The 50,643-nt window shown below is 70.6% G+C and carries 53 protein-coding genes and 4 pseudogenes; 23 read left to right on the plus strand and 34 right to left on the minus strand.

The window, feature by feature from the left end; genetic code table 11:
* Positions 1-202 precede the first annotated feature (202 nt).
* The 5 genes from E2651_RS09015 to E2651_RS09035 are packed head-to-tail and all read right to left on the minus strand — an operon-like array spanning position 203 to position 5,648.
* Entirely contained in the window at positions 203-1,009 is an 807-nt protein-coding gene (locus tag E2651_RS09015) for a type III pantothenate kinase (protein ID WP_135330510.1), read from the minus strand.
* 7 nt (positions 1,010-1,016) lie between these two features.
* Positions 1,017-2,006 (minus strand): carboxylating nicotinate-nucleotide diphosphorylase, encoded by a 990-nt coding sequence (gene nadC, locus E2651_RS09020; protein WP_209446101.1) that lies wholly within the window; start codon positions 2,004-2,006, stop codon positions 1,017-1,019.
* Positions 2,003-3,715 carry an L-aspartate oxidase gene (locus E2651_RS09025; RefSeq protein ID WP_135330512.1) on the minus strand — a complete coding sequence of 571 codons (1,713 nt, stop codon included), beginning with the start codon at positions 3,713-3,715 and terminating at the stop codon, positions 2,003-2,005. Before E2651_RS09025 ends, nadC begins: the two co-directional genes overlap by 4 nt.
* The gene (gene panC, locus E2651_RS09030) at positions 3,712-4,713 is read right to left on the minus strand and encodes a pantoate--beta-alanine ligase (RefSeq protein WP_135330513.1); all 1,002 of its coding nucleotides are present in this window, start codon (positions 4,711-4,713) and stop codon (positions 3,712-3,714) included. Before panC ends, E2651_RS09025 begins: the two co-directional genes overlap by 4 nt.
* On the minus strand, positions 4,710-5,648 hold the full coding sequence (locus tag E2651_RS09035; protein WP_135330514.1) for a DUF2520 domain-containing protein: 939 nt from the start codon (positions 5,646-5,648) through the stop codon (positions 4,710-4,712). Before E2651_RS09035 ends, panC begins: the two co-directional genes overlap by 4 nt.
* Before the next feature lie 147 nt (positions 5,649-5,795).
* On the opposite strand from E2651_RS09035, the gene E2651_RS09040 reads away from it, so the two are divergent.
* Positions 5,796-7,007, plus strand: coding sequence for a beta-eliminating lyase-related protein (locus E2651_RS09040; RefSeq protein ID WP_135330515.1), 1,212 nt, complete (start codon positions 5,796-5,798; stop codon positions 7,005-7,007).
* Here E2651_RS09040 and E2651_RS09045 read toward each other — a convergent pair.
* Positions 6,964-7,224, minus strand: a complete 261-nt coding sequence (locus E2651_RS09045; RefSeq protein WP_135330516.1) for a hypothetical protein — start codon at positions 7,222-7,224, stop codon at positions 6,964-6,966. The two genes, E2651_RS09040 and E2651_RS09045, sit on opposite strands and share 44 nt — an antisense overlap.
* A 279-nt stretch (positions 7,225-7,503) precedes the next feature.
* Between E2651_RS09045 and E2651_RS09050 the strand changes: the two genes are divergently transcribed.
* On the plus strand, positions 7,504-8,610 hold the full coding sequence (locus E2651_RS09050; protein ID WP_135330517.1) for a DUF5937 family protein: 1,107 nt from the start codon (positions 7,504-7,506) through the stop codon (positions 8,608-8,610).
* Between the two features lie 30 nt (positions 8,611-8,640).
* Here the strand turns inward: E2651_RS09050 and E2651_RS09055 are convergent, their stop codons facing one another.
* Together E2651_RS09055 and E2651_RS09060 are read right to left on the minus strand one after the other, a co-directional pair.
* Positions 8,641-9,315, minus strand: a complete 675-nt coding sequence (locus tag E2651_RS09055; protein ID WP_135330518.1) for a response regulator transcription factor — start codon at positions 9,313-9,315, stop codon at positions 8,641-8,643.
* A 100-nt stretch (positions 9,316-9,415) separates the two neighbouring features.
* Positions 9,416-10,618 carry a sensor histidine kinase gene (locus tag E2651_RS09060; RefSeq protein WP_135330519.1) on the minus strand — a complete coding sequence of 401 codons (1,203 nt, stop codon included), beginning with the start codon at positions 10,616-10,618 and terminating at the stop codon, positions 9,416-9,418.
* A gap of 105 nt (positions 10,619-10,723) precedes the next feature.
* Between E2651_RS09060 and E2651_RS09065 the strand changes: the two genes are divergently transcribed.
* On the plus strand, positions 10,724-11,758 hold the full coding sequence (locus tag E2651_RS09065) for an SAM-dependent methyltransferase (RefSeq protein ID WP_135330520.1): 1,035 nt from the start codon (positions 10,724-10,726) through the stop codon (positions 11,756-11,758).
* Here E2651_RS09065 and E2651_RS09070 read toward each other — a convergent pair.
* Positions 11,723-12,874, minus strand: a complete 1,152-nt coding sequence (locus E2651_RS09070; protein WP_135330521.1) for an NADH-quinone oxidoreductase subunit D — start codon at positions 12,872-12,874, stop codon at positions 11,723-11,725. The genes E2651_RS09065 and E2651_RS09070 overlap by 36 nt on opposite strands.
* Positions 12,875-12,937: 63 nt before the next feature.
* Between E2651_RS09070 and E2651_RS09075 the strand changes: the two genes are divergently transcribed.
* Positions 12,938-13,447, plus strand: a complete 510-nt coding sequence (locus E2651_RS09075; protein ID WP_135330522.1) for a PH domain-containing protein — start codon at positions 12,938-12,940, stop codon at positions 13,445-13,447.
* A complete protein-coding gene (locus tag E2651_RS09080) occupies positions 13,444-14,787 on the plus strand; it encodes a PH domain-containing protein (protein ID WP_135330523.1) in 1,344 nt (447 codons plus the stop codon). Before E2651_RS09075 ends, E2651_RS09080 begins: the two co-directional genes overlap by 4 nt.
* A gap of 199 nt (positions 14,788-14,986) precedes the next feature.
* Here E2651_RS09080 and E2651_RS09085 read toward each other — a convergent pair whose 3' ends face one another.
* From E2651_RS09085 to E2651_RS09100, 4 genes are all read right to left on the minus strand, one after another.
* Positions 14,987-15,979 (minus strand): hypothetical protein, encoded by a 993-nt coding sequence (locus E2651_RS09085; protein ID WP_135330524.1) that lies wholly within the window; start codon positions 15,977-15,979, stop codon positions 14,987-14,989.
* A gap of 144 nt (positions 15,980-16,123) precedes the next feature.
* Positions 16,124-17,086, minus strand: coding sequence for an ABC transporter substrate-binding protein (locus tag E2651_RS09090; protein WP_135330525.1), 963 nt, complete (start codon positions 17,084-17,086; stop codon positions 16,124-16,126).
* A 55-nt stretch (positions 17,087-17,141) separates the two neighbouring features.
* A complete protein-coding gene (locus E2651_RS09095) occupies positions 17,142-17,840 on the minus strand; it encodes an ABC transporter permease (RefSeq protein ID WP_135330526.1) in 699 nt (232 codons plus the stop codon).
* The gene (locus E2651_RS09100; protein WP_135330527.1) at positions 17,837-18,565 is read right to left on the minus strand and encodes an ABC transporter permease; all 729 of its coding nucleotides are present in this window, start codon (positions 18,563-18,565) and stop codon (positions 17,837-17,839) included. The genes E2651_RS09095 and E2651_RS09100 overlap by 4 nt, the downstream gene beginning before the upstream one ends.
* A gap of 141 nt (positions 18,566-18,706) precedes the next feature.
* Here E2651_RS09100 and E2651_RS09105 point away from each other — a divergent pair, with 141 nt between their 5' ends.
* On the plus strand, positions 18,707-19,864 hold the full coding sequence (locus E2651_RS09105) for a betaine/proline/choline family ABC transporter ATP-binding protein (protein WP_135330528.1): 1,158 nt from the start codon (positions 18,707-18,709) through the stop codon (positions 19,862-19,864).
* Positions 19,865-19,868: 4 nt separating this feature from the next.
* Here E2651_RS09105 and E2651_RS09110 read toward each other — a convergent pair whose 3' ends face one another.
* Positions 19,869-20,990 carry an alpha/beta hydrolase-fold protein gene (locus E2651_RS09110; protein WP_135330529.1) on the minus strand — a complete coding sequence of 374 codons (1,122 nt, stop codon included), beginning with the start codon at positions 20,988-20,990 and terminating at the stop codon, positions 19,869-19,871.
* A 248-nt stretch (positions 20,991-21,238) separates the two neighbouring features.
* On the opposite strand from E2651_RS09110, the gene E2651_RS09115 reads away from it, so the two are divergent.
* The 6 genes from E2651_RS09115 to E2651_RS09140 all read left to right on the plus strand — a co-directional run bounded on the left by E2651_RS09115 (position 21,239) and on the right by E2651_RS09140 (position 26,133).
* A complete protein-coding gene (locus tag E2651_RS09115) occupies positions 21,239-23,041 on the plus strand; it encodes a phosphatidylglycerol lysyltransferase domain-containing protein (RefSeq protein ID WP_135330530.1) in 1,803 nt (600 codons plus the stop codon).
* 30 nt (positions 23,042-23,071) lie between these two features.
* Positions 23,072-23,944: a dihydropteroate synthase gene (gene folP / locus E2651_RS09120; RefSeq protein ID WP_135330531.1), complete on the plus strand. Its 873-nt coding sequence runs from the start codon at positions 23,072-23,074 to the stop codon at positions 23,942-23,944.
* Complete coding sequence (locus E2651_RS09125; RefSeq protein WP_135330532.1) at positions 23,941-24,453, plus strand: nuclear transport factor 2 family protein; 513 nt, start codon at positions 23,941-23,943, stop codon at positions 24,451-24,453. Before folP ends, E2651_RS09125 begins: the two co-directional genes overlap by 4 nt.
* Positions 24,454-24,586: 133 nt before the next feature.
* Positions 24,587-24,946 carry a dihydroneopterin aldolase gene (folB, locus tag E2651_RS09130; protein WP_135330533.1) on the plus strand — a complete coding sequence of 120 codons (360 nt, stop codon included), beginning with the start codon at positions 24,587-24,589 and terminating at the stop codon, positions 24,944-24,946.
* A complete protein-coding gene (folK, locus tag E2651_RS09135; protein ID WP_135330534.1) occupies positions 24,943-25,554 on the plus strand; it encodes a 2-amino-4-hydroxy-6-hydroxymethyldihydropteridine diphosphokinase in 612 nt (203 codons plus the stop codon). Before folB ends, folK begins: the two co-directional genes overlap by 4 nt.
* Positions 25,555-25,638: 84 nt before the next feature.
* A complete protein-coding gene (locus tag E2651_RS09140; RefSeq protein WP_135330535.1) occupies positions 25,639-26,133 on the plus strand; it encodes a DUF3180 domain-containing protein in 495 nt (164 codons plus the stop codon).
* Between the two features lie 38 nt (positions 26,134-26,171).
* On the opposite strand, the gene folE is transcribed toward E2651_RS09140, so the two are convergent.
* The 6 genes from folE to dacB all read right to left on the minus strand — a co-directional run bounded on the left by folE (position 26,172) and on the right by dacB (position 33,921).
* Positions 26,172-26,777, minus strand: coding sequence for a GTP cyclohydrolase I FolE (gene folE / locus E2651_RS09145; RefSeq protein WP_135330536.1), 606 nt, complete (start codon positions 26,775-26,777; stop codon positions 26,172-26,174).
* A gap of 120 nt (positions 26,778-26,897) precedes the next feature.
* A complete protein-coding gene (ftsH, locus tag E2651_RS09150; RefSeq protein WP_135330537.1) occupies positions 26,898-28,922 on the minus strand; it encodes an ATP-dependent zinc metalloprotease FtsH in 2,025 nt (674 codons plus the stop codon).
* A gap of 216 nt (positions 28,923-29,138) precedes the next feature.
* Positions 29,139-29,699 carry a hypoxanthine phosphoribosyltransferase gene (gene hpt / locus E2651_RS09155; protein ID WP_135330538.1) on the minus strand — a complete coding sequence of 187 codons (561 nt, stop codon included), beginning with the start codon at positions 29,697-29,699 and terminating at the stop codon, positions 29,139-29,141.
* Positions 29,700-29,750: 51 nt separating this feature from the next.
* Positions 29,751-30,824, minus strand: coding sequence for a tRNA lysidine(34) synthetase TilS (gene tilS, locus E2651_RS09160; RefSeq protein WP_135330539.1), 1,074 nt, complete (start codon positions 30,822-30,824; stop codon positions 29,751-29,753).
* 224 nt (positions 30,825-31,048) lie between these two features.
* The gene (locus tag E2651_RS09165; RefSeq protein ID WP_135330540.1) at positions 31,049-32,170 is read right to left on the minus strand and encodes a zinc-dependent metalloprotease; all 1,122 of its coding nucleotides are present in this window, start codon (positions 32,168-32,170) and stop codon (positions 31,049-31,051) included.
* 200 nt (positions 32,171-32,370) lie between these two features.
* A complete protein-coding gene (gene dacB / locus E2651_RS09170) occupies positions 32,371-33,921 on the minus strand; it encodes a D-alanyl-D-alanine carboxypeptidase/D-alanyl-D-alanine-endopeptidase (protein ID WP_135330541.1) in 1,551 nt (516 codons plus the stop codon).
* 85 nt (positions 33,922-34,006) lie between these two features.
* Here dacB and E2651_RS09175 point away from each other — a divergent pair, with 85 nt between their 5' ends.
* Together E2651_RS09175 and E2651_RS09180 are read left to right on the plus strand one after the other, a co-directional pair.
* The gene (locus tag E2651_RS09175; protein ID WP_135330561.1) at positions 34,007-34,495 is read left to right on the plus strand and encodes an inorganic diphosphatase; all 489 of its coding nucleotides are present in this window, start codon (positions 34,007-34,009) and stop codon (positions 34,493-34,495) included.
* A gap of 182 nt (positions 34,496-34,677) precedes the next feature.
* Positions 34,678-36,348 carry a threonine/serine exporter family protein gene (locus E2651_RS09180; protein WP_135330542.1) on the plus strand — a complete coding sequence of 557 codons (1,671 nt, stop codon included), beginning with the start codon at positions 34,678-34,680 and terminating at the stop codon, positions 36,346-36,348.
* Between the two features lie 105 nt (positions 36,349-36,453).
* Here E2651_RS09180 and E2651_RS09185 read toward each other — a convergent pair.
* Positions 36,454-37,077, minus strand: a pseudogene (locus E2651_RS09185) (VTT domain-containing protein); the annotation flags it as partial.
* 136 nt (positions 37,078-37,213) lie between these two features.
* Between E2651_RS09185 and E2651_RS09190 the strand changes: the two are divergent.
* A pseudogene (locus E2651_RS09190) lies at positions 37,214-37,451 on the plus strand (heavy metal-binding domain-containing protein); the annotation flags it as partial.
* A gap of 20 nt (positions 37,452-37,471) precedes the next feature.
* Here E2651_RS09190 and E2651_RS09195 read toward each other — a convergent pair.
* Positions 37,472-38,230, minus strand: a complete 759-nt coding sequence (locus E2651_RS09195) for a MerR family transcriptional regulator (RefSeq protein WP_135330544.1) — start codon at positions 38,228-38,230, stop codon at positions 37,472-37,474.
* Positions 38,231-38,387: 157 nt separating this feature from the next.
* Between E2651_RS09195 and E2651_RS09200 the strand changes: the two genes are divergently transcribed.
* The gene (locus E2651_RS09200) at positions 38,388-39,809 is read left to right on the plus strand and encodes a glutamate decarboxylase (RefSeq protein WP_135330545.1); all 1,422 of its coding nucleotides are present in this window, start codon (positions 38,388-38,390) and stop codon (positions 39,807-39,809) included.
* 48 nt (positions 39,810-39,857) lie between these two features.
* On the opposite strand, the pseudogene E2651_RS45165 reads toward E2651_RS09200, so the two are convergent.
* Both E2651_RS45165 and E2651_RS46100 read right to left on the minus strand, forming a co-directional pair.
* Positions 39,858-39,965, minus strand: a pseudogene (locus E2651_RS45165) (ABC transporter permease); the annotation flags it as partial.
* Positions 39,938-40,162, minus strand: coding sequence for a hypothetical protein (locus E2651_RS46100; protein ID WP_348541615.1), 225 nt, complete (start codon positions 40,160-40,162; stop codon positions 39,938-39,940). The pseudogene E2651_RS45165 and the gene E2651_RS46100, both read right to left, overlap by 28 nt.
* Here E2651_RS46100 and E2651_RS09215 point away from each other — a divergent pair.
* Both E2651_RS09215 and E2651_RS09220 read left to right on the plus strand, forming a co-directional pair.
* Complete coding sequence (locus E2651_RS09215) at positions 40,161-40,424, plus strand: type II toxin-antitoxin system prevent-host-death family antitoxin (RefSeq protein ID WP_135330546.1); 264 nt, start codon at positions 40,161-40,163, stop codon at positions 40,422-40,424. The two genes, E2651_RS46100 and E2651_RS09215, sit on opposite strands and share 2 nt — an antisense overlap.
* Positions 40,421-40,672 (plus strand): type II toxin-antitoxin system RelE/ParE family toxin, encoded by a 252-nt coding sequence (locus E2651_RS09220; protein ID WP_135330547.1) that lies wholly within the window; start codon positions 40,421-40,423, stop codon positions 40,670-40,672. Before E2651_RS09215 ends, E2651_RS09220 begins: the two co-directional genes overlap by 4 nt.
* A 2-nt stretch (positions 40,673-40,674) precedes the next feature.
* On the opposite strand, the gene E2651_RS09225 is transcribed toward E2651_RS09220, so the two are convergent.
* On the minus strand, positions 40,675-41,304 hold the full coding sequence (locus E2651_RS09225; protein ID WP_135330548.1) for a PadR family transcriptional regulator: 630 nt from the start codon (positions 41,302-41,304) through the stop codon (positions 40,675-40,677).
* A 43-nt stretch (positions 41,305-41,347) separates the two neighbouring features.
* Here E2651_RS09225 and E2651_RS09230 point away from each other — a divergent pair, with 43 nt between their 5' ends.
* A complete protein-coding gene (locus E2651_RS09230; RefSeq protein WP_135330549.1) occupies positions 41,348-41,977 on the plus strand; it encodes a VOC family protein in 630 nt (209 codons plus the stop codon).
* Here the strand turns inward: E2651_RS09230 and E2651_RS09235 are convergent.
* The 3 genes from E2651_RS09235 to E2651_RS09245 form a co-directional block, all read right to left on the minus strand.
* The gene (locus tag E2651_RS09235; RefSeq protein WP_135330550.1) at positions 41,974-42,519 is read right to left on the minus strand and encodes a DinB family protein; all 546 of its coding nucleotides are present in this window, start codon (positions 42,517-42,519) and stop codon (positions 41,974-41,976) included. The genes E2651_RS09230 and E2651_RS09235 overlap by 4 nt on opposite strands.
* A gap of 127 nt (positions 42,520-42,646) precedes the next feature.
* Positions 42,647-44,104, minus strand: a complete 1,458-nt coding sequence (locus E2651_RS09240) for an aldehyde dehydrogenase family protein (RefSeq protein ID WP_135330551.1) — start codon at positions 44,102-44,104, stop codon at positions 42,647-42,649.
* Between the two features lie 57 nt (positions 44,105-44,161).
* The gene (locus tag E2651_RS09245; protein ID WP_135330552.1) at positions 44,162-45,025 is read right to left on the minus strand and encodes a helix-turn-helix transcriptional regulator; all 864 of its coding nucleotides are present in this window, start codon (positions 45,023-45,025) and stop codon (positions 44,162-44,164) included.
* A gap of 287 nt (positions 45,026-45,312) precedes the next feature.
* Here E2651_RS09245 and E2651_RS09250 point away from each other — a divergent pair, with 287 nt between their 5' ends.
* Positions 45,313-45,798 (plus strand): ATP-binding protein, encoded by a 486-nt coding sequence (locus E2651_RS09250; protein WP_135330553.1) that lies wholly within the window; start codon positions 45,313-45,315, stop codon positions 45,796-45,798.
* Positions 45,799-45,961: 163 nt separating this feature from the next.
* Here the strand turns inward: E2651_RS09250 and E2651_RS09255 are convergent, their stop codons facing one another.
* From E2651_RS09255 to rpmG, 5 genes are all read right to left on the minus strand, one after another.
* Positions 45,962-46,201, minus strand: coding sequence for a DUF397 domain-containing protein (locus tag E2651_RS09255; RefSeq protein WP_135330554.1), 240 nt, complete (start codon positions 46,199-46,201; stop codon positions 45,962-45,964).
* Positions 46,202-46,518: 317 nt separating this feature from the next.
* On the minus strand, positions 46,519-46,758 hold the full coding sequence (gene rpsR / locus E2651_RS09260) for a 30S ribosomal protein S18 (protein ID WP_135330555.1): 240 nt from the start codon (positions 46,756-46,758) through the stop codon (positions 46,519-46,521).
* On the minus strand, positions 46,759-47,895 hold the full coding sequence (locus tag E2651_RS09265; RefSeq protein WP_135330556.1) for a GTP-binding protein: 1,137 nt from the start codon (positions 47,893-47,895) through the stop codon (positions 46,759-46,761). It abuts the gene before it with no gap.
* Positions 47,892-48,143, minus strand: coding sequence for a type B 50S ribosomal protein L31 (locus E2651_RS09270; RefSeq protein ID WP_135330557.1), 252 nt, complete (start codon positions 48,141-48,143; stop codon positions 47,892-47,894). Before E2651_RS09270 ends, E2651_RS09265 begins: the two co-directional genes overlap by 4 nt.
* A gap of 5 nt (positions 48,144-48,148) precedes the next feature.
* Complete coding sequence (rpmG, locus tag E2651_RS09275) at positions 48,149-48,313, minus strand: 50S ribosomal protein L33 (protein WP_003999141.1); 165 nt, start codon at positions 48,311-48,313, stop codon at positions 48,149-48,151.
* A gap of 82 nt (positions 48,314-48,395) precedes the next feature.
* Here rpmG and rpmB point away from each other — a divergent pair, with 82 nt between their 5' ends.
* From rpmB to E2651_RS09290, 3 genes are all read left to right on the plus strand, one after another.
* Complete coding sequence (gene rpmB, locus E2651_RS09280) at positions 48,396-48,632, plus strand: 50S ribosomal protein L28 (protein ID WP_135330562.1); 237 nt, start codon at positions 48,396-48,398, stop codon at positions 48,630-48,632.
* On the plus strand, positions 48,632-48,937 hold the full coding sequence (gene rpsN / locus E2651_RS09285; protein ID WP_135330558.1) for a 30S ribosomal protein S14: 306 nt from the start codon (positions 48,632-48,634) through the stop codon (positions 48,935-48,937). The genes rpmB and rpsN overlap by 1 nt, the downstream gene beginning before the upstream one ends.
* 64 nt (positions 48,938-49,001) lie before the next feature.
* Positions 49,002-49,487 (plus strand): hypothetical protein, encoded by a 486-nt coding sequence (locus E2651_RS09290; protein ID WP_135330559.1) that lies wholly within the window; start codon positions 49,002-49,004, stop codon positions 49,485-49,487.
* An 18-nt stretch (positions 49,488-49,505) separates the two neighbouring features.
* Here E2651_RS09290 and E2651_RS09295 read toward each other — a convergent pair.
* Positions 49,506-50,600 (minus strand): annotated as a pseudogene (locus E2651_RS09295) (FUSC family protein); the annotation flags it as partial.
* Positions 50,601-50,643 lie beyond the last annotated feature (43 nt).

The following is a 50,643-nucleotide window of genomic DNA, read 5'->3' on the forward strand; positions in this document are numbered from 1 at the left end:
GGGGCACGGCGTGCACCGCGCTCGCCGATCCCGCCGGGCCGCCGAGCCCGATCAGCACCGCGGCCGCCACTGCCGCGGCCAGTCTTCCGCTACGCCCCATTTGCCCCACGCCCACTAGACACCCGCCCAACTCCCGTCCCTGCGCAGACTCTTGTATGGGGCGGAGGGTTGTGTGCGCAACCCCGCTCAGGTGCGGAAACGGTCAACTGCGGGAAACATTGCGCTCGTAGACCAGCCGCAGGCCGATCAGGGTCAGCCACGGCTCGTGCTCGTCGATGACCGAGGCCTCGCCGAGCACCATGGGCGCGAGGCCGCCGGTCGCGATGACCGTGACGTCGTCGGGATCGCCGCCGGGGCCCGCCAGTTCGCGTGCCATGCGCTGTACGACACCGTCGACCTGGCCCGCGAAGCCGTACAGGATGCCCGACTGCATGGCCTCCACGGTGTTCTTGCCGATGACGCTGCGCGGCCGGGCCAGCTCGATCTTGCGGAGCTGTGCGCCGCGTACGCCGAGCGCCTCCACGGAGATCTCGATGCCGGGGGCGATGACGCCGCCCGTGTACTCGCCGCGCGCGGAGACCGCGTCGAACGTCGTCGCCGTACCGAAGTCGACGACGATGGCGGGCCCTCCGTAGAGCTCGACCGCCGCGACCGCGTTGATGATGCGGTCGGCGCCGACCTCCTTGGGGTTGTCCATGAGGATCGGTACGCCGGTCTTGATGCCGGGCTCCACGAGGACGGCGGGCACGTCTCCGTAGTAGCGCCTCGTGACCTCGCGCAGTTCGTGCAGGACGGAGGGGACCGTCGAGCAGATGGCGATGCCGTCGATGCCGTCGCCCAGCTCGTCGCCGAGCAGCGGGTGCATGCCCATCAGGCCGTTGAGCAGCACGGCGAGCTCGTCGGCGGTGCGGCGCGCGTCGGTGGAGATGCGCCAGTGCTCCACGATCTCCTCGCCGTCGAAGAGGCCGAGGACGGTGTGGGTGTTTCCGACGTCGATGGTCAGCAGCATGTCGTCGTCACTCCGCCGCGCGCAGGTCGAGGCCGATGTCCAGGATCGGGGAGGAGTGGGTGAGGGCGCCCACCGCGAGGAAGTCGACGCCCGTGTCCGCGTACGCGCGGGCGTTCTCCAGGGTGAGGCGGCCGGAGGACTCCAGGATCGCGCGGCCGTGCACGATCGCCACGGCCTCCTCGGTCTCGCCCGGCGTGAAATTGTCCAGGAGGATCAGGTCGGCGCCCGCGTCCACGACCTCGCGCAGCTGGTGGAGGGTGTCGACCTCGACCTCCACGGCCAGGTCCGGGAAGGCCTCGCGTACGGCCTTGAAGGCCTGCTCCACGCCGCCGGCGGCCACTACGTGGTTGTCCTTCACCAGGGCCGCGTCCGAGAGCGACATGCGGTGGTTGACGCCGCCGCCCATCCGTACCGCGTACTTCTCGAGGGCGCGCAGGCCGGCGGTCGTCTTGCGGGTGTCGCGGACCTTGGCGTTCGTGCCGTCGAGTGCGTCGGCCCACGCGCGCGTGGCGGTCGCGATCCCGGAGAGGCGGCACAGGAGGTTGAGCGCGCTGCGCTCGGCGGTGAGCAGGTCGCGGGTGCGGGTGGTGACGCTGAGCAGCTTGTCGCCCGCCTCGACCCGCTCGCCGTCCTCGACGTGCCGCTCGACCTCGAAGGTGTCCGTGCAGACGAGGGAGATGACGGCCTCGGCGACGCGCAGGCCCGCGACCGTGCCGGCCTCGCGCGCGGTGAAGTCGCCGGTGGCGACGGCCTCTTCGGGGATCGTGGCGACCGAGGTGACGTCCACCCCGCCGTCCAGGTCCTCGGAGACCGCCATGTGGGCGATGTCCTCGACCTGGACGGGATCGAGCCCGGCATCGGCCAGGAGCTGGGCGAGCGCGGGGTCGAGACCGCACTCCATGGGGTCGTAGGCGTCGTCTCCGCCGCAGCCGCAGGCGTCGCCGCAGCCACCGCCGACGGGGGCGAGGGGGAGGTCGGGGGTGCTGCTCACGGTCACTTCTCCTGAAGTCTTGTCGTCGGGGGGAAGTCGGGGGTCTCGGTCGTCCACGCGGCCAGCGTCCGGTCCGCGTTGAGGCGTACGACGATGTGGCGCCGCCAGGCCGCGTCGTCGCGGTCGGCGTGGTCCTCGCGCCAGTGGCAGCCGCGGGTCTCCTCACGGCGCTGTGCGGCGGCCACCAGGACGCGGGCGACGCACAGGAGGTTGGTGGTCTCCCAGGTGTCGACGCCGGGCTCGGCGGTCTTGCCGTCCTCGGCGAGGGCACCCGCGGCCTCGGCGTGGATGCGGGCGAGCCGGGCCGCGGCCCCGGAGAGGGAATCGGCGGACCTGAGCACTCCGGCGCCGTCGGACATGACGCGCTGGATGGTGAAGCGGGCCTCGGGCGGCAGCAGGGGGTGCGCGGGGGTGTCGGGGTGGGACACCGGCGCGGGCACGCGCGCGTGGAGGGTGTTTTCCGCGTGGTGCGCGACGATGTCGGCGGCGATGCGCTCGGCGTAGACCAGGCCCTCGAGGAGGGAGTTGGAGGCGAGGCGGTTGGCGCCGTGCACGCCGGTGCAGGCGACCTCCCCGCAGGCGTAGAGGCCCGGGACGGTGGTGCGGCCGCGCGGGTCCGTGCGGACGCCTCCGGAGGCGTAGTGCGCGGCCGGGGCGACCGGGATCGGCTCGGTCACCGGGTCGATGCCGTGGGCGCGGCAGGCGGCGAGGATCGTCGGGAAGCGGCTCGCCCACATGTCGGCGCCGAAGTGGCGGGCGTCCAAGTACATGTGCTCGGCGCCCTGTTCCTGCATGCGGCGCGTGATGCCCTTGGCGACGATGTCGCGGGGCGCCAGCTCGGCGAGCTCGTGCTGACCGACCATGAAGCGCACGCCGTCGGCGTCCACGAGGTGCGCGCCTTCGCCCCGGACGGCTTCGGAGACGAGCGGCTGCTGGCCCTCGGCGTCCGCGCCGAGGAAGAGCACGGTGGGGTGGAACTGCACGAATTCGAGGTCGCTCACCTCGGCGCCCGCGCGCAGGGCGAGCGCGACGCCGTCGCCCGTGGACACGGACGGGTTGGTGGTCGCGGAGAAGACCTGGCCCATGCCGCCGGTGGCGAGGACCACCGCGGGGGCGTGCACGGCGCCCACGCCGTCGTGCTGGCCCTCGCCCATGACGTGCAGGGAGACACCGGCGGTGCGGCCGTCGGCGTCCGTGAGGAGGTCGAGGACCAGGGCGTTCTCGACGGTCGGTATGCCGCGCGCGCGGACCGCCTCGACCAGGGCGCGGGAGATCTCCGCGCCGGTCGCGTCGCCGCCCGCGTGTGCGATGCGGCGGCGGTGGTGGCCGCCCTCGCGGGTCAGCTCGATGGCGCCTTCGGGGCCCGTGTCGAAGTGGGCGCCGGTCTCGATGAGACGGCGTACGGCGTCGGGGCCCTCGGTGACGAGGGTGCGCACCGCCTCTTCGTCGCACAGGCCCACGCCCGCGACGAGCGTGTCGTCCAGGTGCTGTTCGGGGGTGTCGCCCTCGCCGAGTGCCGCGGCGATGCCGCCCTGGGCCCAGCGCGTGGAGCCGTCGTCGAGGCGGGCCTTGGTGACGACGACCGGCTTCAGGCCGGCCGCCGAGCAGCGCAGGGCGGCGGTCAGTCCGGCCACTCCGGAGCCGACGACCACGATGTCGGCGTCCAGGGACCAGCCTGGGGCGGGGGCGTGCAGCCGTATTCCGGTGGCACTCATGCGGTGGCTCCGAACGTGAGCGGGATGTTGTCGATCAGCCGGGTCGCGCCGACCTTGGCCGCCACGGCGAGGACCGCGTCGCCCGTGTGGTCCGGCCCCACGTCCGTGAAGTCGGCCGGGTCGACGAGCGCCAAGTAGTCGAGCTCGAGCGGGGGTTGGCGGCGGGCCGCCTCGTCGAGGACCTGGCGGGCAGCGGCGCGGACGGCCGCGGGGCCGCCGGGCACGGACGGCGTGACGGACTGGGCGACGGCGTGGGTGTCGGCGGCGGCCCGGGACTCCCCCAGCGCGTTCAGGGCGGCGGCACGCGCGTGTGTGGCGGGGGCGAGCGCCGCACGCGCGTGCAGGGCCTCCTGCGCGGCGTGCCGGTCGCGGCCCGCGAAGAGGGCCTGGGAGAGCGCGAGGGCGGTGCGCCGCTCGGCCGGGGACAGGTAGCGGTTGCGGCTGGAGAGCGCCAGGCCGTCGGCCTCGCGCACCGTGGGTACGCCGACGATCTCGACGCCGAAGTTCAGGTCCCGCACCATGCGGCGGATGAGGGCGAGCTGCTGGGCGTCCTTCTGCCCGTACAGCGCCACATCGGGGCGGGTGAGGTGCAGCAGTTTGGCGACGACCGTGAGCATGCCGTCGAAGTGGCCGGGCCGGGTGGCCCCTTCGAGGCGGCTGCCCATGGGGCCCGCGCTGACCCGGACCTGCGGTTCGCCGCCCGGGTAGACCTCGTCGGCGGACGGGGCGAACACGAAGTCCGCGCCCTCCTGTTCGGCGATCTTGATGTCGGCTTCCAGGGTGCGCGGATAGCGCTCGAGGTCCTCGCCCGCGCCGAACTGGAGGGGGTTGACGAAGACCGTGACGACGACCTCGCCCTCCTCGCCCGCGATGCGGCGCGCGGTGCGGATGAGCGTGGCGTGGCCCTCGTGCAGGGCGCCCATCGTCATGACGACGGCGCGGCGGCCCTCACGCGTGCGCGCGCGCAGGGCGTCGGCGGTGTGCAGGAGGCCGGTCATCGGCTTCCTCCCTCGGTGTCGCCGCTCCCGCCCGCGCCGTTGGCCAGGACTCCCAGGAGGTCCTCGGCGAGCTCCGGCTTGAGCAGTCCGTGGGCGAGGGCGCGGTCGGCGGTGGCTCGGGCCATCGCCAGGTATCCGGCGACGGTCTGCGGGGCGTGCTTGCGCAGCTCGGCGACGTGGGCGGCGACGGTGCCCGCGTCCCCGCGCGCGACGGGTCCGGTGAGGGCGGCGTCGCCGGACCGCAGCGCGTTGTCCAGGGCGGCGCCGAGGAGCGGGCCGAGCATCCGGTCGGGGGCCTCCACGCCCGCGTCCCGGAGCAGCTCCATGGACTCGGCGACCAGCGTGACCAGGTGGTTCGCGCCGAGCGCGAGGGCCGCGTGGTAGAGCGGCCGCGACTCCTCGGCGATCCACTCGGGCTCGCCGCCCATCTCGATGACGAGCGCCTCTGCCGCGAGCCGCAGCTCGTCGGGGGCGGTCACGCCGAAGGAGCAGCCGGCCAGGCGCTGTACGTCCACGGGCGTGCCGGTGAAGGTCATGGCGGGGTGCAGCGCGAGCGGCAGGGCGCCGGCCCGCAGCGCCGGTTCGAGCACCTTCGTGCCGTACCGCCCCGATGTGTGCACGAGGAGCTGGCCGGGGCGGACGGCGCCGGTCTCGACGAGGCCCTCGACCAGGCCCGGAAGGGCGTCGTCCGGCACGGTCAGGAGGACGAGGTCGGCGCGCTCGAGGACCTGGGCGGGCGTGACGAGCGGGACGTCGGGCAGCAGGACCGCCGCCCTGCGCACGGACGCGTCGGAGACGCCGGACGCTGCGACCGGGCGGTGCCCGGCGAGCTGGAGCGCCGCGGCGAGCGCGGGGCCTACCCGGCCCGCTCCCACGACGCCCACCGTGAGCCTCGCGGGGCGGTCCCGCGGGTCTGGCTGATGAGGTGCGTTCACGCGATGACGCCTTCCCGTTCCAGTCCGCTCGGGGTACCGGACGATTTCTCGTCATGCTAACGCGATCGGTCCGTGGCGCGTCTCCGGCTGTCCACAGGCTGTGGGTATTCATATGACTGGCGACCTCGGGCAGGCCATGCTCGGAGGATGACTGCGTACGAGGCGGAAGAAGAGCGGCCCCAGGATCGGACCGCGGCACTGGGGGACGGACCCACGCAGGACCCCCAGGAGGATCCGGACGGGCGTGCCCGTCGCTCGGCGGCGGCCCGTGGCGCCGTCCGGGCCCTGCACCGCTCGCCCCTGGTCGTGCCGCTCGCCGAGCGTCTCTCGGTCCTGGCGGCCGCGGCCCATGAGGTCGTCGGCCCGGACGACCCCACCGACGTCTACGGCGACGCCGTCGTCGCCACCCTGGAGGACGAGGTCGCGCGCCTGCTCGGCAAGGAGGCGGCCGCCTTCTTCCCGACGGGCACGATGGCCCAGCAGGTCGCCCTGCGCTGCTGGGCGGGCCGCACCGGCAACGCGACGGTCGCCCTGCACCCGCTCGCGCACCCCGAGGTCCACGAAGGGGACGCGTTCTCCGTGGTGAGCGGATTGCGCACGGTCCACCCGACGCGGGAGCCGCGGCTGCCCACGGCCGACGAAGTGCGGGACTTCGAGGAGCCCTTCGGGACGCTGATGCTCGAACTGCCGCTCCGGGACGCCGGTTTCGTCCTGCCGACGTGGGAGGAGCTGGAGGAGGTCGTGGAGGCGGCCCGCGAGCGCGACGCGGTCGTGCACTTCGACGGCGCCCGCCTGTGGGAGTGCACGCCGCACTTCGGCCGCCCCCTCACGGAGATCGCGGCTCTCGCGGACACCGTGTACGTGTCGTTCTACAAGTCCCTCGAAGGCCTGAGCGGCGCCGTCCTCGCGGGACCGCGCACGCTCGTCGAGGAGGCGAGGGTGTGGCGCCACCGCTACGGAGGCCAGCTGTTCCAGCAGTTCCCGACCGCCGTCTCGGCGCTGCTCGGCCTCAAGCACACGCTGCCCCGGCTGCCCGATTACGTGGCCCACGCGCGCGTGGTCGCCGACGCGCTGCGCGAGGGGTTCGCGGCGGCCGGGGTGCCGTGGTCGCGCGTACACCCCGAGCAGCCGCACACCCATCAGTTCCAGGTCTGGCTGCCGTACGACTCCGAAGTCCTGACCGAGGCGTCGCTCGCCCAGGCCGAGGAGACCAAGACCTTGCTGTTCGGCCGCTGGTTCCCCGACGGGCCGCCCGGCCTCTCGGTCACGGAGGTCACCGTGACCGGGGCGGGCCTGGAGTGGACGGCCGACGACGTCAATGATGCGGTCGCGGAGTTCGTGCGGCGGATCCCCCGCTGACGGCTCCCCGGCCGAGGTGACCGGCGCGGGCGAGCCGGGCCAGAGCGGCCCGGATCCATCCGTGGGCGGGGCGTTCCTCGATGACGGCCTGGAAGCGCCCGTAGTCGCGCACCTCGCGGATGACCTGCCAGTCGTGCCGGCCGGGGGCGGGTGGGGTGCGCTCGTCGTGCTGGGCGGCGCGGTAGCTGTCGAGGAGGTACTGCTGCGTGATGCTCATGATGGCCTCGCCTCTCGGGGTAAATGGTACTTATCGGGCACCCATAGGTCGACGGGAAGCACGGTCGACGCATCAAGGGCATGGAGGGTGTGGGAAGGGCAGGTCCGCGGGTGCTGTGCCCGCTCCTGGGCCGACGGCGACGCTGCCGTACGGCGGTTGCCGCGGACCCTGCGGCCCGCTCACCACAGACTGCGCCCGCCGGCCCCGCGCCGTCGCGTCGATTGACGCCGACCGTCAATCGACGGCGGCGATGTCGGTGGCGGGGTGCACCATGGGGCCATGAGCGTGAGCATCGACATCACCGGGCTGCTCCCGGAGCGGATCCACGTCGTGCCCTCGCCCCTGGCCGAGCTCGGCATGGCGCTGCACGCGCTGGCGGAGCCGGGCCATCACCCGGGGCTCCAGGGCTGGGCGACGGCGGTGTCCGCGCGCATGGATCCGTGCCTCGCGGACCGCATGTGCGACGCGGACTTCCTGTGGCGCACGACGTTCTCGGATGTCTTCGCGCCGTTCGCCGGCATCCCCGGCAAGCAGGCACTCCCGGGTGCCACGCTCGCCGAGGAGCTCGACCTCCTCGACAAGCTGACCGACGAGCAATTCGTGGACGCCGCCCTCGAGTTCACCTGCCAGTCGTCGTACGCGGAGCCCAACCGCTCCATCCTGGGCACCCCGGAGGTGCAGCAGCGCGCCCTGGAGCTCGCCGCCGCCCGAGGCCCCCACCAAGTGCGCTTCACCAAGCGGCTGCTCGACGACCCGTCCGCGGTCCGCGCCTGGTTCCGGCAGCTGGTGGAGGACTGCGACGAGGCGTTCTTCGCGGACACCTGGGAGCGCCTGCAGCACCAGCTCGCCGCCGACGCCCGGCACAAGACCGACCTGCTGCGCCGCAAGGGCCTCGCGGAGGCCCTGAAGGCGGTGTCCGGTGCGGCCTCCCTGGATGAGGAGGCCCGGCTCATCACCTTCGACAAGATCACGGAGGGGCGCACGGTCACGGGGGACGGCAGCCTCGTACTCGTCCCGACCAGCCTCGGCTGGCCCCATCTGATGGTGCTGCACCGCTATGGCTGGCAGCCCGCGATCACGTACCCCATCAGCGGCCCCGGACTCACCGCCCCGCCCTCCGTGGAACAGCTGACCCGCCGCATGTCCGCGCTCGCCCACCCGGCCCGGATGCGCCTGTGCCGCCACCTCGCGCGCGGTGCGTACACCACGGGCGAGCTGGCGGACGCGCACGGCCTGACGGCGCCCGAGGTGTCACGCCACCTCGGCGTCCTGAAGAAGGCCGGGCTCGTCACGACACGGCGCCGCGGTCGCTATGTGCAGCACCAGCTGGACATCGGCGTGGTGTCCCGCCTGGGCAGCGACTTCATCGAAGGGGTGCTGCGCTAGGGGGTGACCGAAGAGGCGCGCCGGCGGCTCTCAGACCCCGCCGCCACCCGCCCGCACCAGACCCGTCTCGTACGCCAGGACCACCACCTGCACCCGGTCCCGCAGCCCGAGCTTCGTCAGGATGCGTCCCACGTGCGTCTTGACGGTGGCCTCAGACAGGACGAGCCGCGCCGCGATCTCGCCGTTCGAAAGCCCCTGGGCGACAAGGACCATGACCTCGCGCTCGCGGTCCGTGAGCCGCTCCAGCTCCTTGTGCTGCGGCTGTCCGCCCGCGTTCGGCAGCATCGGCGCGAAGCGGTCAAGGAGGCGCCGCGTGGTGGACGGCGCGACCACGGCGTCGCCGCTGTGCACGGACCGGATCGCGGCGAGCAGCTCCCCCGGAGGCACGTCCTTGAGCATGAACCCGGAGGCGCCCGCCTTCAGCCCCGAGAAGGCGTACTCGTCGAGATCGAAGGTCGTCAGGATCAGCACCTTGGGCGGATTCTCGTCCTGGCAGATGCGCCGGGTCGTCTCCACGCCGTCCAGTTTCGGCATGCGTACGTCCATGAGGACCACGTCGACCTTGGTCGACCGCAGCGCCTCCAGCGCCTCGACGCCGTCGCCCGCCTCCGCGACGACCTCCATGTCCGGCTGGGCGGCGAGCACCATCCGGAAGCCCGTGCGCAGCAGCGCCTGGTCGTCGACGAGCATGACGCGGATCGACATCAAAGGCTCCTTCGTGGATGAGTGCAGATGCGTTCGGATGAGTTCGGATGAGTTCGGATGAGTCCGTCAGCCTATGGCGTGGACGGTTCGGTGACAGGTGTCAGTTCGCGGGCTTCAGTGGGAGCAGCGCGCTGATGCGGAAGCCGCCGCCCGGCCGCGGCCCCGCGTCCAGCGTGCCGCCGACCATGCCGACGCGCTCGCGCATGCCGATCAGGCCGTGCCCGCAGCCGTCGGCGCCGCCGTCCTCGTACAGCTCGTGCGGGGCGCCCTTGCCGTCGTCCTCGACGAGCAGCCCGAGGCCGTCGTCGAAGTAGACCAGGCGCACGCTCGCCCCGGTGTTCTCGCCGCCGTGCTTGCGGGTGTTGGTGAGCGCCTCCTGCACGATGCGGTACGCGGTCAGCTCCACGCCGCTGGGCAGCGGGCGCGGGGTGCCCTCGACCTTGAAGTCGACCGGGAGGCCGGCCGTGCGCACCTGCTCGATGAGCTCGTCGAGCTGCTCGACGTCGGGCTGCGGGACGTACTCGCCGCTCTCCTGGTGCTCGCCGGTGCGCAGCACGCCGAGCAGCCTGCGCATCTCCGCGAGCGCCTGCCTGCCGGTGCCCGAGATGGTCTCCAGGGCCTGCTTCGCCTGCTCCGGGGCGGCATCAAGGACGTACGCGGCACCGTCGGCCTGGACGACCATCACCGAGACGTTGTGCGCGACGACGTCGTGCAGCTCGCGTGCGATCCGGGCCCGCTCCGCGGCCACGGCGACCTTGGACTGCGCCGCCCGCTCCTTCTCCAGGCGGTCGGCGCGCTCCTCCAGCTGGGCCAGATAGGCGCGGCGGGTGCGGATGGAGTCGCCGAGCACCCAGGCCAGCGCGAAGGGCACCATCTGGAAGACCGTGAAGAGGATGTTCCCGAAGGAACTTATGCTCTCCTCCGGCCAGCGCAGCGACGACAGCGGCGCGGCGCACAGACCGCCGGTCAGGGCGAACCGCGAGGCCCACTTCGGGCCGTCGGCCGACGCGGTGTAGATGATCACCAGCATCGCGAAGTCGGCGGGCATCGTCTTCGCGTCGAAGACCAGCTGGGCGACGCCGAGCACGGCGGCGAGGATCAGCATCTTCTCGGTGGCCTTGCGGCGCAGCGCGACGACGACGGACAGGCCGACGACGATCACGGCGGCCGCGACACTCGTGTCGCGGCCCTCCCCCTCGGCCATGGAGACCAGGCCCAGGCCGGAGATCCCGAGCAGGAAGACGGCCCAGAAGCCATCGACCCCGGTCGGGTGTCTGCGGAGGAAGTCATAGACGCGCTGCACGTAACCCAGCGTAGGCAGCCGCACGGCCTTCCGGGGTCAACCGGAGGGTCGATCCGCACCCGGCACGTGTACTCCCCAAGGTGGAGGCCCGCTTAGCCTTCTCGCGTGACGAACGAGGTCAGGGGCGAGCGGCGGGACGTGTGGCGGGGCTGGCGGGAGGCCACCGAGGAGGCGCTCTACGGCCCTGCGGGCTTCTATCTGCGCCCGGAAGGACCCGCGGGCCATTTCCGCACGTCGGTGCATGCCTCGCCGCTCTTCGCGGCGGCCGTGGCCCGGCTGCTGTGCCGTGTGGACGAAGCGCTCGGCCACCCCGACGAGCTGGCCTTCGTGGACCTCGGCGCGGGCCGCGGCGAGCTGACCGCGGGCGTGCTCGCCGCGCTGCCCGCCGATGTGACGGCACGCACGCGTGCGTACGCGGTGGAGCGCGCCGCACGTCCCGATGGCCTCGACCCGCGCGTCGAGTGGTGCGACCGGGCGCCCGCCGGCGTCACGGGTCTGCTCTTCGCCAACGAATGGCTGGACAACGTCCCCCTGGACGTCGCCGAGGTCGCACCGGACGGAGTCGTCCGCCGGGTCCTCGTGCGCGACGACGGCACCGAATCGCTCGGAACCGCCGTCGACGGAGCGGACGCCTCCTGGCTCGCGCGCTGGTGGCCGCTGCCCCCGGAGCCCGGCCTGCGCGCGGAGATCGGCGCTCCCCGTGACGAGGCGTGGGCGGCGGCCGTGGCGACGCTGACGCGCGGCCTGGCGGTCGCGGTCGACTACGCGCACGACCGGGCGGCACGACCGCCGTTCGGCACGCTGACCGGCTTTCGCGCGGGCCGCGAGACGGCGCCCGTGCCGGACGGCGGCTGCGACATCACCGCCCATGTGGCGTTGGACGCCTGCTCGCTGGAGGGGGCCGCGCTGCTCACCCAGCGGGCGGCGCTCGGCGCGCTGGGGGTGAGCGGCGGCCGCCCGCCGCTGTCCCTGGCCTCCAGCGACCCGACGGCGTACGTACACGCCCTCACGCGCGCGGGAGAGGCCGCGGAGCTCACCGCGCCGGGCGGACTCGGGGACTTCGGGTGGCTGGTCCAGCCGGTCGGCGTACCACTTGAAGGCCCGCTACTTGTCGATGTCGCCGACCACGAAGAACAGTGACCCCAGGATCGCCACCATGTCGGCGACCAGCTGGCCCGGAAGGAGCTCCACCAGCGCCTGGATGTTGTTGTACGAGGCCGAGCGGAGCTTGAGCCGGTACGGCGTCTTCTCACCCTTGGAGACCAGGTAGTAGCCGTTGATGCCGAGCGGGTTCTCGGTCCACGCGTACGTGTGACCCTCGGGGGCCTTGAGGACCTTCGGGAGGCGCTGGTTGATCGGCCCCTGGGGCAGGTCGGCGAGCCGGTCGAGGCAGGCGTCCGCGAGGTCGAGCGCGTTGTGGGTCTGCTCCAGGAGTACCTCGAAGCGGGCCAGGCAGTCGCCCTCCTGGCGCGTGACGACCTTCAGGGTGTCCTGCAGTTCCCCGTACGCGAGATACGGCTCGTCGCGGCGCAGGTCGAAGTCGACTCCGGAGGCGCGGGCGATGGGACCGCTCACTCCGTAGGAGTGCACTGCCTCCGGGGACAGCGCGCCGACGCCGCGGGTGCGGCCCCGGAAGATCTCGTTGCCGAGCACCAGCTTGTCGTACACGTCCATGCGGGAGCGGACGGAGGCGACGGCAGCACGCGCGCGTACAGGCCATCCGGCGGGGAGGTCCTCCTTGAGGCCGCCCACGCGGTTGAACATGTAGTGCATCCGGCCGCCGGAGATCTCCTCCATGACGGTCTGGAGTTCCTCACGCTCCCGGAAGGCGTGGAACACCGGGGTGATACCGCCCAGTTCGAGCGGATACGAGCCCAGGAACATCAGGTGGTTGAGTACACGGTTCAGCTCGGCGAGGAGCGTGCGCATCCAGACGGCGCGCTCGGGCACCTCCATGCCGAGCATCCGCTCCACGGCAAGGACGACCCCGAGTTCGTTGGCGAACGCGGACAGCCAGTCGTGCCGGTTGGCCAGCATCACGATCTGCCGGTAGTCACGCGCCTCGAAGAGCTTCTCGGCGCCGCGGTGCATATAGCCGATGACCGGCTCCGCGTGCTGGATCCGCTCGCCGTCGAGGACGAGACGCAGCCGCAGCACGCCGTGCGTGGACGGGTGCTGCGGGCCGATGTTGAGCACCATGTCGGTGCTCTCCGCGGCGCCGCCGATGCCGAGCGTGGTCTCCGTCGTGGGGCTCATGCGCGCATTCTCTCGTACGCACTGTCCTACGCGCCCGTGACCCGGCATACGTACGCTTGCGGCATGGATACGGGGACGGCGGAACCCGCGCGACCGGCGGGGACAGGGGCGGATCCGGTGTGGACCGGGCTGCCGAGGGGGCTGCTGAGAATGCGCCGGCTTCTCCTGGTGGTGTGGCTGGTGCCGCTCGCGGTGGCCGTCGGGGTGCTTCTGGGGGTGTTCGCCGGCCCGGCCTGGGCGTTCTTCGCGCTGCTGCCCCTCGCCTTCGCGGTGTGGGGCTGGCCGATGCTCGAGCGCAACTGGCGGTCCTGGAAGTACGCGGAGCGGTCCGACGACCTCCTGATCAGCCGGGGCGTGCTCTGGCGCGAGGAAACGATCGTCCCGTACGGCCGGATGCAGCTCGTCGAGGTGACGTCAGGACCGGTGGAGCGGTACTTCGGGCTCGCGGGCGTCCAGCTGCACACGGCGGCCGCGGCGACGGACGCGCGGATCCCCGGGCTGCTCCCCGAGGAGGCCGAGCGGCTCCGCGACCGGCTCACCGAGCTGGGCGAGGCCCGTTCGGCGGGGCTGTGAGCGGCGTACGCGAGGTGGCCGGGGAAGAACACGCCCCCGGGCCCGGCGACGTACGAGAGCGGCGTCTGCACCCCGTCACACCCCTGCGCAGGGCCTGGGCGCCGGTCGCGGTCCTCGTGGGCTTCGCGGTGCACGACCCGAACGGCACACAGCGGCGCGTCTCCGAGCTCGCCGTGTCCCAACTGCTCGCCGGGATCGCCGTCGTCCTCCTGGGCGGCGCCCTCTACGGCTTTCTCAGCTGGTGGTTCACGCATTTCGCCGTCACTGACACCGAACTGCGCATCCGCACCGGCCTGCTCTTCCGGCGCACCGCGCACATCCGGCTCGACCGGCTCCAGGCCGTGGACGTGACCCAGCCGCTCGCGGCCCGTATCGCGGGCGTCGCCAAGCTCAAGCTGGACGTCGTCGGCGCGGAGAAGAAGGACGAACTCGCCTATCTGGGCGAGGAGGAGGCCTCTGTCCTACGGGCCGAACTCCTCGCGCGGGCGGCCGGTTTCGCCCCCGAGGCGGCCCGCGAGGTCGGCGAGGCGCCGGTCAGGAACCTGGTGCACGTACAACCGCGCATGCTCGCGATCTCGCTTCTGCTGACCGGCACGACCTGGGGCATGCTCGTCGCCACGCTGATCGTGCCGCCCTTCCTGTGGTTCGCCACCCACAACCTGTGGACGGTCCTCGCGACCGGCCTTCCCATGCTGGGCGGCGCCTTCGCGAGCAGCGTGGGGCGCTTCATAGGCGAGTACGACTGGAAGGTGGGCGAGTCCCCCGACGGACTGCGCATCGACCACGGGCTGCTCGACAAGGCGCACGAGACGGTGCCGCCGGGGCGGGTGCAGACGGTGCGGGTCGTGGAGCCGTGGCTGTGGCGGCGGCGCGGGTGGGTGCGGGTCGAGCTGGACGTGGCGGGCTCCGCCAACGGCGTCCTGGTCCCGGTCGCGCCCCGCGACGTCGCGGAGGCGGTGATCGCACGGATCCTGCCGGGCGTGCGGGTGCCGGCGGCCGCCGAGCTGATCCGGCCGCCCTCGCGCGCCGCCTGGTGCCTTCCGGTGTGGTGGAAGGGGTACGGCCTCACGGTGACGGACACGGTGTTCGCGGCGCGGCACGGTCTTCTGCGGCGGCGTCTGTCGTTGGTGCCGCACGCGAAGGTGCAGAGCGTGCGGCTTACGCAGGGGCCGTGGGAGCGGTTCAAGGGCGTGGCGGATGTGGTGGTGGACACCGGGGCGAACAAGACGGTCACCGCGCGGCTGCGTCCCGCCGGGGAGGCGGTTTCGCTCCTGGAGGCGCAGGCGGAGCGGTCGCGTACGGGGCGGAGGGCGGCGCTGCCGGATCGGTGGATGGCGTGAATCGGTGGATGGCGTGAGGGGCCAAGCCCCGTAAGGGGCGCGGGGCTGTATCGATCTGCGGCTCCGCCGCGGGGCGCGATCAGCCACAGACGGCCCGCGGATTCGTCACCGGCCCTCCGGCGGGGCGCTTAGCCCGTCCGGCGATTGAGGACGAACTCGGCGGAGCCGGTGATGGACGGTGCGCAAGGACCCCGCCCAGCTACGCCCGCAGCGCGGTCCGCAGCTCCGCCACGTCGATCTGTTCCGTCTCGTCATGCGCCGTCAGGTCGATGACCTGACCCACCACACCGCCCGAGCCCTCCGCGGGAGCCTGCTTGAAGTCCGCCTCGGCCTCCGCCTTGTGCACGGCGAGTGCCTCCTCGCCCACCACGTCCGCGAGGTCCACGTTCTGCACGGCCTCGAGCGCGGCGGGCGCCGCGCCCTTCGTACCGAAGAAGTCGAAGCCGCCCTGGGCGACCGGGCGCCGGGTCTGTGCGGGCGGCGCGACGGCGACCGCGCGCTCGTGCCCGCCGTACCCGTCGGCCGCCCCGGACTTCCCCCGCGGCTCGTCCCCGTCCGCGACGGAGGCGGACGACTCCGGCGTCAGACGGTCAAGGGCCGCGTTCGCCCGCACGTACAGGGACACGGTCGGCTTCGCCTCGCCGCGAGCGGCGGGCACTGTGGCGGGCACTGTGGCGGGCACGGGGGCCGGCACCGCGGCAGGCGCGGGCGCGGGCGGCAGTGCCCGCGCCGGAGTCGACGCCTCGATGGCAAGGAGACGGCGCCCCTCCAGCGCGCTGGCCCGCTCGGTCTCCGCCGTGGCGTACCGCCGAAGCAGCGCCGCGTGCTCATTGCGCAGCGCGGCCAGCTCCGACCGCTTGGCGCGCAGCTTCGTCTCCAGGCGGCCCCGCAGCTCGCGGGACTCGTCGAGGTCGGACTCGCACTCGGCTATCCGCTCCTCGTAGCGCCACTCGTCGCTCTTGCGGGACCGGTCGAGATCGGCGACGCGCTTGCCCGCGGCCAGATCCCAGCGGCGCATGACGACGGAGCCCACGACGGCGGCCGCGGCGGCCGCCGCGGTGAGGCCGCGGAGCACGATCGGTTCCGCGAAGAGCCAGGCGCCGCCGGCGCAGACGAGAGAGAGGCTTGCGACCGTCGAGGGGGGAAGCAGCCGGTGCAAGGGTGGGGAATGGCGGTGGCGTCCACGTGGCATGGCCAGAAACTTACCGCGCGTAGGCGAACTCTGGTGCCCCGGCCGCCAAAATGACGGCGCCACAGCGCCGATTCCCCACCCTTGTCGATCCACTTCGGCCACTCAACTCCAGTTTCGGCCGCGTCAACTCCGGTTTCGGCCGCGCTACTTCTTGATCAATCCCTTCGACTCGAGATACTCCCTGGCGACATCGGCTTCCTTCTGCCGCTCGACATCGACCTTCCGGTCGAGTTCGGCGAGATCTTCCGTCGTGAGCGTCTTGGTCAGCTTCCCGAGCGCTTCGGCTATCTCCTTGTCGCCCGCTTCCTTCGCGTTCACAACCGGAAGGATGTTGTCCGCGTTCTGCAGCTTCTTGTCGTCCTCGAGGGCCACGAGACCGAAACTGTCCAGCGTCGCGTCGGTGGTCGTGGTCAGCACCACCTGGTCCGTGCCGTTCTTCACGGCCTGCTTGGACTGCGTGGTGCCGACGCCCTTGGGGTCGATTCCGGCGATGTCGATGCCGTACTTCTTCTTGAGGCCGGGCGCGCAGAACGGCCGGGTCTCGCATTCGTCACTCGCGGCGATCTTGACCTTCTCGCCCGACTCACCGAGATCCGAAAGCGTCTTGAGCTTGTGCTTCTTCGCGTATTCCTTGGTCACCGCGAACGCGTTCTGGTCGACCGCCTCACCGACCGGAAGCACCTTCAGGCCGCGCGGCTCGGCGAGCTTCTTCAGTGCGGCCACCGTGGCGTCCACATCATTTGAAGCGACCGGCTTCGCCTTGGGCCCGTTCTTGCCGAGGTTGAGGAACTCCGCGAGCGTCGCCGCGTATTCGGGAGCGACATCGATCGAGCCCTTCTTCAGCTCGGGCTCGTACACCTCGCGGTTCTGGACGGTCTTGACCTCGGCGTCATATCCGGCCTCCTCGAGGACACCGACGTACAACTCGGCGAGGACCTTCTGCTCGGTGAAGCGGGCCGAGCCCACGACGAGCTTGCCCTTGTCGCCCGAGCCCTTGCTGTCCTTCTCCAGGCTGTCCCCGCCGCACGCGGTGAGCCCCGCGGTCAGCGCCACGACGGTCACGGCCGCCCCTGCCATCCGTCGCGCGCGACGCGTTGTGCTGTTCATCGGTGAACCACCATTTCGAAAGGAGAGAAGAAACCCGATCCGGGCCGCTGAGGAATCACTCACTGGACGGGGCCGCCCGCCCGCCCCTGCCGACGCCGCGGGAAGGGTCGAAGACCCGCCCCACGACCACGAGCACCGCCTCCACGACCAGCGCGAGCAGCGCCACGAGCAGGGCGCCCGCCACCACCTGGGGCGTGTTCTGCAGGTTGAACCCGGCCGTGATGATCCGGCCGAGCCCCCCTTCGCCCGCCATCGCGGCCAGCGTCGCCGTGGCGACCACCTGCACCCCGGCGGACCGCACACCCGTCATGATCAGCGGGTACGCGAGAGGCAGTTCGACCCGCGCGAACAGCTGGCGGCCGCTCATGCCCATCCCCCGCGCGGCCTCCACCACCGAACGGTCGACCTCGCGCATCCCGATGTACGCGTTGGTCAGCAGCGGCGGCACCGCGAAGAGCACCAGGGCGATCAGCGTCGGTACGTCCCCGTGCTCGCCCAGCGGCGTGAGCGTGAGGAGCACCAGGACCGCGAGGGTCGGCACCGCGCGGCCGACGTTCGAGATGTTGACCGCGAGGGCGCCCCCCTTGCCGATGTGGCCGAGGAACAGCGCGATCGGCAGCGCGATCAGACACGCGACGGCGAGACACACACCGCTGAAGTAGAGATGCTCCGCGAGGCGGTGCCACACCCCCTTGTCGCCCTGCCAGTTGGCGGACGTGGTCAGCCAGTCGTACGCACCGGTGATCGCGTTCATGCAGGTTCAGCCACCTTGGCCGTGCGCTGCGCGCGAGCCGCACGGTTCGTCCGTATTCGATGGACCCTCGTCCAGGGCGTCAGCCACCGCTGGAGCGCCAGGAGCAGCAGGTCGGCCGCGATCGCGAGGACCACGCACAGCACGGACGCCGTGAGCACCTGTGCCTTGAAGGTCGTGTCGAGGCCGTCCAGGATCAGCGTGCCGAGACCGCCGTAGTCGACGATCGCGCCGACCGTGGTCAGCGCCACCGTCGACACCGTCGTGATGCGCACGCCGGCGAGCAACGCGGGCAGCGCGAGCGGCAGTTCGACCTCCCACAGCAGCCTCAGCGGTCCGTACCCCATCCCCTTGGCCGCGTCCCGCGCCTCGGCGGGCACGGCCTGGAGCCCCGCCAGGATGTTCCGCACCAGGATCGTCAGGGAGTACAGCACCAGGCCCGTCACGACCAGCGAGGCCGAGAGCCCGAAGAACGGCAGCAGCAGCGAGAACATCGCGAGCGACGGCACGGTGTAGAGCACGGTCGTCACGCCGAGGATCGGCCCCGCGAGGAAGCGCCACCGCCGGGCGAGCAGCGCGAGCGGCAGGGAGACGACGACGCCGATCGCGACCGATGCCGCGGTGATGCCCACGTGCTGCACGGTGGCGTCGATCAACTCCTGGCTGCGGGAACGGACGTACTCCCCGCAGATCCAGTCGTTCGTCACCAGACAGTTCTGCTCGCTCATCGTGCCCCGCCTCCCCCGACTCCCCCGAAAACCGATTCCTGCGGCTGTCTGGCGACCCTAACGCCCACCACTGACAATCGCCGAGACTCGTCGTACTGGCGCAACATGGGCTTTACACAACGCCCGCAACAATGGGGAATCATGATCCGGTTCGAGCACGTCACCAAGCGGTACGCGGACGGCACCACCGCCGTCGACGACCTGTCCTTCGAGGTCGCCGAGGGTGAACTGGTCACGCTCGTCGGCCCGTCGGGCTGCGGCAAGACGACGACGATGAAGATGGTGAACCGTCTCATCGAGCCGACCGAGGGCCGGATATGCGTGGACGGCGACGACATATCCACCATCGACCCGGTCCAACTCCGGCGCCGCATCGGCTACGTCATCCAGCAGGTCGGCCTCTTCCCGCACAAGACGGTCCTGGAGAACACGGCGACCGTCCCGCACCTCCTCGGCGTCAAACGCGCCAAGGCCCGCGAGCGCGCGGCCGAACTCCTCGACCTGGTCGGCCTCGACCCGGCCACGTTCGGCGACCGCTACCCCGAGCAGCTCTCCGGGGGCCAGCGCCAGCGCGTCGGCGTGGCCCGCGCGCTCGCGGCCGATCCGCCGGTGCTCCTGATGGACGAGCCGTTCGGCGCCGTCGACCCCGTGGTGCGCGAGCACCTGCAGAACGAGTTCCTCCGCCTCCAGCAGGCCGTGCGCAAGACGGTGCTCTTCGTCACGCACGACATCGAGGAGGCGGTCCGCCTCGGCGACCGCATGGCCGTCTACGGCCAGGGCCGCATCGAGCAGTTCGACACCCCCTCGACGGTGCTCGGCGCGCCGGCCACCGACTACGTGGCCGACTTCGTCGGCGCGGACCGCGGCCTCAAGCGGCTCTCCGTGACACCCATCGAGGAGGGCGATCTGGAGCAGCCGCCCGTCCTGCACCTGGACGACCCGCTGCCCGCGAAGCTCGACGCCCGCTGGGCCGTCGTCCTGGACGGCGAGAACAACCTGCACGGCTGGATCTCCGCCGAGCACGCGCACGGCGGTTCGGGGACGGTGCGGGACCACGCCCGCCGCATGGAGGCGTGGCTTCCGGTGGGCGCGACCCTGAAGCAGGCGTTCGCGACGATGCTGCAGCACGACGCGGGCTGGATCGCGGTCATCGACAAGGACAGCGCGGGCCGCTTCCTGGGTGTGCTCACCCCGGCCCGGCTGCACGAGGCGCTGCGCAGGTCGACGGCGGCCGACGCCCGCGACATCGCGCGCGGGGACGTCGAGTTGGAGACCATCGCGGCCATCGGCGGGAACTGAGGCTCTACGTAGCGCTCAGCCGCCCGCTGATCCACTCCAGTGTCGCGGGAATCTCGCGGCGCCACGTGTTGAAGTTGTGCCCGCCGCTGGGCAGCGTGATCGACGAGACCCGGGTGGGCGGCTGCACCTTGTCGATGAACCTCTCGGTGTCCGCGTAGTTGTCCTCGCCCTGCTTGCTCGTGGTGACGAGGAGGGACGTCCTGGGCGGCGGCAGGTGGTCCAGGGACCACATCAGGTCGGCGTGCCGCTCCAACTGCTTGTCGCCGTGGAAGAGATCGCCCGTGGTGACGTCGATGGGCGCCTTGTAGTACGCGGAAAGGCCCGCCCCTGCGGCGTACACGTCGGGATGGTGCACGGCGAGCTTCAGCGCGCAGTAGCCGCCCGTCGAGTCCCCGATCACGCCCAGGCTCCCCGGCTTCTCGCCCACCCTGTAGTGCTCGGAAACGGCTTCGGGCAGGTCCTTGGCGAAGAACGTCTCGGCCTGCGGGCCGCCGGGGACGTCCACGCACTCGGTGTCCCGCGGCGGCGCGACGGTCGGCCGCAGCATGACCAGGATCATCGGCTGCATCGTGCCCCGCTTGGCCCGCTCATGGGCGGTCTGCGGGTAGCGCAGGCCCTTGATGAGCGCCTCCGCGGTGCCGGGGTAGCCGGTCAGCACCACGGCCGCGGGGAACTTGCGGTCCTTGTAGCGGGGTTGGAAGTACTCGGGCGGCAGATAGACGTACGCCTTGCTCGCCAGGTCCGACTCCTTCCCGCTGACGGTGACCTTCTGGATCTGGCCGCCGGTCGAGGGGCTGCCGCCTCCGGGGACGTTCACCGGGCGGGTGCCACGGACCTCGACCGGGCCGCCCCGGCCCTTGGCGGGGTCGTGGTCGACGACCACTCCGGGGCTGGTCTCCTGGCCGAAGAGGTCCGCCCAGGTCGCGTAGAAGCCGAACGCCTGGTTGGCGGCGAGGCCGACCGAGGCGAAGATCGCGAGCTGGGTGGCGATCAGGATGCCGACGCGTCCGGTGACGGTCCGCCAGTTCTGGCGGGCCAGGCGCGGCCAGAACCAGACGGTTCCGATGAACAGCACGACGGCCAGAGCCACCGCCAGAACGAGGACCTCGTTGCTCGTAAGACCCATGGGGTGTTCCCGCCTGCGCTTTCTGCCAGTCCCGTACCGCTGGGCCCCGCCCGTCGCCGTCGACCGGGCATCGCCACACTTTTCCTGTTTTCCAGTGGATTTCCGGCGGTTTTCCGATCCGGAGTGAACCCGATTCCCGGAAGGACCGTCCTAGAGGGCGCAATTGTCGCCGGATGCCGCATTTGGCACCGGGTCCAAGGTCTCTCGCGGAACTACGGGATGCGATGTCTGTCAGGATAGATGGGGAAATGTCGGGCGAGGTTCCGGGCGGCGGCAGGCTCCGCCGGATGCTCCACGGCCCCCGCCCCGAGGCCGTACCGGCCTTCGTGGCCCGCGCCTGCACCCTCGTAGGGCTGCTGAACATCTCGGCGGGCGTCTTCCCGCGCTTCCGGCACAGCCGCATGCACATGGTCGCAGAGGTCCTCCCCGGCGCGCTCGGCCCCTTCGCCGCCGCTCTCGCGCTCAGCTCGGGCGTCCTCCTGCTGCTGCTCGCGCACGGCCTGCGCCGCCACAAGCGGCGTGCCTGGCGGGCCGCCGTGGTGCTGCTGCCCGCCGGTGCCGCGGCCCAGTTCATGTACCGCCACTCCGTCATCGGCGTAGTGATCTCGCTGGCCCTCCTGGCCCTGCTGCTGCGCCATCGCGGTGAATTCGCGGCGCTCCCCGACCCGCGCAGCCGCTGGCGCGCCCTGGCCAACTTCGTGGTCCTCGGGGCCGGTTCCATCGCGCTGGGCCTGGTGATCGTCAGCGCCCACCCCGGCAAGGTCATCGGGGACCCGGGCATCACGGACCGCCTCGCCCACGTCCTGTACGGCCTGTTCGGCTTCGAGGGCCCGGTCGACTACTACGGGCGTACGTCCTGGACGGTCGCCTGCTCACTCGGCGCACTCGGCCTGCTCACAGCGATCACCACTATCTATTTGGCGTTCCGCCCCGAACACCCCGCCGCGCGGCTCACCGAGGACGACGAGACGAAACTGCGCGCCCTGCTCGCCAAGCACGGCGCCCGCGACTCCCTCGGCCACTTCGCGCTCCGCCGCGACAAAGGCGCCGTCTTCTCGCCCAGCGGCAAGGCCGCCGTCACCTACCGCGTCGTCTCCGGAGTGATGCTCGCCAGCGGTGACCCCATCGGCGACGTGGAGGCCTGGCCCGGCGCGATCGAGCGCTTCATGGACGAGGCGAAGGCCCACTCCTGGACACCCGCCGTCATGGGCTGCTCCGAGACGGGCGGCGAGGTCTGGACCCGCGAGACCGGCCTCGACGCCCTCGAACTGGGCGACGAGGCGGTGGTGGACGTCGCGGATTTCTCCCTGACCGGGCGCGCGATGCGCAACGTGCGCCAGATGGTCAAGCGGATCGAGCGCAATGGCTACGAGACGCGCGTACGGCGCGTGCGTGACCTCGGCGAGCGGGAGCTCGCCAGGATCCAGCGGGCCGCCGACGACTGGCGCGGCACCGACACCGAACGCGGCTTCTCCATGGCGCTCGGCCGCATCGGCGACCCCGGAGACGGCGACTGCCTGATCGCGACCGCCCACAAGGCTGACGAGGACGCGGGCCCCTACGGAGACCTGAAGGCCGTCCTGCACTTCGTCCCCTGGGGCGAGGACGGCGTCTCCCTGGACCTCATGCGCCGCGACCGCTCGGCCGACCCCGGCATGAACGAGCTGCTCATCGTCGCCGCCCTGCAGGCCGCCCCGAAGCTGGGCATCACTCGCGTCTCGCTCAACTTCGCCATGTTCCGCGCGGCCCTCGCACGCGGCGAGAAGATCGGCGCGGGGCCGGTCCTGCGCGCCTGGAGGGGCCTGCTCGTCTTCCTCTCCCGCTGGTTCCAGATCGAGTCCCTGTACAAGTTCAACGCGAAGTTCCGCCCCCGCTGGGAGCCCCGCTTCCTCGTCTACCGCTCCTCCAAGGACCTGCCCCGCATCGGTTTCGCGGCCATGCAGGCCGAGGGCTTCGTCACGCTCGCGCTGCCCCGTTTCCTGCGCGGACGCACGCCGGGGCGCCGCCCCTGCCCGCACCGGGCGGCGGAGCGCGAGGTCCGAGCGGCGTAACGGCGCCTCGTACGGGCCTACGCTGGAGGCATGAGTACGTTGCGCGGGCGGGGATCGGTCGAAGGGCTGCCGGAGTGGGGCCGCTGTGCGGTCATGGGGGTCGTGAACGTGACGCCCGACTCCTTCTCCGACGGAGGCCGCTGGTTCGACACCACGGTCGCCGTCAAACACGGCATCGACCTGGTCGCCCAAGGCGCCGACCTGGTCGACGTGGGCGGCGAGTCCACCAGGCCCGGCGCCACGCGCGTGGACGAGGACGAAGAGCTGCGCCGCGTGGTCCCCGTCGTGCGGGGTCTGGCCGCCGAGGGCGTCACGGTCTCCGTGGACACGATGCGGGCCGCCGTCGCCGAGCAGGCACTCGCCGCCGGCGCGGTCCTGGTCAACGACGTCAGCGGCGGCCTCGCCGACACCCGCATGGTCAGCGCGGTCGCCGCCGCCGGCGCGCCCTTCGTGGTCATGCACTGGCGCGGCTTCCTCGCCGACATCCACGCCAAGCCCGTCTACGAGGACGTGGTCTCCGAAGTCGTCGACGAGCTCCACGCGCGCGTGCGGGCCGCCATCGAGGGCGGCATCGCCCCCGAGCGCATCGTCATCGACCCGGGCCTCGGCTTCTCCAAGGACGCCGAGCACGACCTGGCGCTCCTCGCCCGCCTCGACCGGCTGCGTGAGCTCGGCCACCCGATCCTGGTCGCCGCGTCCCGCAAGCGTTTCCTCGGCCGCGTCCTCGCGGGCCCCGAGGGCGCGCCGCCGCCCGCCCGCGAGCGCGACGCGGCCACCGCCGCGGTCTCCGCCATCGCCGCCCACCAGGGCGCCTGGGCGGTCCGCGTGCACGAGGTGCGGGCCACCGCCGACGCCGTGCGGGTCGCACACGCCGTGACCAGCGCGGCCGGCGGCGACCTGTGACCGGGGCCCGTACCGACGTCGAACAGGTCGAGCGCGCCAACACGGCCTTCTACGAAGCACTGGAACGCGGCGACTTCGACGAGGTCTCCGACCTGTGGCTGGACACCGGCACCAGGGACGCCCTCGACGAGGACGACGCGGTCGACTCGAGCGACGAAGAGACCGCGATCTCCTGCGTCCACCCCGGCTGGCCGGTCCTCACCGGCCGCGGCGAGGTGCTCAGGTCGTACGCGCTGATCATGGCGAACACGGAGTACATCCAGTTCTTCCTCACCGACGTACACGTCGGTGTGGCCGGCGACACCGCCCTGGTGACCTGCACCGAGAACATCCTCAGCGGCGGCCCGCCCCCCGAGGGCGGCGGCGAGCTCGGGCCGCTCGTCGGGCAGCTGGTGGTCGCCACGAATGTGTTCCGGCGCACATCGGACGGATGGAAACTCTGGTCGCACCACGCATCACCCGTACTCGCCGAAACCGACGACGAAGAGGGCGAAGAGTCACCCTCCTGAGTGGGTAGGGGCGGGTCGAGGAGCCCCCGCGGGCGAGGACTGTCAGTGCTCGCAGGTAGATTCGATCGTGGCTGGTGTGCCGACCGCACTCGGTGCAGGCCTGCCGATACCGACGATTGCAGGAGTGATTCGCGTGGATCGTGTCGCGCTGCGCGGCCTCAAAGCCCGTGGGCACCACGGTGTCTTTCCGCGGGAACGCGAAGAGGGCCAGACCTTCATCGTGGACCTGGTTATTGGCCTGGACACCCGTGCGGCCGCCGCCGACGACGACCTGTCGAAGACCGTGCACTACGGCGTCGTGGCGGAGGAGGTCGTGGCCGTCGTCGAGGGCGAGCCCGTGGACCTCATCGAGACGCTCGCCGAGCGCATCGCCCAGACGTGTCTGAAGCACGACGGAGTCCTGGAGGTCGAGGTGTGCGTCCACAAACCGGACGCCCCGATCACCGTCCCCTTCGACGATGTGACCGTCACCATCACCCGGAGCCGAGTATGACCGCGTTTTCCACGCACGGGCAGAGCGACCCGACCGTCCAGCCGGTTCCCACGGCCGTGGTGGAGCAGGTGGACGCCGCCGACACGACCCTCTCCAACCCCAAGCGCGCCGTGATCTCCCTCGGCAGCAATCTCGGCAACCGCCTGGAGAACCTCCAGGGCGCCGTCGACGCCCTGGAGGACACCCCCGGCCTGCGCGTCAAAGCGGTCTCTCCGGTGTACGAGACCGAGCCCTGGGGCGTCGAGCCGGGCAGCCAGCCGTCGTACTTCAACGCGGTCGTCGTGGTGAAGACGACCCTGCCGCCCTCCTCGCTCCTGGAGCGGGCGCACGCGGTCGAGGAGGCCTTCCACCGCGTGCGGGACGAGCGCTGGGGCCCCCGCACCATCGACGTCGACATCGTGGCGTACGCGGACGTGGTCTCGGACGACCCGGTCCTCACCCTGCCCCACCCCCGGGCGCACGAGCGGGCCTTCGTCCTGGCCCCCTGGCACGACGTGGAGCCGGAGGCACAGCTGGCCGGCCGCGGCCCGGTCGCCGAACTGCTCGCCGCGATCACCCACGAAGGCGTCAAGCCCCGTGTCGACCTGGAACTCCGGCTGCCCGAGTAGTCGTTAGGGTCATCGGGTCCGCACAACGAAGATCCGTACGACGATCCGTACGACGCGGGTCCGCACAACGACGAAGGGTCATCCGTGAAGCAGCTGCGCATCAGGACACTGGCCGGCCTCTTCGTGGTGGCCGGAGTGCTGTCCTGGGCCACTGCCCGGCTCTGGGACTCCCTCGGCACGCTGCCGAGGGTGCCGCTCGCCGCGCCCATCGTGCTCGCGGCGATCGCCGTGGTGCTGCTCGCGACGGCGCTCTCACTGCGCTCCCGGCTGCGCGCCCAGCGCGAGCGACGCCCCGGCGCGAAGGGCGTCGAACCGCTGATGGCCGCCCGCGCGGTCGTCTTCGGCCAGGCGAGCGCCCTGGTGGCCGCCCTCGTCGCCGGCATGTACGCCGGCACGGGCGCCTTCCTCCTGGAGTACCTGGACATCCCGGCCCGCCGCGACCAGGCGATCTACGCAGGGCTCTCGGTCGTGGCGGGCATCGCGGTGATAGCGGCCGCCTTCTTCATGGAGCGCGTCTGCAAGCTCCCGGAGGACACCGACGAGGACGGCCAGAACGGCGGGGCGGCTCCGGCCGCGTAACACTCTCCTACCGAACACTCTCCTACGGACGTGTGGCGCTATCGCGCCATGATCAGGCTCATCGCCTCGTTGCGCGTCGCGGGGTCACGCAGCTGACCGCGCACGGCCGACGTGATCGTCTTGGCGCCCGGCTTCCGCACACCACGCATCGTCATGCACATGTGCTCGCACTCGACGACCACGATGACGCCGCGCGGCTCCAGGATCTGCATCAGGGAGTCCGCGATCTGCGTGGTCAGCCGCTCCTGCACCTGCGGACGGCGGGCGTAGACGTCCACGAGGCGGGCGAGCTTCGACAGACCGGTGATCTTGCCGTCGGTGGACGGGATGTAGCCGACGTGGGCGACCCCGACGAACGGCACCAGATGGTGCTCACAGCTGCTCATGACCTCGATGTCCTTCACCAGGACCATCTCGTCATGACCGAGGTCGAACGTCGTCGTCAGGACGTCCTCGGGCTTCTGCCACAGGCCCGCGAATATCTCCTTGTACGCGCGTGCCACGCGACCGGGAGTCGCCCGCAGACCCTCGCGGTCCGGGTCCTCCCCGACCGCGATCAGCAGCTCGCGCACGGCGTTCTCAGCTCGCTTCTCGTCGAACTCGCTGATCGTGCCCTCGCCGTCCAGCGTCACGGGGTCGGTCATCTGTGCCTCGTTCCTTGCGTTCTGCGTTCCTGCGCGCAACTGCGTACGAAAAAACTGCGCCCCCCAGGCTAAAACCAGGGGGGCGCAGCATCCATTCCGGGCCTGCTGAGGCGACCGGGGTCAGCTCTCGGGTCGGTCCTCAGGGGCCTTCTCGAGGGACTGGGCCTCCGTCGCGCCGGCAGTGACCGCCGACGTGCCGTTCGCACCGTTCGTCAGCGACAGCTCCCGGGGGGAGAGCACCGGCGGGCGGGTCGAGGGCGTACGCCGCGAGGAACCGGTCCACGCCGGGCGGGCCGGGCGCTTCACGATGCCGGCGAAGGCCTCGGCGATCTGCTCCTTGTTGAGCGTCTCCTTCTCGAGGAGCTGGAGGACCAGGTTGTCGAGAACGTCGCGGTTCTCGACGAGGATCTCCCAGGCCTCGTTGTGCGCGGTCTCGATGAGCTTCTTGACCTCTTCGTCGACGAGCGCCGCGACCTCTTCCGAGTAGTCACGCTGGTGTGCCATCTCGCGCCCCAGGAACGGCTCGGTGTTGTCGCCGCCGAACTTGATCGCGCCGAGCCGCTCGGTCATGCCGTACTGCGTGACCATGGCCCGCGCGGTCGCGGTCGCCTTCTCGATGTCGTTCGCCGCGCCCGTCGTCGGGTCGTGGAAGACGAGCTCCTCGGCCGCGCGCCCGCCCAGCATGTACGCGAGCTGGTCGAGCATCTCGTTGCGCGTGGTCGAGTACTTGTCCTCCTCGGGCAGGACCATGGTGTAACCCAGGGCCCGGCCGCGCGACAGGATCGTGATCTTGTGGACCGGGTCCGAGTTCGGAGACGCCGCCGCGACCAGGGCGTGTCCGCCCTCGTGGTACGCGGTGATCTTCTTCTCCTTGTCGGACATGATCCGGGTCCGCTTCTGCGGGCCCGCGACGACTCGGTCGATCGCCTCGTCGAGCGAGTGGTTGTCGACCAGCTTCTTGTCGCTGCGCGCCGTGAGGAGCGCCGCTTCATTCAGCACGTTCGCCAGGTCGGCACCCGTGAAGCCGGGTGTACGCCGGGCCACCGCGCCCAGGTCGACGTCCGGGGCGACCGGCTTGCCCTTCTGGTGAACCTTGAGGATCTCCAGACGGCCCTGCATGTCCGGGCGGTCGACCGCGATCTGGCGGTCGAAACGGCCGGGGCGAAGCAGCGCCGGGTCGAGGATGTCGGGCCGGTTCGTGGCGGCGATCAGGATGACGCCGCCCTTCACGTCGAAGCCGTCCATCTCGACGAGCAGCTGGTTGAGCGTCTGCTCGCGCTCGTCGTGGCCACCGCCGAGACCGGCGCCGCGGTGACGACCCACCGCGTCGATCTCGTCGACGAAGACGATCGCCGGGGCGTTCGCCTTGGCCTGCTCGAAGAGGTCACGCACACGCGAGGCACCGACACCGACGAACATCTCGACGAAGTCGGAACCGGAGATCGAGTAGAAGGGGACGCCCGCCTCGCCCGCGACGGCGCGCGCGAGCAGCGTCTTGCCCGTACCGGGCGGGCCGTAGAGCAGCACACCCTTGGGGATCTTGGCGCCGACGGCCTGGAACTTGGCCGGCTCCTGGAGGAACTCCTTGATCTCGTGGAGTTCTTCGACGGCCTCGTCGGCCCCCGCCACATCGGAGAAGGTCGTCTTCGGGGTGTCCTTGGTGATGAGCTTCGCCTTGGACTTCCCGAACTGCATGACCCGGGAGCCGCCGCCCTGCATCTGATTCATCAGGAACAGGAAGACGACGACGATGAGGACGAAGGGGAGCAGGGAAAGAAGGATGCCGACGAACGGGTTCTGCTTCGACGGCGAGACGGTGTAACCGTCCGGGATCTTCTTGTCCTGGAACTTCTCCTGCAAGGTGTCGGCGATGGCGACGCCCTGGTCGCCGATGTAGCTCGCCTGGATCTTGCTGCTGTCCTTGACCTTCTGGCCATCCTTGAGCTCGACCTTGATGGTCTGCTCGTCACCGGTGGTGATCTTGGCGGACTCGACCTTGTCGTCGTTGATCGCCTGCACCACTTGGCCGGTGTCAACCGTCTTGTAGCCGCCGGACGAACCGACGACCTGCATCAACACGACCACGGCAAGGACGGCCAGCACGATCCACATGACTGGCCCACGGAAGTATCGCTTCACGTCCATCCATACGGAGCGATGACGCCCCGTCCCTCCTGCCATAGTGAGTTTGATAAAGGCTGTTCTTCGGACGGTACCCCAGCATTGTCACCCGAAGCCGCACGGGGACGGCTGACAAACCCGTCTTCGCATGCTCCAACGCCGGGAAACGGGTGAGGGTTCCCGGCCGTCTCAGTGGAGTTGGCCGGGAGGCCGGGGTTCAGCCGTCGAGGGGCAAAACGTTCAGCCGCCGTAGACGTGCGGAGCGAGCGTTCCGACGAACGGCAGGTTGCGGTACTTCTCCGCGTAGTCCAGGCCGTACCCGATGACGAACTCGTTCGGGATGTCGAAGCCGACCCACTCCACGTCGATCGCGACCTTCGCCGCCTCCGGCTTGCGAAGGAGCGTGCACACCTTCAGCGACGCGGGCTCGCGCGAGCCGAGGTTGGAGAGCAGCCAGGACAGCGTCAGACCGGAGTCGATGATGTCCTCGACGATCAGGACGTGCTTGCCCTTGATGTCGGTGTCCAGGTCCTTGAGGATCCGCACCACACCGGAGGACTGGGTGCCCGCGCCGTACGAGGACACCGCCATCCAGTCCATCGTGAGCGGGGTGGACAGCGCACGCGCCAGGTCCGCCATGACCATCACGGCCCCCTTGAGGACTCCGACGATCAGCAGGTCCTTGCCCGCGTACTCCGCGTCGATCTTCGCGGCCAGCTCAGCCAGCTTCGCGTCGATCTCTTCCTTGGTGATGAGCACCGACTGAAGGTCGGTGCCCATGTCTTTCGCGTCCACCCGCATCACTTTCGGTCGTCCGTCACACCGGCTGCTCGGGGACCAGGGTCCCCTCGGTCAACAGCCTTGCCGGATAACCAGTCTGCCACCCTGGCGCTGAGCCACGACTTTGCCCGGCAGATTGATGGCTCCCTGACCGCGCCAGCCGGTGATCAGCCGGTCGATCTCCTCGATGTGCCGGGCGAACAGCGCACCGGCCGGGGCGCCCGCCTCGATGGCGGCGCGGCGCACGATCCTGCGGCGTACGGCGGGCGGCAGGGCGTAGAGCTTGGCGCACTCCAGGAGTCCCGCGGCGTCCCGCACGGAGGCTTCGGCCTGCGCGGCCCAGTGGTCCAGGGCGTCGGCGTCGTCCCGGGACAACTGGGCCGTACGGGCGAGAGCCTCCACCACACCCTTGCCGAGCGCCTTCTCCAGGGCGGGCAGTCCTTCGTGCCGCAGCCGGGATCGGGTGTAGGCGGGGTCGGCGTTGTGCGGGTCGTCCCAGACGGGCAGCGACTGGACCATGCAGGCCTTGCGGGCGGTCTGCCGGTCGATGTGCAGGAACGGGCGGCGGTAGCGGCGATCGGCTCCGGGCCCGCCGGAGACGGCCGCCATCCCGGACAGGGAGCGGATGCCGGAGCCGCGGGCGAGGCCGAGCAGCACGGTCTCCGCCTGGTCGTCGCGGGTGTGGCCGAGCAGGATCGCGGCGGCGCCGTGGCGCTCGGCGGCGGCGTCGAGTGCGGCGTACCGCGCGTCGCGGGCCGCGGCTTCGGGGCCGCCGTCCCTGCCGACGTCCACGGCGACGGACTCGATGGGGTCGAGGCCGAGCGCGGTGAGGCGGGTGACGACCTCGGCGGCGCGCAGAGCGGAGCCGTCCTGCAGCCGGTGGTCGACGGTGACGCCGCCGGCGCGGATGCCGAGCTTGGGTGCCTCGAAGGCGAGGGCGGAGGCGAGCGCCATGGAGTCGGCGCCGCCGGAGCATGCGACGAGCACGAGTGGCGGAGCGGCCTGCTCGCGTGGAGGGTGGGAGGAGCTTGCGGGGACGTTGCTTGCGTGGACGTCGTGGGAGCTGCGCTGTACGTCGGTCAGTACGTCGTGGAGTACGCGGCGGACCGCCAGGCGTATCGCCGCGACCGCAGGATGGGGACCCATGTCCGGTTCCCTTCATGAAGTTCGGGGGTGAGCCTCGGACCTGTCACTCAGGACCGCTCAGGAGATCGGGCCTCAGTCAGACCTCACGAGGTTAGTCACTCAGAGTGTGTCGATGGTGACAGAACCGAGCCGTTCCCCGAGCATTGCACGCCTACCCATGGCTCACGGTCCCTCGGACGGGTGATTGCGGGGGCGTTCTCCTGCCATCGGCCGCATCCAGTCCCTCACTCTCCCTTACGGTGCACCCTCGCGACCCAGTCCGCCGGTTTGGCGATCTCCGCCTTGGTGGGCAGGGTGTTCGGCGAAGTCCACACCCGGTTGAAGCCGTCCATTCCGACCTCGCCGACGACGGCTCGGACGAAACGCTCGCCGTCCCGGTATTGGCGCAATTTCGCGTCGAGGCCGAGCAGCTTGCGCAGGGCCTGGTCGAGGCGGCTCGCCCCGCGTGCGCGGCGCTGCTGGAACTTCTCACGGATCTCGCCGACCGACGGCACCACGTCGGGTCCCACGCCGTCCATCACGAAGTCCGCGTGGCCCTCAAGGAGCGACATGACGGCCGTCAGGCGGGCGAGGATCTCCCGCTGGGCGGGGGTCTGGACGAGCTCGACGATGGAGCGGCCCCCGTCGTCCTCCTCGCCCTCGGGGCGGCCGCCGGCAAGCGACTGGGCGGCTTCCCTGATGCGCTCCAGGAACGTCATCGGGTCGACGTCGGTCTCGGAGAGGAATGACTGGATCTCCCCCTCCAGGTGGTCGCGCAGCCAGGGCACGGCGGAGAACTGGGTGCGGTGCGTCTCCTCGTGCAGGCAGACCCAGAGCCTGAAGTCGTGGGGATCCACGTCCAGTTCGCGCTCCACGTGCACGATGTTCGGCGCCACGAGGAGGAGCCTGCCGCCGCCGTTCTCCCCCGCAGGGAGGTCGCGGGTGGCCGGGGCGAAGGTCTCGTACTGCCCGAGGACGCGTGAGGCGAGGAACGAGAGCAGCATGCCCAGCTCGACGCCGGTCACCTTGCCGCCGACCGCGCCGAGCATGGCGCCGCCGGGGCCGGGGCCGCGCCGGTCCTGCATCTTGTCGAGCAGGGGCTTGAGGATCTCCCGGAATCCCGCGACGTTCGCCCGGATCCAGCCGGCCCGGTCGACGACGAGCACCGGGGTGTCATGCATGTCGCCCGTCCCCATCCGGGTGAAGGAACGGACGTGCTCCTCCGAGGACTTGGCGTGTTCGCGGAGCTCGGCGACGATGGCCCGCGCCTCGTCCCGGCTCACTTCTGGACCCGGCCGCACGAGCCGGGTCGCGGTCGCCACCGCGAGATTCCAGTCGACCATCTCCGCACCACCGATGCTCGTCATGCGTCAACGGTACGTGGTCGTGTCCGGCTGCGGAGGAGGTTGACCCCCCGAGGTTTCCCGGCTCGAGCCCCTAAGGGCTCACTGGAAGTGCCGTGCTGCGTCGTCGGGCAGCTGCGGCTCTGTCGTGGCTTGTCGCGGCCGCGCGGCGGAGCCGCATATCGACACAGCCCCGCGCCCCTTCGGGACGCTACCCGGCGGCGCTACCTGCACCCGCACCCCGCCACCGCCGACGCCATTCCGTCCAGTGCCGCCTGTGCCGCCTTCGGGTCCGTCGTGCCCGTGGTCATGAAGGCGAAGACCAGGAGGCGGCCGTCCGCGTCCACGACCGTGCCCGCGAGGGTGTTCACGCCCGTGAGGGTGCCGGTCTTGGCGCGTACGACGCCGGTGCCCGGGGAGTCCTTGGGGTAGCGGTCGACCAGCGTGCCCGTGAAGCCGGCCACGGGGAGGCCTGTGACCACCGAGCGCAGCTCGGGGTGGGCCGGGTCGGCGGCGCGGTCGAGGAGCGCCGCGAGCAGCTCGGCGGAGATCCGGTCGGCCCGGTCGAGGCCGCTGCCGTCGGCGAACTTCGCTCCGGCGAGCGGCAGCCGGACCTTGCCGAGCTGGGCGCCGATCGCCTTGGACGCGCCGTCGAAGCTCGCGGGCTCCTTCGCGGCGAGCGCCGTCTGGCGGGCCAGGGCCTCCGCGATGTCGTTGTCGCTGTGCGTCAGCATGCGCTCGACCAGGGACGAGAGCGGCGGGGACTCGACCTTGGCGAGGGATTCCGCCCGGCCTGACGCCTTCGCCGGGCCGGGGTCCTTCTTCGTCTCGATGCCGTGGTCCTTCAGGAGGTCCGCGAACTTCTTCGCCGCGTCCTTCGCCGGGTCGCCCGAGCGCGGGGCGGGCCCGCTCGCTGAGTCGTCGAGGCGGCCCTCGTCGGCCATCAGGGCGCTGACCGGGGAGAGGTTCTCGTTCGGCCCGATGGGGTGCTGCGAAGGCCCGGCGTACAGCGAGGTGTCGTACGACAGGGTCACCTTGTCGGCGCCGCGGTCCTTCAGGGCGCGCGCGGTGTCCTCGGCCAGCTCGCGCAGGCTCGCCGAGCTCCCCGCGTACGGGCCGTCCTTGCGGGCGGTGAGCGTGGGATCGCCGCCGCCGACCAGGACGACGTCCTTCGAGTCCGGCTCGATGACCGCCTTCGTGGCGATGCGGTGGTCCGCGCCGGCGGCCGTCAGCGCCGCCACCGCCGTGGCGATCTTGGTGGTGGACGCGGGCGTCAGGGTCTCGCCCACGCCCTTGCCGTAGACCCGCTCCCCGGTGTCCGCGTCGACGACGACGGCCGAGTGGTCGGGGCCGAGGGCCTTGTCCTTCATGAGCGGGTCGAGGACCCCCGCGAGCGCCTTCCCGTTCGGCACGGGCGCCGCCCCGCCCTTCGCGGAACCGGCGGGAGCGCCGAGCCCGCTGAGTACGGAAGGGGCGCTCGGGGCGCTTTCGGGCGCTCGTCCCGAGGTGCCCGCGCCGTGATCTGCGCCACCCCCGGCCTCCCGAGAAGCGGCCCAGTCACGCTCGGCCGTACGCTGACCGGAGGAGTCCCAAGGGCCCGCGGCGGCCACCGCCCCGGCCGCGATCGCGAGTCCGACAGTGGCGGCACCCGCCGTGACCTGCCAGGTCTTGAGTTTCGCAGGAGATTTGAGAGCGCCGTGGAGCTGGGCCGCCGAAGGCCTCGGAAGCCTTCTCAATAGCTGCCGGGTCTGCTGCCAAGGCTTGAGTTCAGGCACGACGACCAGCCCCTTTCGCGATCACACTTCTGCGTGAGGGACACTTAACCACCCGAAGTATGTGCTGATCATGGAGGAGCCACCCGTGGAGTTCGACGTCACCATCGAGATTCCGAAGGGTTCGCGGAACAAGTACGAGGTGGACCACGAGACCGGCCGGATCCGCCTGGACCGTCGCCTCTTCACGTCGACCAGTTACCCCGCGGACTACGGCTTCGTCGAGAACACCCTCGGCGAGGACGGTGACCCGCTGGACGCCCTCGTCATCCTGGACGAGCCGACCTTCCCGGGCTGCCTCATCAAGTGCCGCGCGATCGGCATGTTCCGGATGACCGACGAGGCGGGCGGCGACGACAAGCTGCTCTGCGTCCCGGCCTCCGACCCCCGCGTGGAGCACCTGCGCGACATCCACCACGTCTCCGAGTTCGACCGCCTGGAGATCCAGCACTTCTTCGAGGTCTACAAGGACCTGGAGCCCGGCAAGTCCGTCGAGGGCGCCGACTGGGTCGGCCGCGCGGACGCCGAGGCCGAGATCGAGAAGTCGTACAAGCGCGCCGAGGCCCAGGGTCACTGAGCCGCTTCGCGATGCGCGTGGGCCGCGCGACTCCGCAAGGGGTCGCGCGGCTCTTTCGTGCACCTGTGCGCATACTGAGTCGTGAGACCTCAAGCATCAATTGAGGAACCACGACAGAGAAAAACCACGTCCGCGAGAGCGGCGCCGGTTTAGGCGCAAAGAGGTGAGTGAGGCAGAAGTAAGTGGCTGAAGAGGATGCGGAAGACCGCAAGCCACAGTCGGACGAGGCACACAGCGCGTTCACCCAGCCCACCGGTGTAGTGCCGCAGCCCCCGGTGCCCGAGGACGAGTCGCAGACGACGTCCGAGTTCGCGATCCCGACGGGTATGGCGAGCCCCTCGTCGACCCAGGAGACCGAGAAGTCGGCGTTCACCCCGCCGCACACCTACAGCGCCCGCAACGCGCCGTCGGCCTTCACGCCCCCGCACGGCATGCCCCTGGTGAAGCTCACCAAAGAAGTGCCCTGGCAGGACCAGATGCGCACGATGCTGCGCATGCCGGTGACCGAACGGCCCACTCCGGAGGCGTCGCAGAGGCACGAGGACGACACCGGGCCCGCCGTGCCGCGCGTGCTCGACCTGACGCTGCGTATCGGCGAGCTGCTGCTCGCGGGCGGTGAGGGCGCCGAGGACGTGGAGGCGGCGATGTTCGCCGTCTGCCGCAGCTACGGCCTCGACCGCTGCGAGCCGACCGTGACGTTCACGCTGCTCTCGATCTCGCACCAGCCGTCCCTGGTGGAGGACCCGATCACGGCCTCCAGGACGGTACGCCGACGGGGCACCGACTACACGCGGCTCGCGGCGGTCTTCCAGCTGGTGGACGACATCAGCGACACGGACATCGAGGTCTCCCTGGAGGAGGCCTACCGGCGCCTCGCCGCGATCCGCCGTAACCGCCACCCCTACCCCGGCTGGGCGCTGACGGCGGCGAGCGGACTGCTCGCGGGATCGGCATCCGTGCTCGTCGGCGGTGGCGCGCTGGTCTTCCTGGTCGCCGCGTTCGGCGCGATGCTCGGCGACCGGCTCGCCTGGCTGTGCGCGGGCCGCGGGCTTCCGGAGTTCTATCAGTTCGTGGGGGCCGCGATGCCGCCCGCCGCGATGGGCGTCACGCTCAGCCTCGTGCACTCCCAGGAGGTCAACGCGTCCGCGGTGATCACGGGTGGCCTCTTCGCCCTGATCCCGGGAAGAGCCCTGGTGGCCGGCGTCCAGGACGGTCTGACCGGCTACTACATCACCGCTGCCGCCCGCCTCCTGGAGGTCTGCTACCTCGTCGTGGGCATCGTCTGCGGCGTACTGCTCGTGCTGTCGCTCGGCGTGATGCTGGACGCGACGAGCCTGAAGCCGGAGACGGCGTTCGTGGCGACGGACTCGCGCCCGGTGATCCAGATCCTGGCGTCGATGGCGCTGAGTCTCGCCTTCGCGATCCTGCTCCAGCAGGAACGTCACACCGTGCTGATCGTGACCCTGAACGGCGGCATCGCCTGGGTCATGTTCGGCGCCCTCGCGCAGACGTCGCTCGAGCTCTCGCCGGTCGCGGCGACGGCGATCGCCGCCGGGCTCGTGGGCCTGTTCGGGCAGCTCTTCTCGCGCTACCGGTTCGCCTCTTCACTGCCGTACGTCACGGCGGCGATCGGCCCGCTGCTGCCCGGCAGCGCGACCTACTTCGGGCTGCTCGCCCTGGCCCAGAACGACATGACCACGGGCCTCAACTCGCTCACCAAGGCCGCCGCGACAGCCCTGGCCATCGCGATCGGCGTGAACCTGGGGAGCGAGATCTCCCGGCTGATCCTCAAGGTGCCGGGCGCGACGTCCGCGGCGAACCGCCGCGCGGCCAAGCGGACGCGCGGCTTCTAGCGGCTCGGGGGTACGTGGAGCCGGTCAGCGCTTGGCGTGCCGGCCGCGCGGGGCCTGAGGGGCCTGGGGCGCCACTCCGGGGGCCTCGTCGCCGACAGCCCCCGCCTTCTTGGACTTGCTGCGCGCGCGCAGGAACTCGATCACGATCGGGACCACCGAGATCAGGACGATCAGGATGAGGATCGCCTCGATGTTCTTGTGCACGAACTCGACGTTGCCGAGCCACGCGCCGAGCATCGTGACGCCGGCGCCCCACAGGACGCCACCGATGATGTTGAACGTGATGAACGAGCGGTACCGCATGCCGCTGACGCCGGCGATGATCGGCGTGAACGTGCGCACGATGGGCACGAAGCGGGCCAGGACCAGGGACTTCGGGCCGTACTTCTCGAAGAACTCGTGCGCCTTGACCACGTTCTCCTGCTTGAACAGCTTGGAGTCCGGGCGGTTGAAGAGCGAGGGGCCGACCTTCTTGCCGAAGAGGTAGCCCGCCTGGTCGCCGAGGATCGCGGCGACGCAGACGAGGACGACACAGAGCCAGAGCGGGAAGTCCAGCTGCTTCGTCGTGATCAGCAGGCCCGTCGTGAACAGCAGCGAGTCGCCCGGCAGGAAGAAGCCGATGAGCAGGCCGGACTCGGCGAAGACGATCGCGAGCAGGCCCCAGACCCCGAACGTGTTCAGGAGGTATTCCGCATCCAGCCAGCTTGGTCCGAGCGCAAGCGTCGTCACGGTTCCGGGCTCCTGAGGGTGAGAGGTCGATGCTGCGGGGACGGCCGCCCAAAGCTATCAACGCGAGGTGACGTGCCCAGGTTCCACTCCACTTCCCAGGGTGCACTGTGCGGCACCTGGGACAAAGCTGTGTGCCATGGGTATCGAAGATTTCGGCGGCGGCCTCAGTCCGCAGTCCGCAGTCCGACGTACTGGTCGTGACGACGAACGACGTACCGGGCTATCGCGTCCAACAGGTTATCGGTGAGGTCTTCGGCTCACCGTCCGCTCCCGGCCAGATCGGCGCGGGCCTCAAGTCCATGATCGGCGGCGAGCTGAAGGGCCTCACCAAGACGCTGGTGGAGACCCGGAACCAGGCCATGGAGCGGCTCGTCCTTACGTAGTCACCGCGTACTCACTCGTGCCGTGCGGCGTTGGCTCGGATCGCGTCCCTCAGGTGCTCGGCGAGGCCCGGCCGCATGGAGTCGTAGAACTCCTTGAACCGCTCGTCGGACACGTACAGCTCACCGAGGCCCTGGTGGATCTCGAAGGTGCACTCGTAGAACCACTTGGTGATGTGCTGCCGGTGTTCCTCGGCCATGGCCACGGCCCGCTCGCCCGTCGCGGCCTCGCCCGCCTTCATGAGGGCGTCGTAGCGCTCTGCCCAGTCGGCGACCTCGGCCTGCATGCGTTTCCAGTCGTCCTTGGTGTAGCGGGCGGTCCGCCGCTGCGACTCGGCATAGGTGTCCGTGCCGCCCCAGCGCTCCTCCGCCTCCTGTGCGTGCCGCTCGGGGTCCTTGTCCCCGAAGACCTCGAACTTCTCCTCGGGTGTGAGGTTGATGCCCATCTTCCGTGCCTCCATGGCTGTCTCGACGGCGGCGGCCATCTGCTGGAGCCTCTCGATCCGGTCGGTCAGCAAGGCGTGCTGACGGCGCAGATGCGCGCTCGGGTTCGCGTCCGGGTCGTCAAGGAGCGTCGCCACCTCGTCCAGGGGGAAGCCGAGCTCCCGGTAGAACAAGATCTGCTGCAGCCGGTCCAGGTCCCCGTCGCCGTAGCGGCGGTGGCCCGCGTGGCTGCGTTCGCTCGGGGCCAGGAGCCCGATCTCGTCGTAGTGGTGCAGCGTGCGCACCGTGACCCCGGCGAGTCCCGCGACCTGCCCTACGGAGTAGCTCACCATCCGCTCCCTTCGCTCTCTGCGGTACGCACCTCAGCCTGGGTCCTCACGCCACGTGAGGTGCAAGTGCAGGCCCCGGCAGCGGGCCCTATCCTCGCCAGCAGGATCACAAAAGCCCCGTACCGGGACAGAAACCCTCAGCCCGAGGAGACCGCCCATGCCGTTCCACCGCAGCGAGGACCCGAACGGCGACTCCAAGGAGCGCCCTGTCGCGGTGAACCCCTTCTACGGAGAGGCCGACCCGGTCGGCGGCATGACCGAGGCGCCGCCCAAGCACCGCCTCGCCGAAGGGCCGCTGCCGCCCATGACGGCGTACCAGGTGGTGCACGACGAGCTGATGCTGGACGGGAACGCGCGGCTCAACCTCGCCACCTTCGTCACCACCTGGATGGAGCCGCAGGCCGACGTCCTGATGGCGGAGTGCCGGGACAAGAACATGATCGACAAGGACGAGTACCCGCGCACCGCCACGCTGGAGCGGCGCTGCGTGGCGATGCTCGCCGACCTGTGGCACGCGCCGGACCCGACGGCGGCCGTCGGCTGCTCGACTACCGGCTCGAGCGAGGCGTGCATGCTCGCCGGGATGGCGCTCAAGCGCCGCTGGATGAAGAAGAACGGCGACCGCTACCCTTCCGCCGGCGCCCGCCCGAACCTGGTCATGGGCATCAACGTCCAGGTCTGCTGGGACAAGTTCTGCAATTTCTGGGAGGTCGAGGCGCGCCTGGTCCCCATGGAGGGCGACCGTTTCCACCTGGACCCCGAGGCCGCCGCCGAGCTCTGCGACGAGAACACGATCGGCGTGGTGGCCGTGCTCGGCTCCACCTTCGACGGGTCGTACGAGCCGGTCGCCGAGCTCTGCGCGGCCCTGGACGCCCTCCGGGAGCGCACCGGCCTGGACATCCCGGTGCACGTCGACGCCGCGTCCGGCGGGATGGTCGCGCCCTTCATCGACGAGGACCTGGAGTGGGACTTCCGGCTGCCGAGGGTGGCGTCGATCAACACTTCGGGCCACAAGTACGGCCTGGTCTATCCGGGCGTCGGCTGGGCTCTGTGGCGGGACGCGGACGCACTGCCGGAGGAGCTGGTGTTCCGGGTGAACTACCTCGGCGGCGACATGCCGACGTTCGCGCTGAACTTCTCCCGTCCCGGCGCGCAGGTCGCCGCGCAGTACTACACGTTCCTGCGCCTGGGCCGGGAAGGCTACCGGGCCGTGCAGCAGGCGAGCAGGGACGTCGCCCGCGGGCTCGCCGAACGCGTCGAGGCGCTGGGCGACTTCCGGCTGATCACGCGCGGCGACCAGCTGCCGGTGTTCGCCTTCACGACGCGGGACGACGTCAAGGCGTACGACGTCTTCGACGTGTCCCGGCGGCTGCGCGAGCGGGGCTGGCTGGTGCCCGCGTACACCTTCCCGGCCCACCGCGAGGACCTGGCGGTGCTCCGCGTGGTCTGCCGCAACGGCTTCTCGGCCGACCTCGCGGAGCTGTTCCTCGCGGACCTGCGGCGCCTGCTGCCCGAACTGCGCCACCAGCCCCACCCGTTCACCCGGGACCGGGAGGCGGCCACGGGGTTCCACCACTAGGGCCAGACAGCTTCCTGCCTACTTGCTGAGCGCGCCGAAGCTGCTCGCCTACTTGCTGAGCGCTCCGAACTTCCGTACGGCCAGCGGCAGGAACACCCCGACGAGCACCACCAGCCACACCACCGCCATCAGTCCCGCATGCTCGGCCGCCCACGAAGTCCCCACCACTCCGGGGTCGTTGCCGAGGCGAGGGACTGCAGCATGTCGGCGACCGAACGGCCCACGAGGACCGCCCCGTTGGTCAGCGCCTCCATCCGGTCCGCGACCGGTGCGCTCGCCAGCCTGCGGTCGGCGTCCAGGGCGGCCGCACCGGGCAACAGGCGGGCCGCCTCCTCCAGTTGGGCCGCGTGCATGTCTGCTACATATCCGATCGCCGAAGCGCGCGGCAAGCTGGGGGACCTCGCCCCCAGAGCCGCCCAGCACGAGCACATCACCCTCACCGACCGCGGCGTACCGGCCGCAGTCCTCATCTCCCCCGCCGAGCTCGAGGATCTGGAGGACGCGCTCGCTCTGGCCCGCCTCGAACGCGACCGCGCCCTCGACCGCACCGAAGCGCCCATCCCGCACCACGAGGCACGCCAAGCGCTCATTGAGGCAGCTGGGGGCGGAGCTTGAGCCGGCAGGTGCCGTGGGAGCCGTCAGCCCTCAACACCGCCACCGGCCACCTCAAGACCGACCCGGACAGCCTCCAGGACCTCCTGACAGCCACCGACCGGCTCGCCGAAGAGCCCCGTCCGGCGGGATCACGGCCCTGGGGCATCGACTACCGCCGCCTCCACCTGGGGCGCTGGAGGATCTTGTACCGCATCGACACCGACGCCCGGACCCTTCACATCGAGCACATCAGGCGTACGGACATGTGAGCTCAGCGCGGCCCCGCCCCGCTCGCGTACGGGTTCTCCTGCCCCTCGGCGAGCACGCCGACGAACGGCTCGCCCTCCCCCGCGAACGTGTACGCCCCGCCCTCGATGCGCTCGATCAGGCCGCGCGCCCACTCCGCGCCGCCGTCGGCCGTGTGCACCCAGAGGTTCATGATCTCGCCGATGTGCCCGAGCTGCTCCGGGCCGTCCTCGGGCGTGTAGTACTCCGTGACGGACCTGCGCCAGGCCTCGATGGCGCCCACCCGCTCCTTGAGCAGCTCGACGGCCTCGTCGCGCGGCAGGTCGACGATGAAGCCGAGCCCCGCCGAGAGGATGTCGGGCCGCTGGTCGTACGAGGTGAGGGCGGACCGCAGCAGCGCGAAGTACTCCTCGGTGCCCGCCTCCGTGATCTCGTACTCCGTGCGCGGCGGCCCGCCCGCGGTGGACGGGGCGATCTCGTGCGCGTGCAGCAGGCCTTGCTTCGCCATCTGCTTCAGGGCGTGGTAGATCGAGCCGGGCTTGGCGTTGGACCACTCGTGGGCGCCCCAGTACTCCAGGTCGTTGCGCACCTGATAGCCGTGCGCACGGCCGTGCTGACGGACGGCACCGAGGACAAGGAGTCGGATCGCCGACATGAAGCCACCTCTCTTTCTAATCAACTTTGATTAGAGTAGCGGTATGGCCGAGACAATGATCCCCTTGCTCCCCTGCCACAGGCTCGACGAGACACTCGACTTCTACGAGGCCATCGGTTTCGAGGTGACCTTCCGCCAGAAGGCGCCCAATCCGTACGGCGTGGTCCGGCGCGGCGACATGGAACTGCAGTTCTTCCAGCTGAAGGACTACGACCCCAAGGCCTCCTACAGCACCTGCTACATCCTGACCGACGACGTGAACACCCTCCACGCGTCCTTCCGCGCCGGCCTCAAGCAGACCCTCGGCCGGATCCCGACCCGCGGCCTGCCCCGGATCGGGACCGTGCGGGACATGAGCTACGGCGTGCGGCAGTTCCTGATGACGGACCCGGCGGGCAACTGCGTCCGCATCGGGCAGCGCAGCGCCGATTCCTTCGAGCACGCGCCGGTGCCCAAGGAGCGGTACGCGCGTGCCCTGCACCAGGCCACCCTCCTCGGCGCGTCCAAGGAGGACCACGCGGCCGCGGTGCGCATCATCGACCGGGCGCTGGCGGCCGACGGCACCCCCACCCCGGAACAGCTCCGGGAGCTGCACGCCCTGCGGGCGGAGATGGCCGCACACCTTGACGACGAGGAGCAGGAGAGCCCTAGCCAGCCCCTGGCCAACCCCTAGCCCCAGCTCTCCCCGCGTTCCAGCGCCACCAGCTCGAAGGCCGTCTTGCCGTCGAGGGACTCGCGGATGATGTCGGCGTGGCCCGCGTGGCGGGACATCTCGGTGATCAGGCGGAGCAGGACCCAGCGCATCGATACGTCCTCCTTCGGGAACCACGGCTGGTCGGGGAGCGCGAAGGTCTCGTCGAGGGTGGGCAGGGAGCGGATGAACTCCTCGGTGCGGTCCGCCACTTGGGTCCAGTACGCGAGGGCCGACTCGACGGTCTCGCCCTCGACCAAGCGGAAGCACTCGTCCCAGTTCGCCTCCGTCCGCTCGACCGCGGGGTCGACTCCCTTGGCCCGCGCGATCCAGCCTTCCTCGACCTCCGCGACATGCTTGAGCAGTCCGGAGAGCGCGAGTTCGCTGGCGCTCGGCTTCGTCGCCGCCTGCTCGTCGGTCAGGCCGATCAGGGCCCTCCGGACGCCGCCTCGCTCGGCGGCGAGGAAGGCGAGCAGCGCGCCGCGCTCGTCGCCGGGGGCTTCTGCGTTGACGTGGGTGACCATGGGGTCCGCCTCTCCGAGCCTGTGGAGCCTGCCGGGCTTTCCGACACCACAGACGCTACGGACCCTTGCGGTCAGGTTCTGTCCGCAAGGGTCCGGGAGTTCTACGACGTACGCAGAAGTTCAGAGATCAGAAGGGGAAGCGCGACCTTGCGTGCTGCACCGAGATCCACTTCTGCGTCGTGAACGCGTCCACCGTCGACTCGCCGTTCAGCCGGCCGACGCCCGAGCTCTTCTCGCCGCCGAAGGGCACGATCGGCTCGTCGTGCACCGTGCCGTCGTTCACGTGGAACATGCCGCACTTCACTTGTCGCGCGAACCGCACGCCGCGCTCCACGTCGGCCGTGTGGACGGCGCCGCTGAGCCCGTACGGCGTGTCGTTGGTGATCCGCAGGGCGTCTTCCTCGCCGTCGAAGGGCACCAGGATCGCGACCGGGCCGAAGATCTCCTGTTGCAGGACCGGGGAGTCGGACGGCACGTCCGCCAGGACGGTGGGGTGCACGAGGTTGCCCTCGACGCGGCCGTGGATCAGCGCCTTCGCGCCCGACGCGACCGTCTGCTCGACGGTCTTCGTCACGGCGTCCGCCTGCGAGGAGTTGATCAGCGGGCCGATGTGCGTCGCCGGGTCCGCCGGGTCGCCGACCTTCAGGGACGCGACCTTCTCGACGAACTTGTCGGTGAACTCCGCCTGGAGGGACCGGTCGACAAGGATGCGGTTGGCGGCCATGCAGACCTGCCCCTGGTGCACGAACCGGCTGAAGACCGCCGCGTCCACTGCGTAGTCGACGTCCGCGTCGTCCAGGACGACAAGCGCGCCGTTGCCGCCGAGTTCGAGGATCGAGCGCTTGAAGTTCGAGGCGCAGACCGTGCCGACATGACGGCCCACGCGGTCCGAGCCGGTGAAGGAGATGACGCTGGGCACCGGGTGCTCGATGAACGCGTCACCGATCTCGGCTATGTCGGTGACGACCACGTTCAGCACACCGGCCGGAAGCCCCGCGTCCTCGAAGAGTCTCGCGAGGAAGGCGCCGCCCATCACGGGCGTGTTCTGGTGCGGCTTGAGCACCACCGCGTTGCCCAGGGCGAGCGCCGGGGCGACCGTCTTGAGGGAGAGCAGGAGCGGGAAGTTGAAGGGGCTGATGACCCCGACCACGCCCACCGGGACGCGGTAGAGGCGGTTCTCCTTGCCGTCGTCGGGCGACGGCAGGATGCGGCCCTCGGCCTGCAGCGCGACATGGACGGCCTCGCGCAGGAACTCCTTGGTGAGGTGGAGCTCGAAGGCGGCCTTGAGCCGGGTGCCACCCAGCTCGGCGACTATCGCGTCGGATATCTCGTCCTCGCGGTCCTCGATGATGCGCAGGGCACGCTCGAAGACGGCACGCCTGGCGTAGGGGTTGGTCGCACCCCACTCCTTCTGCGCACGCTCGGCCGCCCGGTAGGCCTGGTCCACCTCGTCGGCCGTGGCCACGGTGATCGACGCCAGCTTCTCCCCGCTGTACGGGTTGAAGTCGATGATGTCCCAGGAGCCGGACCCGGCCTTCCACTCACCGTCGATGTACTGGTGAGCCAGGTCAGTGAAGAAGGACATGAGACCCCTTGCCGCAGACTGTGCAGACATCTGATTTCACGTCATCGTACTGACGTTTCAGGTCAGTTGAAGTAGACCGCGGAGAAGATCCCGACTATCGGCCGGATTCGGGCTGTCGCTCTGCAACTGCCCAACTACCCGTTCGTACTGGGCCACTTCCTCTGCCTTGTCGAGATACAGCGCTCCGGTCAGCTGTTCCACGTACACGACGTCCGAGAGGTCCGACTCCGGGAAGCGCAGCATGGTGAACGCTCCGCTCTCGCCCGAGTGCCCGCCGAAACTGAACGGCATCACCTGGAGGGTGACATTCGGCCGTTCCGAGATTTCGATGAGGTGCTGGATCTGACCGCGCATCACTTCCCGGTCCCCGTAAGGCCGACGCAGGGCCGCCTCGTCGAGTACGCAGTGGAAGAGGGGAGCGCGTTCGGAGATGAGCAGCTTCTGGCGCTCCAGGCGCAGGGCGACGCGGCGCTCGATGTCGGCCTTGCTCGCACCCTTCATGCCGCGGGCGACGACCGCGTGGGCGTACGCCTCCGTCTGCAACAGGCCGTTGACGAACTGCACTTCATAGACGCGGATGAGCGAAGCGGCGCCTTCGAGACCCACATAGGTCTGGAACCAGCCGGGCAGGACATCGGAGTAACTGTGCCACCAGCCGGCGAGGTTGGCCTCTTTGGCGAGGGAGAGGAGGGCGACACGCTCCGACTCCTCGGTGACGCCGTACAGCGTCAACAGGTCCTCGACGTCCCTGGACTTGAAGCTCACCCGTCCCAACTCCATGCGGCTGATCTTCGATTCGGAAGCGCGGATCGAGTAGCCGGCCGCTTCACGGGTGATGCCACGAGATTCCCTCAGGCGCCTGAGTTGCGAGCCAAGGAGCATGCGCCGTACGACCGAGCCGCTCGACTCCCCTGCGGTCACTTCGCTCAATCCTCCCCATCACTTGGAAGCCAGCAGTCTGCCATTAAACGCTCCGGGCCGTACACGTTCGGTTACAGAAACGGAAAGCCTTCGGAAGTCCTCCACAAGAAGTCGTAGGAAGAAATGGGCAAGAAGTGGCACGGGAGCGGCCAAGTCCGGCGCGTGCACGTGCATCTGCCCTTGCATCTGCTGTACGCATTCGGAACCATGGTCCGCGCGCCACCTCTGTACCACCGACCGCGCCACCGCTCCATCGCTATGTACCGCGAAACCGGGGAGTGCCTCGCATGGGGACGAATGGATCGACCATGCTCGAGCCGTTACGGCAGGGGCTTCCCCCACTCGACCCCTCGGCAGTCTCCAGCGCGGCATCCTGCTCTCTGCCCGCCCGCTACGAAGCGGTGGGCAGCGCACGGCAGTTCACGCGCAAGACGCTGAACCAGTGGGAACTGGAAGAGCGCTTCGACGACATAGCCCTCGTCGTCTCCGAACTCGTCACCAACGCCCTCAGACACGCGCTGCCGTCCGACACCCCGCGCGACCAGAACCCGCCGGTGCGGCTGCATCTGATGCGCTGGACCTCGCGCCTGGTGTGCGCGGTGCGCGATCCCAGCGACGACAGTCCGGTGGCGCGCGAGACGGACGACGACTTCTCCGCCGAGTCGGGCCGCGGCCTGTTCCTGGTGGACTCCTTCAGCGACAGCTGGGGCTGGCACCCGCTCGCGGGCACCCTGCGCGGCAAGGTGGTCTGGGCGCTGTTCCAGCTGCCGTAGGCGGGCCGGCCGCCGTCACCGACGTGGGCGGGCCGGCCGCCCCGGCCTTGCCGTAGACGGGGCTAGGGCCTGTCCGATGGGTCAGGCCGGCCTTCGCGCCGGGTGCCGATTGACCCCGGCAGGACCCATCGGACAGGCCCTGACCGCCCATGTCGTAGACGGGCTAACCACCGATCAGGTGGTCGAACTCCCCGTCCTTCATCCCGAGCAGCATCGCCTCGATCTCCGCCCGCGTGTAGACGAGCGCCGGGCCCTCGGGGAAGCGCGAGTTGCGTACGGCGACGTCGCCGCCCGGCAGTTTCGCGAATTCCACGCAGGATCCCTGCGAGTTGCTGTGCCTGCTCTTCTGCCAGACCACCCCGTGAAGTTCCGTGGCCGCCATGCCGTTAAACACGTGGTGCACAGGTCGCTCCCCGGTGGTGCAATGCCCGATGTGGCTGTAGATGCAGTGGTCAACTGTCCCGGATCATAGCTGTGTTCACATGCCGATGCATGGGCAGATGCACGTGCACGCGGGGTGTTCCCTTGGTTACAGCTCTGTCAGCGCCTGCCCCGGACATCGCATGACATGCGAATCCCTTTACGTCTTAGGGAGAGACGCGTACCGCGCCGTTCTTGTTCCACCCCTGCGCGGGCACAAAAGGAGGCAGGGGATCCCCTACGGACTCAACCGTAGGAGATCCCCTGCCGATGCGAGGGATCCGGCGTGCCGGGCGCGGGTCAGCGAGGAGACCCGTACGGCAGCAGCGCCATCTCCCGGGCATTCTTGATCGCCCGCGCGAGCAGCCGCTGCTGCTGGGCGCTGACCCGGGTGACCCGCCGGGAGCGGATCTTGCCCCGGTCCGAGATGAACTTCCGGAGCAGGTCCGTGTCCTTGTAGTCGATGTACGTGATCTCCGCCTGGTCCAGGGGGTTGGGACGCGGCTTCTGGACGCGCGGATTCGGCTTGCGGGGGGACATTCAGACCTCCAGGAGGGTGTCGAAGGCGGGGGGCAGGTGTTTCCAGGCGTCGCGCCCTGCGGCGTACTCCTCGTCGGTCAACAGGCAGGACTCCAGGACCTCTTCGAGCCCCTCACGGTCCAGGCCCGGCGAGATGAAGACCAGGTGCTGGCAGCAGTCGCCGTGCTCCGGATGCCAGTCGAGCGCGGCCGCCGCGCGCCGCACCGGCGGCACCATCTCCCACGCGGCGTCCGGCAGCGAGGCCAGCCACGGCCCCGCGCTCTCCACGCACAGGGCGCCGCCGGCCGCGTCCCAGCCGAGCAGCGTGTCCGGATGGTCGGCCAGCCAGAACCGGCCGCGGCTGCGCGCCGCCGCGCAGGTCAGATCCTCCAGGGCCTGATAGAGCCGCTCCGGGTGGAAGGGCCGGTCCCGGTGCCATACGAGCGTGGCGACCCCGTGCTCGTCGGCGTCGGTCGGCAGCAGCGCACAGGACGGGTGCTGTGCCGCGGCGGCCGCCTCGACGTCGAAACCGGCGAGCGCGGCGCCCGCCAGGTCCCCATGACCGCTGATCGGGACCTGACGGGCAGTCGGGTGGAGCTGGGCGAGCAGCGCGCGGTCCTCGTCGTCGGCCTCGGGAGAGTCCGCGACGGCAAGGACGGGTGCGTACTCGAGCTGGCGGGCCCAGGTGTCGGCGACCGTGCGCTGGTCGGAGGCGGCGGCCGCGAGCCCGGCCTCCAGGAGGTCGTCGCCGTTGCCGAGGTAGGGCAGAAGCAGCGCCGGGTCGACGGCCGTGATCACGCCGCTCAGCCGCAGGCCCCCGTGCGCCGTGATCACCTCGGCCATCGCCTTGGGCTCGACGGAGTCCCACAGCTCGACGACCGCGAGCCGGGTGAGCCCCGAGTCCGCGAGCCGTTCGAGCTCCGGCACCAGGTCCTCGCGCAGCGCGCAGCACGCGCAGTCGTTGACCAGCGGCGCCTCGCCGGTGGAGAGCACGCCGGTGGCGTCGCGCACCGTGCGTACGACCGTGCCGTGCACGGCCGTCGCCAGGTCGTGGTGGAGCGCGACGCTGCCCGGAACGGTGGTGAGGAGCCGGTCGACGGCCTGCTTGCGGGCGTCGGAGTGCAGGCCTCCGACGATCGCGATGTCCATCGAGCTCATCGGCCGCGCTCACCGTAACGGCGCTCGAACCGCTCCACGCGGCCCGCGGTGTCCAGGACCTTGGCCGTGCCCGTATAGAAGGGGTGGCTCGCGGAGGAGACCTCGACGTCGATGACGGGGTAGCTGCGCCCGTCCTCCCACTCGACGGTCTTCTCGCTGGTCGCGGTGGACCGGGTGAGGAAGGCGAAGCCGGAGGACTTGTCGCGGAAGACGACCGGGCCGTACGGCGGGTGGATGTCCTTGCGCATGGCGGTCAGCGCTCCTCTCGGAAATCGACGTGGCGCCCGACGACGGGGTCGTACTTGCGCAGGGTCATGCGGTCGGGGTCGTTGCGGCGGTTCTTGCGGGTCACGTACGTGTACCCGGTGCCGGCCGTGGACCGGAGCTTGATGACGGGGCGGAGTTCGTTGCGAGCCATGGCGCTAGTGTATGAAAATGAATCCCGTTTTCAAAACGGTTCCGCAGGGGATCCCTTCCCCATGACCGAGAGGTGCGTCACCTTGTCCGCCCACTGCCAGCTGACCGGCGCGAAGCCGGGCTTCGGCAACCAGATCTCCCATTCGCACCGGCGTACGTCGCGCCGGTTCGACGTCAACGTCCAGAGCAAGCGCTACTGGCTGCCGAGCGAGGGCCGCCACGTACGGCTGCGGCTCAGCGCCAAGGGCATCAAGACCGTCGACGCCATCGGCGTCGAGGCCGCCGTCGCCCGGATCCGTGCCCGCGGGGTGAGGGTCTGATGGCGAAGAAGAGCAAGATCGCGAAGAACGACAAGCGGCGCGAGACCGTCGCCCGGTACGCCGCACGGCGTGCCGAGCTGAAGGAGGTCATCCGCAGGCCCGGCACCGCCGAGGCCGAACGGGTCGCGGCCCGGCGGGAGTTGGGGCGCCAGCCGCGGGACGCGAGCGCCACGCGCGTACGCAATCGGGACAGCGTCGACGGGCGTCCGCGCGGATACGTGGGGAAGTTCGGGCTCTCGAGGGTGAAGTTGCGTGATCAAGCGCACGCCGGATTCCTCCCCGGGGTGCGCAAGTCGTCCTGGTAGCTTGGCGCGCGATTCATTGAACGAGTCGGCCGGTGGCCAGTTGTCTAGGGGGACTTCAGTGCGCATGCACGTCCGGAACGTACGTATCGGTGCCGCGGCGGCGGGACTTGTCGCCGCTCTTGTCCTGACCGGTTGCAGCAGTGACGGCGACGACGGTGGCGACAAGGACAAGAGCTCGGCGGGTTCGTCCGCCGGGGCCGACGGGTCCAACACGCCGGACGAGGGCTCCGGCGACACCGGCGCCAAGGACGGGAGCGTGGAGGGCAGTTGGGTCACCACCGCCGACGGGAACCCGCTCGCGATGGTGATCGCCGGCAAGCAGGCGACGCTGCTCGGTGAGGACGTGCTGTGCAGCGGCACCGCGAGCGCCGACACCATCGAGCTCAAGTGCGCCAAGGGCGACTCGGGCCGTACCAAGGGCACGGTCGAGTCGGTCAACGGCACGTCGATGTCGGTCGCGTGGGAGGGCTCCGGGACGGACCAGTTCACGAAGACCGAGGGCGGGAAGCTGCCGGAGGGGCTGCCGACGGCGGAACTTCCGCAGTCCTGATTTCTCTCTTTTCTGCCGTCAGCGGGCGGCAGGGCCTTCGGGGCCCTGCCGCCCGTTGGTCTTTTCCTGTGCGTCGGAGCCGTCCAGGAGCATCGGGGCCGGGCTCGTGTCCAGGGCGTCGGAGAACTCCTCCAGGGTGGTGAGGAGGAGGCCCGCGCCTCTGCGGACGACCCGGTCGGGTACGCCTTCGCCGTCCCACTCCTCCAGGGCGGTACGGACCGCGTCCCACTTCGGTACGCGGCGTTCGCGGACCGCCTTGGCGCCCTGCTCGGTCGACTTGCGCAGGGCCTTGGCCAGGCGGGCCGCCGCGGGGACGGGGGTCGCGCCACGCTCGGGCAGATGGGCCTCCATCAGCATGGCCACGCGCCCGAGTTGGGCCAGTGCCTCCTCGGCGTCGGTGGCCGCGGCGCGGGAGAGGCCCCGGTGGCGTACCGGCTCGATCTTGGCGCGGTCGGACGCCTCATGCCAGGCGATGCGGGCGTCGCGGGCGGCGAGCAGCGCCTCGCGGACGTCGGGGCAGGACTTGCCCGCGGGGTCGGCGTAGTGGCCGACGACCGCGGCGGCGTAACGGCCGTCCGCGATCAGCCAGTCGGCGAGGCGGGTGCGAAGCCGTGGCGTCTCCCAGGCCGGGTACACGGCGTACGCGATCATCGCGAGGACGCCGCCGAGGAGGGTCAGGATGACGCGTTCCGGCACCGTCTGCGTCCACTGCTCGCCGCCCATGCCGAGCAGGAACACGACGTACGCGGCGACGCAGGCCTGGGCCGCCATCTGGCCCGTACGCATCAGCAGGTACATCATTCCGGCGCACAGGACGGCGAGGATCGCGGAGAGTCCGACGTCGGGGTGCGCCAGCTGGACCAGGCCGGTGGCCAGGGCGACGCCGACCAGGGTGCCGCCGAAGCGGGCCACCGCGCGTGAGTACGTCTGCGAGAAGTCGGGACGCATCACCATGACGGAGGCCATGGGGGCCCAGTAGCCGTGGCCGAAGGGGAGCCAGGTGCCCAGGAGGTAGCCGGCGGCGGCCACCGCGGTGACGCGGATCGCGTGGCGGGTGACGGGGGACTCGTGGCGGAGGTCGGCGCGCATGGCGCGCAGGGCCGCGGGGATCAGGGCCTGTCTCGTATACACATCTCCGAGCCCACGAGACGCTCAT

The sequence above is a fragment of the Streptomyces sp. MZ04 genome, from assembly GCF_004684775.1.
Taxonomy (GTDB): domain Bacteria; phylum Actinomycetota; class Actinomycetes; order Streptomycetales; family Streptomycetaceae; genus Streptomyces.

What these genes read in the sequence shown, in the direction of transcription:
- E2651_RS09015 (WP_135330510.1), bottom strand. Translation starts at nt 1,009, where the DNA reads ATGCTGCTGACCATCGACGTCGGAAACACCCACACCGTCCTCGGCCTC.
- E2651_RS09025 (WP_135330512.1), bottom strand. Translation starts at nt 3,715, where the DNA reads ATGAGTGCCACCGGAATACGGCTGCACGCCCCCGCCCCAGGCTGGTCC.
- panC (WP_135330513.1), bottom strand. Translation starts at nt 4,713, where the DNA reads ATGACCGGCCTCCTGCACACCGCCGACGCCCTGCGCGCGCGCACGCGT.
- E2651_RS09040 (WP_135330515.1), top strand. Translation starts at nt 5,796, where the DNA reads ATGACTGCGTACGAGGCGGAAGAAGAGCGGCCCCAGGATCGGACCGCG.
- E2651_RS09045 (WP_135330516.1), bottom strand. Translation starts at nt 7,224, where the DNA reads ATGAGCATCACGCAGCAGTACCTCCTCGACAGCTACCGCGCCGCCCAG.
- E2651_RS09050 (WP_135330517.1), top strand. Translation starts at nt 7,504, where the DNA reads ATGAGCGTGAGCATCGACATCACCGGGCTGCTCCCGGAGCGGATCCAC.
- E2651_RS09055 (WP_135330518.1), bottom strand. Translation starts at nt 9,315, where the DNA reads ATGTCGATCCGCGTCATGCTCGTCGACGACCAGGCGCTGCTGCGCACG.
- E2651_RS09070 (WP_135330521.1), bottom strand. Translation starts at nt 12,874, where the DNA reads ATGAGCCCCACGACGGAGACCACGCTCGGCATCGGCGGCGCCGCGGAG.
- E2651_RS09075 (WP_135330522.1), top strand. Translation starts at nt 12,938, where the DNA reads ATGGATACGGGGACGGCGGAACCCGCGCGACCGGCGGGGACAGGGGCG.
- E2651_RS09085 (WP_135330524.1), bottom strand. Translation starts at nt 15,979, where the DNA reads ATGCCACGTGGACGCCACCGCCATTCCCCACCCTTGCACCGGCTGCTT.
- E2651_RS09090 (WP_135330525.1), bottom strand. Translation starts at nt 17,086, where the DNA reads ATGAACAGCACAACGCGTCGCGCGCGACGGATGGCAGGGGCGGCCGTG.
- E2651_RS09095 (WP_135330526.1), bottom strand. Translation starts at nt 17,840, where the DNA reads ATGAACGCGATCACCGGTGCGTACGACTGGCTGACCACGTCCGCCAAC.
- E2651_RS09100 (WP_135330527.1), bottom strand. Translation starts at nt 18,565, where the DNA reads ATGAGCGAGCAGAACTGTCTGGTGACGAACGACTGGATCTGCGGGGAG.
- E2651_RS09105 (WP_135330528.1), top strand. Translation starts at nt 18,707, where the DNA reads ATGATCCGGTTCGAGCACGTCACCAAGCGGTACGCGGACGGCACCACC.
- E2651_RS09110 (WP_135330529.1), bottom strand. Translation starts at nt 20,990, where the DNA reads ATGGGTCTTACGAGCAACGAGGTCCTCGTTCTGGCGGTGGCTCTGGCC.
- E2651_RS09115 (WP_135330530.1), top strand. Translation starts at nt 21,239, where the DNA reads ATGTCGGGCGAGGTTCCGGGCGGCGGCAGGCTCCGCCGGATGCTCCAC.
- folP (WP_135330531.1), top strand. Translation starts at nt 23,072, where the DNA reads ATGAGTACGTTGCGCGGGCGGGGATCGGTCGAAGGGCTGCCGGAGTGG.
- folK (WP_135330534.1), top strand. Translation starts at nt 24,943, where the DNA reads ATGACCGCGTTTTCCACGCACGGGCAGAGCGACCCGACCGTCCAGCCG.
- folE (WP_135330536.1), bottom strand. Translation starts at nt 26,777, where the DNA reads ATGACCGACCCCGTGACGCTGGACGGCGAGGGCACGATCAGCGAGTTC.
- ftsH (WP_135330537.1), bottom strand. Translation starts at nt 28,922, where the DNA reads ATGGACGTGAAGCGATACTTCCGTGGGCCAGTCATGTGGATCGTGCTG.
- hpt (WP_135330538.1), bottom strand. Translation starts at nt 29,699, where the DNA reads ATGCGGGTGGACGCGAAAGACATGGGCACCGACCTTCAGTCGGTGCTC.
- tilS (WP_135330539.1), bottom strand. Translation starts at nt 30,824, where the DNA reads ATGGGTCCCCATCCTGCGGTCGCGGCGATACGCCTGGCGGTCCGCCGC.
- E2651_RS09165 (WP_135330540.1), bottom strand. Translation starts at nt 32,170, where the DNA reads ATGACGAGCATCGGTGGTGCGGAGATGGTCGACTGGAATCTCGCGGTG.
- E2651_RS09200 (WP_135330545.1), top strand. Translation starts at nt 38,388, where the DNA reads ATGCCGTTCCACCGCAGCGAGGACCCGAACGGCGACTCCAAGGAGCGC.
- E2651_RS09215 (WP_135330546.1), top strand. Translation starts at nt 40,161, where the DNA reads ATGTCTGCTACATATCCGATCGCCGAAGCGCGCGGCAAGCTGGGGGAC.
- E2651_RS46100 (WP_348541615.1), bottom strand. Translation starts at nt 40,162, where the DNA reads ATGCACGCGGCCCAACTGGAGGAGGCGGCCCGCCTGTTGCCCGGTGCG.
- E2651_RS09225 (WP_135330548.1), bottom strand. Translation starts at nt 41,304, where the DNA reads ATGTCGGCGATCCGACTCCTTGTCCTCGGTGCCGTCCGTCAGCACGGC.
- E2651_RS09230 (WP_135330549.1), top strand. Translation starts at nt 41,348, where the DNA reads ATGGCCGAGACAATGATCCCCTTGCTCCCCTGCCACAGGCTCGACGAG.
- E2651_RS09235 (WP_135330550.1), bottom strand. Translation starts at nt 42,519, where the DNA reads ATGGTCACCCACGTCAACGCAGAAGCCCCCGGCGACGAGCGCGGCGCG.
- E2651_RS09240 (WP_135330551.1), bottom strand. Translation starts at nt 44,104, where the DNA reads ATGTCCTTCTTCACTGACCTGGCTCACCAGTACATCGACGGTGAGTGG.
- E2651_RS09250 (WP_135330553.1), top strand. Translation starts at nt 45,313, where the DNA reads ATGGGGACGAATGGATCGACCATGCTCGAGCCGTTACGGCAGGGGCTT.
- rpsR (WP_135330555.1), bottom strand. Translation starts at nt 46,758, where the DNA reads ATGTCCCCCCGCAAGCCGAATCCGCGCGTCCAGAAGCCGCGTCCCAAC.
- E2651_RS09265 (WP_135330556.1), bottom strand. Translation starts at nt 47,895, where the DNA reads ATGAGCTCGATGGACATCGCGATCGTCGGAGGCCTGCACTCCGACGCC.
- E2651_RS09270 (WP_135330557.1), bottom strand. Translation starts at nt 48,143, where the DNA reads ATGCGCAAGGACATCCACCCGCCGTACGGCCCGGTCGTCTTCCGCGAC.
- rpmG (WP_003999141.1), bottom strand. Translation starts at nt 48,313, where the DNA reads ATGGCTCGCAACGAACTCCGCCCCGTCATCAAGCTCCGGTCCACGGCC.
- rpsN (WP_135330558.1), top strand. Translation starts at nt 48,632, where the DNA reads ATGGCGAAGAAGAGCAAGATCGCGAAGAACGACAAGCGGCGCGAGACC.
- E2651_RS09290 (WP_135330559.1), top strand. Translation starts at nt 49,002, where the DNA reads ATGCACGTCCGGAACGTACGTATCGGTGCCGCGGCGGCGGGACTTGTC.